At 59.7% G+C, this 54817-nt stretch carries 57 protein-coding genes, 1 tRNA gene, 1 pseudogene and 1 riboswitch (2 of these 60 cut by a window edge); of the genes and pseudogenes, 32 read left to right on the top strand and 27 right to left on the bottom strand.

Going from position 1 to position 54817, the window contains the following annotated elements:
* On the bottom strand, positions 1-326 hold the 5' portion of the coding sequence (locus tag ACYZUC_RS25340; protein WP_461996761.1) for an alpha/beta hydrolase. The gene continues 304 nt to the left of window position 1, outside the view; the window shows 326 of its 630 coding nt (coding positions 1-326); the start codon lies at positions 324-326; the stop codon falls past the left edge of the window.
* A gap of 144 nt (positions 327-470) precedes the next feature.
* On the opposite strand from ACYZUC_RS25340, the gene ACYZUC_RS25335 reads away from it, so the two are divergent.
* The gene (locus ACYZUC_RS25335) at positions 471-905 is read left to right on the top strand and encodes a Z-ring associated ZapG family protein (RefSeq protein ID WP_008025941.1); all 435 of its coding nucleotides are present in this window, start codon (positions 471-473) and stop codon (positions 903-905) included.
* 254 nt (positions 906-1159) lie between these two features.
* Here the strand turns inward: ACYZUC_RS25335 and ACYZUC_RS25330 are convergent, their stop codons facing one another.
* From ACYZUC_RS25330 to ACYZUC_RS25300, 7 genes are all read right to left on the bottom strand, one after another.
* Positions 1160-1864 (bottom strand): OmpA family protein, encoded by a 705-nt coding sequence (locus tag ACYZUC_RS25330; protein WP_461991124.1) that lies wholly within the window; start codon positions 1862-1864, stop codon positions 1160-1162.
* A gap of 101 nt (positions 1865-1965) precedes the next feature.
* Positions 1966-2607: an MBL fold metallo-hydrolase gene (locus tag ACYZUC_RS25325; protein WP_008025937.1), complete on the bottom strand. Its 642-nt coding sequence runs from the start codon at positions 2605-2607 to the stop codon at positions 1966-1968.
* A gap of 87 nt (positions 2608-2694) precedes the next feature.
* Entirely contained in the window at positions 2695-5433 is a 2739-nt protein-coding gene (locus tag ACYZUC_RS25320; protein ID WP_461991122.1) for a LuxR C-terminal-related transcriptional regulator, read from the bottom strand.
* A 217-nt stretch (positions 5434-5650) separates the two neighbouring features.
* Positions 5651-7015, bottom strand: coding sequence for a DUF1329 domain-containing protein (locus tag ACYZUC_RS25315; protein ID WP_461991120.1), 1365 nt, complete (start codon positions 7013-7015; stop codon positions 5651-5653).
* A 28-nt stretch (positions 7016-7043) separates the two neighbouring features.
* Positions 7044-9008: a DUF1302 domain-containing protein gene (locus ACYZUC_RS25310; RefSeq protein ID WP_461991118.1), complete on the bottom strand. Its 1965-nt coding sequence runs from the start codon at positions 9006-9008 to the stop codon at positions 7044-7046.
* A gap of 337 nt (positions 9009-9345) precedes the next feature.
* Complete coding sequence (locus tag ACYZUC_RS25305) at positions 9346-11028, bottom strand: fatty acid--CoA ligase (RefSeq protein WP_008025929.1); 1683 nt, start codon at positions 11026-11028, stop codon at positions 9346-9348.
* 271 nt (positions 11029-11299) lie between these two features.
* Entirely contained in the window at positions 11300-11929 is a 630-nt protein-coding gene (locus ACYZUC_RS25300) for a LysE family translocator (RefSeq protein WP_008025927.1), read from the bottom strand.
* Between the two features lie 242 nt (positions 11930-12171).
* Between ACYZUC_RS25300 and ACYZUC_RS25295 the strand changes: the two genes are divergently transcribed.
* The 3 genes from ACYZUC_RS25295 (at position 12172) to ACYZUC_RS25285 (ending at position 15007) form a co-directional block, all read left to right on the top strand.
* Positions 12172-13137, top strand: a complete 966-nt coding sequence (locus ACYZUC_RS25295; RefSeq protein WP_008025925.1) for a 2-hydroxyacid dehydrogenase — start codon at positions 12172-12174, stop codon at positions 13135-13137.
* Positions 13138-13170: 33 nt separating this feature from the next.
* Positions 13171-14169: a methyltransferase gene (locus ACYZUC_RS25290; RefSeq protein ID WP_461991115.1), complete on the top strand. Its 999-nt coding sequence runs from the start codon at positions 13171-13173 to the stop codon at positions 14167-14169.
* 39 nt (positions 14170-14208) lie between these two features.
* A riboswitch (yybP-ykoY riboswitch) is annotated at positions 14209-14334 on the top strand.
* Positions 14335-14422: 88 nt separating this feature from the next.
* Positions 14423-15007, top strand: a complete 585-nt coding sequence (locus tag ACYZUC_RS25285; RefSeq protein ID WP_461991113.1) for a TMEM165/GDT1 family protein — start codon at positions 14423-14425, stop codon at positions 15005-15007.
* 122 nt (positions 15008-15129) lie between these two features.
* Here ACYZUC_RS25285 and ACYZUC_RS25280 read toward each other — a convergent pair whose 3' ends face one another.
* Positions 15130-15948 (bottom strand): M48 family metallopeptidase, encoded by an 819-nt coding sequence (locus ACYZUC_RS25280; RefSeq protein ID WP_461991111.1) that lies wholly within the window; start codon positions 15946-15948, stop codon positions 15130-15132.
* Positions 15949-16104: 156 nt separating this feature from the next.
* On the opposite strand from ACYZUC_RS25280, the pseudogene ACYZUC_RS25275 reads away from it, so the two are divergent.
* Positions 16105-17508, top strand: a pseudogene (locus ACYZUC_RS25275) (methyl-accepting chemotaxis protein); the annotation flags it as partial.
* Between the two features lie 12 nt (positions 17509-17520).
* Positions 17521-18363, top strand: coding sequence for a methyl-accepting chemotaxis protein (locus ACYZUC_RS25270; RefSeq protein ID WP_461996760.1), 843 nt, complete (start codon positions 17521-17523; stop codon positions 18361-18363).
* A gap of 98 nt (positions 18364-18461) precedes the next feature.
* On the opposite strand, the gene ACYZUC_RS25265 is transcribed toward ACYZUC_RS25270, so the two are convergent.
* The 3 genes from ACYZUC_RS25265 to ACYZUC_RS25255 are packed head-to-tail and all read right to left on the bottom strand — an operon-like array spanning position 18462 to position 19572.
* Positions 18462-19085 carry an SOS response-associated peptidase gene (locus ACYZUC_RS25265; RefSeq protein WP_008037251.1) on the bottom strand — a complete coding sequence of 208 codons (624 nt, stop codon included), beginning with the start codon at positions 19083-19085 and terminating at the stop codon, positions 18462-18464.
* A 35-nt stretch (positions 19086-19120) separates the two neighbouring features.
* On the bottom strand, positions 19121-19381 hold the full coding sequence (locus ACYZUC_RS25260; RefSeq protein WP_008025915.1) for a putative signal transducing protein: 261 nt from the start codon (positions 19379-19381) through the stop codon (positions 19121-19123).
* Between the two features lie 8 nt (positions 19382-19389).
* Positions 19390-19572, bottom strand: coding sequence for a CPXCG motif-containing cysteine-rich protein (locus ACYZUC_RS25255; RefSeq protein WP_392891236.1), 183 nt, complete (start codon positions 19570-19572; stop codon positions 19390-19392).
* 142 nt (positions 19573-19714) lie between these two features.
* Here ACYZUC_RS25255 and ACYZUC_RS25250 point away from each other — a divergent pair, with 142 nt between their 5' ends.
* Positions 19715-20878: a 1-acyl-sn-glycerol-3-phosphate acyltransferase gene (locus tag ACYZUC_RS25250; protein ID WP_223481293.1), complete on the top strand. Its 1164-nt coding sequence runs from the start codon at positions 19715-19717 to the stop codon at positions 20876-20878.
* A gap of 107 nt (positions 20879-20985) precedes the next feature.
* On the opposite strand, the gene ACYZUC_RS25245 is transcribed toward ACYZUC_RS25250, so the two are convergent.
* The gene (locus ACYZUC_RS25245) at positions 20986-21270 is read right to left on the bottom strand and encodes a hypothetical protein (RefSeq protein ID WP_008037240.1); all 285 of its coding nucleotides are present in this window, start codon (positions 21268-21270) and stop codon (positions 20986-20988) included.
* A gap of 195 nt (positions 21271-21465) precedes the next feature.
* Between ACYZUC_RS25245 and ACYZUC_RS25240 the strand changes: the two genes are divergently transcribed.
* Complete coding sequence (locus ACYZUC_RS25240; RefSeq protein WP_008025908.1) at positions 21466-21672, top strand: hypothetical protein; 207 nt, start codon at positions 21466-21468, stop codon at positions 21670-21672.
* A gap of 191 nt (positions 21673-21863) precedes the next feature.
* Here the strand turns inward: ACYZUC_RS25240 and ACYZUC_RS25235 are convergent, their stop codons facing one another.
* Positions 21864-22448: a YajG family lipoprotein gene (locus tag ACYZUC_RS25235; RefSeq protein ID WP_461991108.1), complete on the bottom strand. Its 585-nt coding sequence runs from the start codon at positions 22446-22448 to the stop codon at positions 21864-21866.
* Between the two features lie 202 nt (positions 22449-22650).
* On the opposite strand from ACYZUC_RS25235, the gene ACYZUC_RS25230 reads away from it, so the two are divergent.
* Both ACYZUC_RS25230 and mqo read left to right on the top strand, forming a co-directional pair.
* Complete coding sequence (locus ACYZUC_RS25230; protein WP_461991106.1) at positions 22651-22884, top strand: hypothetical protein; 234 nt, start codon at positions 22651-22653, stop codon at positions 22882-22884.
* Positions 22885-23622: 738 nt separating this feature from the next.
* Positions 23623-25131 carry a malate dehydrogenase (quinone) gene (gene mqo / locus ACYZUC_RS25225; protein WP_461991104.1) on the top strand — a complete coding sequence of 503 codons (1509 nt, stop codon included), beginning with the start codon at positions 23623-23625 and terminating at the stop codon, positions 25129-25131.
* A gap of 172 nt (positions 25132-25303) precedes the next feature.
* Here the strand turns inward: mqo and ACYZUC_RS25220 are convergent, their stop codons facing one another.
* From ACYZUC_RS25220 to ACYZUC_RS25205, 4 genes are all read right to left on the bottom strand, one after another.
* On the bottom strand, positions 25304-25591 hold the full coding sequence (locus ACYZUC_RS25220) for a PA4642 family protein (protein ID WP_008037237.1): 288 nt from the start codon (positions 25589-25591) through the stop codon (positions 25304-25306).
* Positions 25592-25654: 63 nt separating this feature from the next.
* Positions 25655-26140: a hypothetical protein gene (locus ACYZUC_RS25215; protein WP_461991102.1), complete on the bottom strand. Its 486-nt coding sequence runs from the start codon at positions 26138-26140 to the stop codon at positions 25655-25657.
* Positions 26141-26295: 155 nt separating this feature from the next.
* Positions 26296-26769 carry a WbuC family cupin fold metalloprotein gene (locus tag ACYZUC_RS25210; RefSeq protein ID WP_461991100.1) on the bottom strand — a complete coding sequence of 158 codons (474 nt, stop codon included), beginning with the start codon at positions 26767-26769 and terminating at the stop codon, positions 26296-26298.
* A 4-nt stretch (positions 26770-26773) separates the two neighbouring features.
* Entirely contained in the window at positions 26774-27331 is a 558-nt protein-coding gene (locus ACYZUC_RS25205; RefSeq protein WP_008025895.1) for a hypoxanthine-guanine phosphoribosyltransferase, read from the bottom strand.
* Between the two features lie 163 nt (positions 27332-27494).
* Here ACYZUC_RS25205 and upp point away from each other — a divergent pair, with 163 nt between their 5' ends.
* Together upp and ACYZUC_RS25195 are read left to right on the top strand one after the other, a co-directional pair.
* Positions 27495-28133 carry a uracil phosphoribosyltransferase gene (gene upp, locus ACYZUC_RS25200; RefSeq protein ID WP_008025893.1) on the top strand — a complete coding sequence of 213 codons (639 nt, stop codon included), beginning with the start codon at positions 27495-27497 and terminating at the stop codon, positions 28131-28133.
* 2 nt (positions 28134-28135) lie between these two features.
* Complete coding sequence (locus tag ACYZUC_RS25195) at positions 28136-29410, top strand: uracil-xanthine permease family protein (protein WP_008025891.1); 1275 nt, start codon at positions 28136-28138, stop codon at positions 29408-29410.
* A 113-nt stretch (positions 29411-29523) separates the two neighbouring features.
* Here the strand turns inward: ACYZUC_RS25195 and hemH are convergent, their stop codons facing one another.
* On the bottom strand, positions 29524-30546 hold the full coding sequence (gene hemH, locus ACYZUC_RS25190; RefSeq protein WP_461991097.1) for a ferrochelatase: 1023 nt from the start codon (positions 30544-30546) through the stop codon (positions 29524-29526).
* 13 nt (positions 30547-30559) lie between these two features.
* Positions 30560-31462: a TIGR01777 family oxidoreductase gene (locus tag ACYZUC_RS25185; RefSeq protein ID WP_461991095.1), complete on the bottom strand. Its 903-nt coding sequence runs from the start codon at positions 31460-31462 to the stop codon at positions 30560-30562.
* Between the two features lie 196 nt (positions 31463-31658).
* Here ACYZUC_RS25185 and ACYZUC_RS25180 point away from each other — a divergent pair, with 196 nt between their 5' ends.
* The 12 genes from ACYZUC_RS25180 (at position 31659) to ACYZUC_RS25125 (ending at position 41794) form a co-directional block, all read left to right on the top strand.
* Positions 31659-32645, top strand: a complete 987-nt coding sequence (locus ACYZUC_RS25180; RefSeq protein WP_461991093.1) for an NAD(P)/FAD-dependent oxidoreductase — start codon at positions 31659-31661, stop codon at positions 32643-32645.
* A complete protein-coding gene (locus ACYZUC_RS25175; RefSeq protein ID WP_461991091.1) occupies positions 32642-32857 on the top strand; it encodes a TIGR02450 family Trp-rich protein in 216 nt (71 codons plus the stop codon). The genes ACYZUC_RS25180 and ACYZUC_RS25175 overlap by 4 nt, the downstream gene beginning before the upstream one ends.
* A 203-nt stretch (positions 32858-33060) precedes the next feature.
* Positions 33061-34020 (top strand): YbgA family protein, encoded by a 960-nt coding sequence (locus ACYZUC_RS25170; protein WP_461991089.1) that lies wholly within the window; start codon positions 33061-33063, stop codon positions 34018-34020.
* Positions 34020-34961 (top strand): MerR family transcriptional regulator, encoded by a 942-nt coding sequence (locus tag ACYZUC_RS25165; protein WP_461991088.1) that lies wholly within the window; start codon positions 34020-34022, stop codon positions 34959-34961. The genes ACYZUC_RS25170 and ACYZUC_RS25165 overlap by 1 nt, the downstream gene beginning before the upstream one ends.
* A 21-nt stretch (positions 34962-34982) precedes the next feature.
* Complete coding sequence (gene phrB, locus ACYZUC_RS25160; RefSeq protein WP_461996759.1) at positions 34983-36428, top strand: deoxyribodipyrimidine photo-lyase; 1446 nt, start codon at positions 34983-34985, stop codon at positions 36426-36428.
* Positions 36421-36843: a nuclear transport factor 2 family protein gene (locus ACYZUC_RS25155; protein ID WP_461991086.1), complete on the top strand. Its 423-nt coding sequence runs from the start codon at positions 36421-36423 to the stop codon at positions 36841-36843. Before phrB ends, ACYZUC_RS25155 begins: the two co-directional genes overlap by 8 nt.
* A complete protein-coding gene (locus tag ACYZUC_RS25150) occupies positions 36840-37622 on the top strand; it encodes an SDR family NAD(P)-dependent oxidoreductase (RefSeq protein WP_461991084.1) in 783 nt (260 codons plus the stop codon). Before ACYZUC_RS25155 ends, ACYZUC_RS25150 begins: the two co-directional genes overlap by 4 nt.
* Entirely contained in the window at positions 37619-38866 is a 1248-nt protein-coding gene (locus ACYZUC_RS25145) for an NAD(P)/FAD-dependent oxidoreductase (RefSeq protein ID WP_461991082.1), read from the top strand. The genes ACYZUC_RS25150 and ACYZUC_RS25145 overlap by 4 nt, the downstream gene beginning before the upstream one ends.
* Positions 38863-39678 carry a DUF1365 domain-containing protein gene (locus ACYZUC_RS25140; RefSeq protein WP_461991080.1) on the top strand — a complete coding sequence of 272 codons (816 nt, stop codon included), beginning with the start codon at positions 38863-38865 and terminating at the stop codon, positions 39676-39678. Before ACYZUC_RS25145 ends, ACYZUC_RS25140 begins: the two co-directional genes overlap by 4 nt.
* Positions 39665-40936, top strand: a complete 1272-nt coding sequence (locus tag ACYZUC_RS25135; protein WP_461991078.1) for a class I SAM-dependent methyltransferase — start codon at positions 39665-39667, stop codon at positions 40934-40936. The genes ACYZUC_RS25140 and ACYZUC_RS25135 overlap by 14 nt, the downstream gene beginning before the upstream one ends.
* A complete protein-coding gene (locus tag ACYZUC_RS25130; RefSeq protein ID WP_461991076.1) occupies positions 40929-41435 on the top strand; it encodes a DUF2878 domain-containing protein in 507 nt (168 codons plus the stop codon). The genes ACYZUC_RS25135 and ACYZUC_RS25130 overlap by 8 nt, the downstream gene beginning before the upstream one ends.
* Positions 41436-41488: 53 nt before the next feature.
* The gene (locus ACYZUC_RS25125; RefSeq protein ID WP_008025864.1) at positions 41489-41794 is read left to right on the top strand and encodes a YkgJ family cysteine cluster protein; all 306 of its coding nucleotides are present in this window, start codon (positions 41489-41491) and stop codon (positions 41792-41794) included.
* Between the two features lie 130 nt (positions 41795-41924).
* Here ACYZUC_RS25125 and ACYZUC_RS25120 read toward each other — a convergent pair whose 3' ends face one another.
* The 6 genes from ACYZUC_RS25120 to hemA form a co-directional block, all read right to left on the bottom strand.
* The gene (locus tag ACYZUC_RS25120) at positions 41925-42443 is read right to left on the bottom strand and encodes an acyloxyacyl hydrolase (protein ID WP_461991074.1); all 519 of its coding nucleotides are present in this window, start codon (positions 42441-42443) and stop codon (positions 41925-41927) included.
* A 104-nt stretch (positions 42444-42547) separates the two neighbouring features.
* Positions 42548-43339, bottom strand: coding sequence for a glutamate racemase (gene murI, locus ACYZUC_RS25115; protein WP_461991072.1), 792 nt, complete (start codon positions 43337-43339; stop codon positions 42548-42550).
* A complete protein-coding gene (locus ACYZUC_RS25110; RefSeq protein WP_461991070.1) occupies positions 43332-44087 on the bottom strand; it encodes a molybdopterin-synthase adenylyltransferase MoeB in 756 nt (251 codons plus the stop codon). The genes murI and ACYZUC_RS25110 overlap by 8 nt, the downstream gene beginning before the upstream one ends.
* Positions 44081-44911: a peptide chain release factor N(5)-glutamine methyltransferase gene (prmC, locus tag ACYZUC_RS25105; RefSeq protein ID WP_461991068.1), complete on the bottom strand. Its 831-nt coding sequence runs from the start codon at positions 44909-44911 to the stop codon at positions 44081-44083. The genes ACYZUC_RS25110 and prmC overlap by 7 nt, the downstream gene beginning before the upstream one ends.
* The gene (prfA, locus tag ACYZUC_RS25100; RefSeq protein WP_461991066.1) at positions 44912-45994 is read right to left on the bottom strand and encodes a peptide chain release factor 1; all 1083 of its coding nucleotides are present in this window, start codon (positions 45992-45994) and stop codon (positions 44912-44914) included.
* Complete coding sequence (gene hemA, locus ACYZUC_RS25095) at positions 45991-47280, bottom strand: glutamyl-tRNA reductase (protein WP_223415250.1); 1290 nt, start codon at positions 47278-47280, stop codon at positions 45991-45993. The genes prfA and hemA overlap by 4 nt, the downstream gene beginning before the upstream one ends.
* A gap of 362 nt (positions 47281-47642) precedes the next feature.
* On the opposite strand from hemA, the gene ACYZUC_RS25090 reads away from it, so the two are divergent.
* The 8 genes from ACYZUC_RS25090 to ychF all read left to right on the top strand — a co-directional run bounded on the left by ACYZUC_RS25090 (position 47643) and on the right by ychF (position 54561).
* Positions 47643-49367, top strand: coding sequence for a tetratricopeptide repeat protein (locus tag ACYZUC_RS25090; RefSeq protein ID WP_461991064.1), 1725 nt, complete (start codon positions 47643-47645; stop codon positions 49365-49367).
* A gap of 4 nt (positions 49368-49371) precedes the next feature.
* Positions 49372-49989, top strand: a complete 618-nt coding sequence (gene lolB, locus ACYZUC_RS25085; RefSeq protein WP_461991062.1) for a lipoprotein insertase outer membrane protein LolB — start codon at positions 49372-49374, stop codon at positions 49987-49989.
* Positions 49990-49991: 2 nt separating this feature from the next.
* Positions 49992-50843, top strand: a complete 852-nt coding sequence (ispE, locus tag ACYZUC_RS25080) for a 4-(cytidine 5'-diphospho)-2-C-methyl-D-erythritol kinase (RefSeq protein ID WP_032828609.1) — start codon at positions 49992-49994, stop codon at positions 50841-50843.
* A gap of 36 nt (positions 50844-50879) precedes the next feature.
* Positions 50880-50954, top strand: a tRNA-Gln gene (locus tag ACYZUC_RS25075).
* Positions 50955-50999: 45 nt separating this feature from the next.
* Positions 51000-51941 carry a ribose-phosphate pyrophosphokinase gene (locus ACYZUC_RS25070; protein ID WP_003208392.1) on the top strand — a complete coding sequence of 314 codons (942 nt, stop codon included), beginning with the start codon at positions 51000-51002 and terminating at the stop codon, positions 51939-51941.
* A gap of 141 nt (positions 51942-52082) precedes the next feature.
* The gene (locus ACYZUC_RS25065; RefSeq protein WP_461991060.1) at positions 52083-52682 is read left to right on the top strand and encodes a 50S ribosomal protein L25/general stress protein Ctc; all 600 of its coding nucleotides are present in this window, start codon (positions 52083-52085) and stop codon (positions 52680-52682) included.
* A 170-nt stretch (positions 52683-52852) separates the two neighbouring features.
* Entirely contained in the window at positions 52853-53437 is a 585-nt protein-coding gene (gene pth, locus ACYZUC_RS25060; protein ID WP_008037207.1) for an aminoacyl-tRNA hydrolase, read from the top strand.
* Between the two features lie 23 nt (positions 53438-53460).
* Positions 53461-54561 carry a redox-regulated ATPase YchF gene (gene ychF / locus ACYZUC_RS25055; RefSeq protein WP_461991057.1) on the top strand — a complete coding sequence of 367 codons (1101 nt, stop codon included), beginning with the start codon at positions 53461-53463 and terminating at the stop codon, positions 54559-54561.
* 177 nt (positions 54562-54738) lie between these two features.
* Here the strand turns inward: ychF and ACYZUC_RS25050 are convergent, their stop codons facing one another.
* Positions 54739-54817, bottom strand: the end of a protein-coding gene (locus ACYZUC_RS25050; protein WP_008037203.1) for an MFS transporter. It continues 1139 nt past the right edge of the window; 79 of the gene's 1218 nt are visible here — the last part of the coding sequence; its start codon lies off the right edge, out of view; it ends in the stop codon at positions 54739-54741.

The raw sequence follows: 54817 nt of genomic DNA, 5'->3' as shown, positions 1-54817 counted from the left end.
AAGGAGAAACCGAACAACGTCAGCGGCAAGTCGGGATGTTTCGCCCGCAACCATTCGGCCGCTGCCTGAGCGTCGTCAACCTCACCGGTGCCCATGTCGTGCGAGCCTTCGCTGGCACCGACGCCACGGTAGTTGAAACGCAAAGTAATCAAACCAGCATCGCGCGCGGTGCGCTGCAGGGTCGAGACCACTTTGTTGAGCATGGTGCCGCCCTGCACCGGGTTCGGGTGGCAGATCAGCGCGATGCCGCGCGGCTGCTCGATATCCAGGTAAAGTGCTTCCAATTGCCCGACCGGGCCGTCAATCACTACAGGGGTTTCGCGCATAAGCAAGGAAGGAACTCCGTGACCTCGAATCGGGTCGACTCGTCTAGCAAATTGTCTGTGCCGATGTATTGCGAGTGAATCGCGGTATACAGCGCAGGTTCGAGCCGTTAACGTAAAGCAAAGCCGTTTATAGAGGAAGGACTCGTGGAACACTCGCTCTTAGTTTGGTTGTTGCCGACTCTTGCCCTGGTTGTGGGTGTCGCCATTGGATTCCTGATCGCTCGCCTGGTGCCGAACGCCGCGCCGAGCAGTACCCAACGTCAGCTGGATGACATTCAGGAACGTTTTGACAGTTATCAGAACGAGGTGGTTACCCACTTCAACAGCACTGCAAACCTGGTCAAGAAACTGACTCAGAGCTATCAGGAAGTGCAGGATCACCTCGCCGAGGGTGCCAACCGCCTGGCCCTGGACGAGCAAACCCGCCAACGCCTGCTGGCTTCGCTGCACGCCGACGCGGCAGCGGCCCCACGGGAACGCCTGACGCCACCGCGCAATCAGGAGCCGCCTCGCGACTACGCCCCCAAAGCCCCGAACGCGCCGGGCATGCTTGATGAGCATTACGGCCTGAAGAAGTAATCAGGTTTCGCGCGACATGAAAAAGCCCCCGGATGAGTGATTGTCCGGGGGCTTTTTTGTTGCTGATGTTTGTTGCCTGTTCTGGCCCCTTCGCGAGCAAGCCCGCTCCCACATTTGAAATGCGCTCCCCTGTGGGAGCGGGCTTGCTCGCGAAGAGGCCAGACTTGGCGACACAAAAAAACCGCCCGATCTGTTTAGGATCGGGCGGTTTTTTTTACGCCTGGGGTTCAGTCAGGTGGGTAAAGGGACTGCGTTTACTGCTGTGGATACTCCTGACCCGGAATCGCCTTGAGGTTGACCTCGACGCGGCGATTCTGTGCCCGGCCATTGGCGTCGGCATTGCTGGCAACCGGGCTATCCGGGCCGGCGCCACGGGCGCTCAGGTTGGTACCGCTCACCCCTTGCGACGTCAGGTAGGTCGCGACGCTCTGGGCTCGGCGCTGGGACAGGTCCATGTTGTGTTGACGGCTGCCGGTGCTGTCGGTGTAGCCGACAATTTCGATCTGGTTCTGATTGAACTCTTTCAGAGAACCCGCCAGGTTATTCAAAGGCTGGTAGAAACTCGAAGCTATGTTCGCCGAATCGGTGGCGAACGTGATGTTGCCCGGCATGATCAGCTTGATCTGATCGCCCTGGCGTTGCACTTCAACACCGGTGTTGGCCATGCTGGCGCGCAGCTTTTTCTCTTGCTGGTCGGCGTAGTAGCCATATCCGGCGGCGGAAGCACCTACCACCGCGGCGCCGATCAGCGCGCCCTTGCCACGGTTATCGTGGCTGATGGCGGCACCGGCCAACGCACCCGCCAGAGCGCCGAGGCCGCCGTACTTGGCGGTTTTGCTCATGCCCGTGGAACCACCGTCGGCCTGCCCTTGGCTGCTGTCATATGGGTTAGGCGAGGCGCAGCCTGACAGCAAGGCCACAGCCGTAGCGACAATAATCAAACGCTGCTTGGTGAACATGAAGAGCTCCTACTTTTTGCATTCTGGGATGCAACGGGACTTAGGCATTGGTTCTTTGCGGGCGTTTGATCATTTCGGACGCAGAAAATTCCGTCGCCCCCTTAAGCCCGCACAAAAGGGTTGTCGCGCATTTCATCACCCAGACGCGTATCCGGACCATGACCAGTCACCACCGTTGCGTCTTCATCAAGGGTGTACAGACGCTGTTTGATCGAACGCACGATGGTCGCCTGATCGCCACCCCACAAGTCCGTGCGCCCTACCCCGCGACGAAACAACGTGTCACCGGCAATCAGCAGCTTAGCCTCTGAAAACCAAAAGCTCATGGAACCCGGCGTATGACCTGGCGTGTGCAGCGCCACACCGCAACCGCAGGCGAGCTCTTCATCGTCGGCCAACCAGCGATCCGGCGATGGAACCGGCGTGTAGGGCACACCGAACATCTGGCATTGCATCTCCAGATTGTCCCAGAGGAACTGATCCTCTTTGTGCAAGTGCAGGGTCGCGCCGGTTTTCTCCTTCAACTGACCGGAGGCCAGGAAGTGATCGAGGTGCGCATGGGTATGGATGATGCTGACAACCTTCAGGCCCAGGGCATCGAGCCGGGCGAGGATCAATTCGTGATTGCCGCCCGGATCGACCACGATCGCCTTCTTCGTCACCGGATCGCCGATGATCGTGCAGTTGCACTGCAAAGGGCCGACGGGGAAGGTTTCGCGGATGAGGGTCGGTTGCTGGGACATCGGGGCATGCTCGTAAAAAACGGGGACGAGGGATTTTCGCACACAATTGCGTCCAGCCATTGACCGCCTGTGTATCGTCACACTACGTCAGCCCAACACTCCCAATGCCTTGGCCCGCGCCACCGCCTGCGTGCGCCGCTCAACACCGAGCTTGCTGTTGATGTGGCTGGCGTGGGTTTTAACCGTGTGCAGGGAAATGAACAGCTGATCGCTGATTTCCTGGTTCGAGCAGCCTTGGGCAATGAGTTTCAGAACCGACAGTTCACGGGAACTGAGTTGCTCGCAGGCTTGTGAGGGCTCCGGAGCAATGCGTGCAGCGATAACGGGGAGTCGCTCCGACAGGCTCTGCGATACCGTCGCTTTCGCGCAGTTCTGCAGTTGCTCGCGAAGCCAGTCGGGGCATTTGTTCAACAAACCATCAAAAGGCTGAAGCGCGCCGCCACTGGCCGCTTCGAGGGCCTGAGCGAAGGCCTGCCGGGCTTCAGGCTCGCGGTTGTGCGCAAGGAGCAGTTCGGTTTTCTGCGTCAGCGCCATCACACTGAGCAACTGCCGACCGGTTTGCTGACCATGCTCGAGTAACGCATTCAATCGCCCTTCGGCCAGCATCGGCTGCGCCTGAATGACCTCAAGCAAGGCCTGCTGCAACTCGATATGCAGTGGCAGTTGCGGATGGAATTCCGGAGGCGCCGCCGGCTGTTCGCCGTTATAGGTCTGGCCCAATCGTGTGAGCCAGGCTTCCGCCAGATCGGTGCGCCCTTGGGCCAGCCAGAGTTCGCATTTGACCAGGGTGATCATCGCCAGGTAGTAGATCGGCGGGACGTCCCAGATGTGCATCAGCCGCTCGGCTTCGGCGAGTTCGGCAAAGGCCTTGGCGAACTCGCCGCAGCTACCTTCGAGCCGTGCGATCACGCAATGGCCGATCAGGACGCTGATGTCGCGACAGGCGCGAGCCTCAGTCAAACCGGCCTGCAAACGCAGCCGAGCGGTCTGTGGCTGCAGGCGCAGGGCCAGCAGAAATCCTTCGTACAAAGTCAATCGAGCGCGCACGGCGTATAGCCGTTGCGGCGACAACCCTTGCAAGCGTTGCAGCCCCTGACGGACTTCGTCCAGCGAACGCAGGATTTCCCCTCGCGCCTGCAACACACGCGCCCGGTCGTAATGGGCCAGTGCTTCGAATAACGGATTACCCACCCGTTGCGCCAGTTCAAGCGAGTCGCGGTTCAAGCCACGGGCACGCCACAAGTCGCCGTCGGCAATGGCCAGGTTGGAAAGGGTCGAGAGACACATCAGGCGCTGGCCGTAGCGTTTCGATGGCAGGCTTTCCAGCGCTTCGGTGCAATACAGCAGCGTCAATTCGCGGTTGCCGCGCCCGCGGGCAATGATCCCGCTCAATGCCAACCATTGCGCCAGCATGGATTTCTGCGCAGTGGCCGACGGTGCCGGCAGGAAGCGGCTCAGATGACTGGCCAACTCTTCGGCGGCGTCGAGCTGACAGGCCAGCCCCAAGGCCCAGCTGTAAAGCACGATCAACCGCGGCGTGCTGATCAGCAGGCTGTCGGGCAAGTCCATTTTCCAGCGCAGCAACATGCCGACATTCTGTTCTGCCAGCAATTGTTCCTCGGAAAGGTTCTGCACCAGGTTGGCCGCGACGTCCAGATGCCCGGCGCGCAACGCCTGCTCCACCGCCTCATCGAGCAGGCCCTGGGCATTGAACCAGCGACACGCACGCAGATGCAGGCTAGCCGCCGGCACCATCGCCTGTGAGGTTGGCCGGGTGCGCAGCAGGTCGGAAAACAGATGATGATAGCGGTACCAGTGGCCATGTTCGTCCAGCGGTACGAGGAACACTTGGTGCGCAAGCAGAAAACGTAGGATCTCGGCGCTGTCATGCGCTTCGCGAACGGCATCGCACAGCTCGCTGCAAAAACGCTCTTGAGGGGCCGTGTCATAAAGGAACGACTGCACCTCGGCGGGCAGACAATCGATGACTTCTTCGAGCAGGTAATCGCGAATCAGCCCTTCCCCACCGTGCAGGGATTGGGGTAACGCACCGTCGGAGCCCGCTTCGGAGGCCGCCAGCAACCAGAAACGCAGGCCGGCAACCCAGCCTTCGCTGCGCTGGATCAGGTTTTCCAGTGCTTCGCCACGCAACGAACTGCTGTGCCGATCGAGCAGGGTCAAGGCTTCGTCGTGGGTCAGGCGCAGATCCTGCTCATGCAACTCAAGCAATTGTCGCGACAACCGTAGCCGCGCCAGATGCCAGTCCGGACGCTGGCGACTGGTAACCATCACCAGCAAGCCGTCGGGAAGGTGATTGAGGAAAAACTGCAGGCAACGATCGAGTACCGGCCCCTGCGCCAGATGATAGTCATCGAGGACCAGCAGCAATGGCGCCGTCGGCAACAGGTGCACGGCCAACTCATCGAGCAGGCCGTCCAGCCATTCTTCAAAAGCAAACGGCTGATGCCGCTGACGCATTTTCAGCAGCCCCAGAGACTGGCGGCCCAACTGCGGAAAAAAGTCCTGAAGGCCTTCGAGCAATCGCTCCAGAAAACGGCCTGGATCGTTGTCCCGCGGACTCAACCCCAGCCAGAGACTTTGCCAATGTACCGGCAGCCCCTGACAGAACTCCACAGCCAATGAGCTCTTGCCAAACCCCGCCGGCGCGCTGACCAGTAACAGCCGGCCACCGAGACCGGCACTGAGGCGCTCGCATAAACGAGGTCGCAGCACATGGCCGTCGGGTAGCGGAGGCCGAAAAAAACGCCCGTCCAATGTCGCGACGGTAACGTTTGCAGGGCCCGGGAGTGGGGACAGATCAGTCATGGCCGGCTCTTGTTTGAAATGCTGTTGGCGGCGTTGCAGATGTCCGCAGACTAGCGGTAAACGAAGAGGTAATGAAGGTTATTGCTACAAATGGCTACAAAAATACTACATGCCTGCGATTGGACGGCCACTACGAAGGGCCTTTATTGATACGCAAAAAAAACGCCCCGAACCAGTCGGGGCGTTTTTCGAGGATGCGGCCTCAGCTCAATGTTGCTTAGCGAACGCCATCCTGACGCAATGCCGCCGGGGTGAAGTCGCTGGTGGTGGCAGTGAAGCCGAAGTTATACGCAGATTTCTCTTCGTTCTTCATACCGAGTGCCAGGTAACGACCAGACTGCAGGTCGTACAGGGTTTCCAGGGTGTACCACGGTACTTGAACGTTGTAGTAGTTCTGGGAGTGAGCTTCCGCCACACGCCACAGCTGGTTGCGACCGTCGTAGTGATCGATCACCGCTGCTTGCCAGGTGTCTTCGTCGATGTAGAAGTCACGCTTGGCGTAGATGTGACGCTGACCTTCCTTCAGGGTTGCCACGACATGCCAGACCCGGCGCAGCTCGTAACGAGCCAGGTCCTGGTTGATGTGACCGGCCTTGATGATGTCGCTGTACTTCAGCTTCGGATCGTCGAGCTTGTAGCTGTCGGAGGCGATGTACATCTCTTTCTTGCCTTCGAGTTTCCAGTCGTAACGATCCGGGGCACCGTTGTACATGTCCAGGTTGTCGGAGGTACGCAGGCCGTCAGCCGCAGTACCCGGCCCGTCATAGGACACTTGCGGTGCACGACGCACACGACGTTGACCGGCGTTGTAAACCCACGCCGAACGCGGTTCCGCTACCTGGTCGAGGGTTTCGTGTACCAGCAGCACACCACCTGCCAGACGTGCTGGTGCGGTCACTTTCTGCTTGAAGTAGAACAGGATGTTGCCCGGGTTCGCCGGATCGTAGTCCTTCATCTTGTCGCGGAACACGAACTGATCTTCGAAGTACACCAGGCTGAACGAGCCGTTCGGCTGCGGCGTGGCCTGGGTCACCAGACGGGTCACGCTGCCACCGCGATAACGGGTGATGTGGTTCCAGATGACTTCGACACCGGTTTTCGGAATCGGGAACGGTACCGCGGTTTCGAAGTTTTTCAGGCCGTTGCCGCCGGACACCAGCTCCGTGGCGGTGGCGTTTTTCTTGATGGCAGCGAACACGTCATCCGGCACGGTCGCGCCGCGATGGGACGGATAGACCGGCATCTTGAAGCTTTCCGGGTAGCGCTTGAACATCGCGTACTGGCCCGGGGCAAGCTTGTCCTTGTACTGGTCAACGTTCTGCGCAGTGATGGTGAACAGCGGTTTTTCACTGGCGTACGGGTCGGACAGGAAACCTTTGCTGTCGACAGCGCCAGCGTTTTTCGGCAACGGCTTCCAGGCTGGAATCGAACCGTCGGCATTACCTGCCATCTCGGCGCCCATTGGCGTCAGGCTCTTGCCCAGCTTGTCCGCTTCGGCCGCAGGGACCGCTGCCATCACGCTGGTCGCCAGCAGCGTTAGCCCCAGAAATCCGGCGTGGAACAGACTCTTTGTTGTTTTCATAGGTGTGTTCGTCCTGAAAATGCAGTGCTTAGAAGTTCACGCCGAAGCTGAGCGCAACGAAGTCGCGGTCATCCACGGTGGTGTACTTGCCGTCAAAGAAGTTGGTGTAGGCCAGGGACGCGGTGTAGGTGTTCTGGTACTCGGCATCAAGACCCAGGCTGACCGCTTTGCGACCTTCCTCGAAGTTGCCGCCAGGGCCAGGCGAGTAACCGTCGACGTCATGGGACCAGGCGATGTTCGGCTTGAAGTTCACACCGGCGATCACGTCGTTGTATTCCCAGATCGCACGAGCGCGATAGCCCCAGGAGTCTGTCGTGGTGAAGCCTTCGTTTTCGCAGTAGCGGCTGACGTTGTTTTGCGGACCGCCTGCCAGGGTCGAAGCGTTCAATGCCTGGCACTGACCGTTTGGCAATGGACCTGGGCCGTAGCTCGGGTCACGCCCGTAACGGGCTTTCGAAGTGCTTTCCAGGCCGCCGACGTGAGTCCAGCCAACCTCGCCCACCAACGTCAGTCGCTCGGCACCCATCACCTGATCGAAGAAGTGAGTGAAGGTTGTCTGCAGTTGAGACACTTCCTTGCGACGATAGCCATGCTGATCCGCACCTGGCTGCCCTTGCAGCACGGAAACGTTAGGGTTCAGTGGCGTCAGGCCGGAAAAGAGGATGTCGGTGGTGTTGAGCTGTACCGGTGCGTTCGGACGATAGCTGAACTCACCACTCCACGCGGTACCGGTAGGCAACGTGGTGGAGAAGCTCAGGCCATAAAGCCGAATATCTTCCGGGTATTCGACGAAGTAGCTGGAGTTACCCGCTACCACCAATGGCAGGGTTTGCGCCGCCAGTCCGTTCGCGCCCCCCACGATGCCAGCCGCGGTTCCCAGCGGGATGCCTGTGCCAACCAGTGCGCCAGTCAGAGCGCCACCCAGTGCCTGTGCGTTATAGGCGCTCGCCGGAGCCCCCTTGCCGCTGAAAATCGGCGCACGGCTGTGGTAGTTCATGAAATAGGCACCGAGTTCGGTGTCCAGCGGCTCGAACATGTACTTGAAGGACACACCGAACTGGCCACTGTCACGCGCATCGCGATCCGGACCGCGACGAACGATCGCACCTTCGTCCGGGTTACCCCAGTTCACGCCCCTGGCAGCCAGCGTGTTGAGGACCGCGTTACGCGACCCGGCCGGCAAAGCCCGCAACGAGTTGCTGAGACTGTTACGGGTCCGCAGCACGGCCAGGTTGTTATCGCAGCCATCGGAAATCACGTCCGGTTGCGAGAAGAACGTACCGCAGTTGTCGGTAACGGTCTGGTCCCATTCCAGTTGATAGAACGCTTCCGTGGAGAGGTTCTCGGTCAGGCTCTGGGACACGTAGAACATGTTGACCGGGATCAGGCCTTCCTTGATCTCGGCACCTGGACGGCGGAACGCAGAAACGTCGATCGGGTTGATCGAGTTGATGCCGCCGCCGATGAACGTACTTTCACCCCAGCTGACTACCTGCTTGCCCAGACGCACGGAACCCGGCTGATCGGCAATCGAGTAGTTGTGGTAGACGAAGGCGTCGAGAATTTGCCCGCCGGAGGACTTGGCGCCTTCCTTGCGGTTGTCGTTGCTGATGTCCTTGAACGGACGGCTTTCGTCCTGAAGTTCGAAGTCATACCAGTATTTGCCCCGGACGAAGATGCCGGTGTCGCCGTATTTCAATTCAAGGTCATGGATGCCTTTGAAGATCTTCGAGAAGGTTTCCCCGCTCTTGAAGTTCAAGTGGCCGTCATCGGAGGTCTGGGACAGGCCATTGCCACCGTTGTTGACGCCGATGAGGTTCTTGTTGGCGTTCTCGGTAGACCAACTGGCACCAATCGACAGGGATGAGTCGAACTGACCTTCGATTTCACCAACGTTGAAACTGACGCCGAATGCGGGCCCGGCGAGCGTAGAGGCAAGACTGACAGCCAGAGGCAGTTTTGCCCGGCGCCAGAACTGGTTTACTGATGTCATCGACGCTACTCCATGTGCATTATTGTTATGGCAGTGAGTACTTTTAAAAACGCTGTGGTTGACCGGAAGCCAAGGCATTCCGAATTCACTCCAAAGTTGCATCGCCCCGTTTTGTGCGTTTGCCCCGTTCTTAAAAATCCTTGAGCGGACTATAGCCAGCAGGTAGTACTGCTTGATCCCTCTAAAGTGTGATTTGCAGCTGCCGGCCACTCTGGAACAGTCCTTTCGCCAGGCCGACACCTGTCGGCACGGGAAGAATGGCTGAAAATTCTGATTTCACAAGCCAAGCGCTTGCTTGGTGGGGCTGGCGTGCCATTTCGGGCACGCCGGAAGACGCTTAAAGCGTCGAGAGGAAGGTGCTGTTGTTGGCTTGCCATTCAGTGATGTCGAGGCGAATCCGCTTCTTGTCGAGTTTACCGACACTGGTCTTGGGAATTTCAGTAACAAGGGCGATCTGGCTCGGGATGGCCCACTTGCTCAGGTGCCCCAGTTCCACAAATGGCTTGAGGTGCTCCTTGAGTTCCCTGGCCCCGATTACATGGCCCTCGCGGATCACCAGCAAGGCAAACGGGCGTTCGCCCCACTGCGGATCGGCAATGCCCACCACTGCTACTTCGCGTACCGCTGCATGGCGACTGATCAGGTCTTCCAGGTCCAGCGAGGAAATCCATTCGCCGCCGGTCTTGATCACGTCCTTGATCCGGTCGCGAATGTCGATCACTCCCATGCTGTCCAGCGTCGCCACGTCGCCGGTGTGCAGCCAGCCACCGGCCCAGAGCTCGGCGCCCTTCTGCGGCTCATTGAAATAGCCTTCGGTGAGCCACGGCGCACGCAGCACCAGTTCACCCTGGGTCTCGCCATCGGCGGGCAGGAAGTTACCGTCGGTGTCGACAATGGCCGCTTCCACCAAAGGCCCCGGCACGCCGGCCTTGATCCGGTACGTGGTGCGTTCGTCTTCAGTGCCCGCCATCAGCTCATCGTTGAGGTGCGCGCAGGAAACCAGCGGGCCGGTTTCCGACATGCCGTACGCGGCGGTCAGCTGAATGCCTTTGGCTTTGGCGGCTTCGTACAACGCACGATTCAATGCACTGCCGCCGATCACGATTTTCCAGCCGCCGAAGTCGGTGCCTTGCGCCGCCTTGGCGTTGAGAACCATCTGCAGGATGGTCGGTACGCAATGCGAGAAGGTGACCTTTTCCTTGCGCCACAGCTCCACCAGGTATTCGGGATCGTAGCGCCCCGGATAAACCTGCTTGAGCCCGAGCATGGTCGCCACATACGGCAAGCCCCAGGCGTGCACATGGAACATCGGGGTGATCGGCATGTACACGTCGTTGGTGCCCAACAGCCGCACGCTGTCGATGGCGCCCATGATGGTCGACACGCCCATGGTGTGCAGCACCAGTTGCCGATGGGTGAAGTACACGCCTTTGGGATTGCCGGTGGTGCCGGTGGTATAGAAGGTGGTCGCGACCGAATTTTCGTCGAAATCCTGGAAGTCGTACTGCGTGCTTGCGGCCGCCAGCAACTGCTCGTATTCACCGACGAGGTTCGGCAGGTCGGCGGTCTTTTCCGGCAGGTCGGTCAACAGCAGGGTTTTCTCGACCGTGGTCAGGTGCCCGGCAATCGCGTTGTACAGCCCGACGAATTCGCTGTTGACCAGCACGAAGCGGTCCTCGGCGTGATTCATGGTGTAGAGGATCTGTTCCGGCGACAGGCGCACGTTGATGGTGTGGATCACCGCGCCGATCATCGGAATGGCAAACATGCATTCCAGATAACGATGGCTGTCCCAGTCCATCACCGCCACGGTATCGCCTGCCTTGACGCCGGCCGCCGTCAGCACGTTGGCCAGGCGTGCGACCCGTTCGATCAGGGTCGGATAGCTGTAGCGCAATTGATCGCGGTAAATGATCTCGCGGGTTTTCTCATAGCGCGCGCCGGACATCAGCAGCCGTTTGATCAGCAGCGGATACTGGTAAGCGCCTTCGGCTGGGGGGATAACGCGAGTCTGCAACATAAGAATCCCTTTTCTGACTGCACGGTCGTGGCTGAAAGTAAGCACTCTAGTGCCCTTCCATGACAACCAAATCAGCCGAAGGAATGATTTGCAACATTCAGCAAATGCTAGCGTTGCGCCAGCATTTTCACCCATTTGCCGAACTCTTTCCTTGTAGGAGCCAGCTTGCTGGCGATGGACTTGCAGGCGCCGCGTCCTTCCAGGAACAGATGCTTCATCGTTAAAGACCATCGCCGGCAAGCCGGCTCCTACAGATGGTGGTGTTCGTCGGTCAATGCATCTCGGTAAACGCGAGTTTCACTCCGATGGCGATCAGCACGGCGCCCATGGTCCGGTCGAACCAGTGACCCATGCGGGCGAAACCGGCACGTACGCGTTGCTGGCTGAACAGCATTGCCACCAGGCAGAACCAGAAAGCCGTCGCCGCCGCCAGGTAAACCCCGTAACCGGCCTGCACCGCCAATGGCGTATGCGGATTGATCACCACGGTGAACAACGACAGGAAGAACAGCGTGGCTTTCGGGTTCAGACCGTTGGTCACGAAACCCGAGGTGAAGGCGCCACGAGCAGTGCGCTCACCTGCCTCCTTGTGCAGATCGTCAGTCACCGGTTTGGCCGGTTGCGCGCGCAGGGCCTTGAAGCCGATGTACAGCAGATACGCGGCGGCCGCCCATTTCAAGGCGTTGAACAGCACGATCGACTGGGACACGATCAGGCCGATACCCAGCAGCGAATAGCCGACATGCAGGAAAATCGCCGTACCGACACCCATCGCCGTCCAGGTGCCGGCGCGACGACCGTGGGTCACGCTCTCACGCACCACCACGGCGAAATCCGGGCCGGGGCTGGCGACGGCCAGCAGGTGAATCAAGGCAACGGTCAAGAACTCTGTCCAGTACATGGGGGCTCCTCTGGAGGCTGAACGGTCGAATTATCACTTCCAGGCTGACATCGCCCCTGTGGGAGCGGGCTTGCTCGCGAAGGCGGGGAGTCAGACAACATCAATGTCGACTGACACAACGCCTTCGCGAGCAAGCCCGCTCCCACAAGGTTCGGCGCAGACCTGGCATTGCGTAACGATTTGTTTCATCTGGTAGGCTCGGCAGATTACGCCTTCAGTTCAATGCACAAAAGGTACAGTTGATGACGAACTCTCGCCGCGCCGTTTTCCTCGACCATCCATCGCTGGACCTCGGCGATCTCGACCTCAGCCCGCTGCGCGCCTGCTTCGATGATTTGCAACTGTTTGCGCAGACCACTCAGGATCAAGTGATCGAACGCCTCAAGGGCGCCACCGTCGCCATCAGCAACAAAATCCTGATCGACGCCGCCGCCATCGCCGCCAGCCCCGAACTGAAGCTGATCCTGATCACCGCCACCGGCACCAATAACGTTGATCTCGCCGCCGCCCGCGCCCATGGCGTGACCGTCTGCAACTGCCAGGGTTACGGCACGCCATCGGTGGCGCAGCACACGATCATGCTGCTGCTGAACCTGGCGACGCGCCTCGCCGATTATCAGAAAGCCGTCGGTGAAGGTCGCTGGCAACAGGCGAAACAGTTCTGCCTGCTGGACTACCCGATCGTCGAACTGGAAGGCAAAACCCTCGGCTTGCTCGGTCATGGCGAACTGGGCGGTGCGGTCGCACGACTGGCCGAAGCCTTCGGCATGCGCGTGCTGCTTGGGCAGATTCCAGGGCGCCCCGCCCGGCCGGACCGTTTGCCGCTGGATGAACTGCTGCCGCAAATCGATGCGCTGACGTTGCACTGCCCGCTCAACGAACATACTCGCCACTTCATCGGTGCCCGCGAACTGGCCTCGATGAAACCCGGCGCTTTCGTGGTCAACACCGCCCGTGGCGGCCTGATTGATGAACAGGCGCTGGCCGATGCCTTGCGTAGCGGCCACCTCGGCGGTGCGGCCACCGACGTGTTGAGCGTCGAACCGCCGAGCGCCGGCAACCCGTTGCTCGCCGCCGACATTCCACGCCTGATCGTTACGCCGCACAACGCCTGGGGCAGTCGCGAGGCGCGGCAGCGGATCGTTGGCCAATTGACCGAAAACGCACAGGGATACTTCAGCGGTAAGGCGCTGCGGGTCGTCAGTTGATAAACTGCGGCACTTTTTTTCAAGGAGCAGAGTATGGATCCGCGCAGTGAAGTACTGCTTCGTCAGGCCGAGTTGTTCCAGGGTTCGGTGCTGCTGGCCGGTTTGCCCGCCGATGATTTGCTCGGGCGTCTGCCCGACGCCCACGGCTGGTGCTGGCACGCCGGCGATCAGGCCGCGCTGGATGCCCGCTTCACCGAGCGCAGCCATTTTGGCGTGACTGCGCCCGAGCGCGAATTCGACACCGCCGTGGTGTTTCTGCCCAAGTCCAAGGACCTCACCGATTACATCCTCAACGCCCTCGCCTCGCGCCTGGCCGGACGCGAGTTGTACCTGGTGGGTGAAAAACGCAGCGGCATCGAAGGCGCGGCCAAGCAACTGAACCCGTTCGGCAAACCGCGCAAGCTCGACAGTGCGCGTCATTGCCAGTTGTGGTTGGTCACCGTGGCCGATGCGCCGCAAGCCAAATCCCTGGAAAGCCTGGCCCAGACCTACGAGTTGCCGCTGGCCGAAGGTCCACTGAAAGTCATCAGCCTGCCGGGCGTGTTCAGCCACGGCCGACTGGATCGCGGCAGCGCGCTTTTGCTGGAGCACCTGGACAAATTGCCAAGCGGCCATTTGCTGGACTTCGGTTGCGGCGCCGGTGTTTTGGGCGCGGCGGTCAAACGTCGTTACCCGCACAATCAGGTCACGCTGCTCGACGTGGATGCGTTTGCCGCCGCCAGCAGTCGCTTGACCCTGGCTGCCAATGGTCTGGAAGCCGAGGTGATTACCGGTGACGGTATCGATGCCGCACCGATGGGTTTGAGTGCAATTCTGAGCAACCCGCCGTTCCATGTCGGCGTGCACACCGATTACTTCGCCACTGAGAACTTGCTGCGAAAAGCAGCCAAACATCTGAAAAACGGCGGCGAACTGCGCCTGGTTGCGAACAGCTTCCTGAAGTACCAACCGCTGATCGAAGAACACCTCGGCGTGTGTGCAATCAAGGCCGAAGGTCAGGGTTTCCGAATCTACCGGGCCAAACGCGGTTAGCAATTTGTACTTGCCCTATCGGATTTGCCTAGGCAGAATCCGCTCCGTCCTAGGGGAGTAGTCTCCCACGAGCGCCATGCTCGTCCGGCATACGTCAACATACTTGGTCCTCAGACCATGGCGTATGCGACCCAAGCGTCCGCATCAGACGGATCGCCAGGGTTTGACAAGACCTATGACACGAACACCTTACCCGGGGCGGGAAGGCTGTACGTGTCATAGCCGTGTCGACCCGCCCCTTAGGAAAACCCTGATGCTGGATTCACTTCTCGTTCCCACCGCAATCGTTGCCTTGGCCGAAATCGGCGACAAGACGCAACTGCTCGCGCTCATCCTTGCTGCCCGCTTTCGCAAACCGTGGCCAATCATCGCCGGCATCGTCGCCGCCACCCTGGCCAACCACGCGGCAGCCGGTGCGGTAGGTGCCTGGGTCGGCAGTTTCTTCTCGGATGCGGTGTTGCACTGGATCCTCGCCGCGAGCTTCACTGCGACGGCATTGTGGACCCTGGTGCCGGACAAGATGGATGACGATGAAGCCAGCACCGCCCGCAAATTCGGGCCGTTCCTGACGACATTGATCGCGTTCTTCCTCGCGGAAATCGGTGACAAGACCCAGATAGCGACCGTCATGCTGGCCGCGCAATACCCGGAACTGTGGCTGGTGATCATCGGCACCACCCTGGGCATGTTGATTGCCAACGTGCCAGTGGTTTTGGCGGGTAACTTTGCGGCGGACAAATTGCCATTGACCCTGATTCGTCGACTGGCAGCGTCGGCGTTCTTCGTCCTGGCGATTGTCGCGGTGTACAAGGCGATGCAGAGTAGTGGGTGGGTTTGACGTCGTAGGTCGTTAGACCGCGTTATCGCTCTTCGCGGGCGAGCCTCGCTCCTACAGGTCAGCGTAAATCTGTAGGAGCGAGGCTTGCCCGCGAAGGCGTCAGCGGCATCAACACATATCGATCAGGATTTCCGCGCGTTCTCGTACAACGGCATCACCTTCGGAATCGCCGCCTGCAACGAAGCAATCCGACTGGACGACGCTGGGTGAGTGCTCATGAACTCCGGTGGCGAACCTTCCGAAGCCTTGCTCATCTTGTTCCACAGGGTGATCGCGGCGTTCGGGTTGTAACCGGCGCGGGCCGCCAGTTCCAGACCGATCAGGTCCGCTTCGTTTTCGTTGGCGCGACTGTTGGGCAGCGTCATACCGTAGTTGGCCACGGTGTCCGCCAGAGCCAAACTGTCCTGGCCCAGACCGAGCAAGGCGCCCGCGCCCTGCTTGGCCATTTCGATGCCGTACGCCTTGGACATCGCTTCACGACCGTGCTCACGCAGGGCGTGGGCGATTTCATGGCCCATGATCGCGGCGATTTCATCGTCGGTCAGTTGCAGGCTGTCGATCAGCCCGGTGTAGAAAATGATCTTGCCGCCAGGCCCGCAGTTGGCGTTGAGCTCGTCACTCTTGATCAGGTTGACTTCCCATTTCCATTGGGCCGAATCCGGACGGAAAATCGGCGCCTGGGCTATCAGCCGATCGGCGATCACCTGGATGCGCTTGGCATCGTTGCTGGTCTTGTCCAGCACACCTTTGCTGGTCGCCTCGCCAACGGTCTTTTGATAAGACTGGGCGTACATCTGGTTGACTTCATCCGTGGACAACATGCTGAACATGTATTGCTTGCGCTCGACGCCCACGGCGCCGCCGCTGGTGGTGTTGACCGACTGACAACCGGCGAGCAACAGACCCGCGCCCAGTGCACACAAAACCAATCGCTTGCTCATCAAAAAACTCCCTGAAAACATGCCGCGTATCGTAGGCGCCGAATTGTATCGACGCCAGATACAACAGACATACAGACGCAAATTTCGGATAAAGCTCCTATCACCGTAGGAAAAAATTCACATAACCGTCCCCGCCACGGCCAGTAACGGCCGGCAATGATTCATTTGCGACATCGACGGCTCCAAAACAGCCATTTCGTCGCACCTCACTCATGGCCCTCGAGCCCCCTGCCGATACAGCACCGCAGAAGTCCTCTTGCGTGCGGAGCAACAATGAAATTCAAGTCCATCCAGTTTTCCGTGGCGGCCCTCGCTGGCGCCATCGTATTAAGTGTCGTGGCAGCCCTGGTGCTGTACGCGCTGTTTTCCGGCGCACGGACGCAAGACATGGTTCAGGAGCGGACCCAGGCGCAATTCGAGCAAGTCATCGAGCAGCGCCTGACGTCCCTGGCGCAAACCCAGGTCAGCCAGATCCAGCGTGAACTCGAAGCGCCGCTGCTGATTGCCGGTGGACTGGTGCGGGTCAACGCCTTGATCGGCACGCCGGGCGCCGATGGTCAGCCGCAACTGAACCTGAGCCGCGAGCAATTGATCAGCCTGATCAAGGAAAACGTCGCCAAAAACCCGAAGATTCTCGGCACCTACATCGGTTGGGAAAAAAACGCCCTCGACCACAACGACGCAGCCTACGTCGACACCAAGGTCGTCGGCATCGACGCCAGCAACGGGCGCTTCCTGCCGTGGTGGTTCCGCAACGAAGACGGCAGCCTGGGCCTGGACAAACTGGTGGACGTCGACGACCAGAAAACCCTGTCCACCGGTGTGCGCGCCAGCGAGTACTACCTGTGCTCGAAAGAAACCAAAAAATCCTGCGTAATCGACCCGGCGCCCTACAAGGTCGGCGACAAAATCGTCATGCTCGCGTCCTTTATTGAACCGATCATGCTCAACGGTGCGTTCCAGGGCATCGTCGGCGCCGACCTCTCGGTGAACTTCATCCAGGAAATGCTCCTGGGCGCGAACCAGAAGTTGTACAACGGTTCGGGCGTCATGGCGCTGATCGGCGGTAACGGCCGGATCGTTGCCTACACCAAGGACCCGAGCAAATTCGGAGAGAAGGTCAGTGACATCCTCGACAGCCAGCAGATCGCCAACATGGCCAATCTGAAGCGCGGCGAAGTCACCTACACCGTCGACAAGGCCCAGGGCCGGATCGAGTTGTACCTGCCGTTCGGCATCGGCCAGACCGACGCTCGCTGGACGCTGATGCTGCAACTGCCGCTGAACGCGGTGATGGCCGACCTGCAAAAACTCCAGGCCGACCTGAATACCCAGCGCAAATCCGACACCTTCGGCATGGCCATGGTGGGCCTGCTGATCGCCGGCGTCGGCTTGCTGGTGATCTGGCTGGTGGGCCACGGCATTGCTCGCCCACTGAAACAAATGGTGGCCATGCTCGATGACATTGCCAAAGGTGAAGGCGACCTGACGCGCCGTCTGACCAGTGATCGCGCCGACGAACTGGGCTCGATCGCCAAAGGGTTCAACACTTTCCTCGCCAAGTTGCAGGCGATGATCACCCAAGTGGTGACGTCGGTGCAGAGCGTCAGCGATTCGTCGGAACACACCGCTGACATCGCGATTCGCACCAACATTGGCGTGCAGAAACAAATGGTCGAGATCGATCAGGTCGCCACGGCGGTGCATGAAATGACCGCCACCGCCCAGGACGTGGCGCGCAACGCGACCCAGGCGGCGCAAGCGGCCAGCCATGCGGATCAGGCGGCCTCTCAGGGCAAACAGATCGTGCGGGATACGTCGAACTCGATCGGCGTGCTGGCCGTGGAAATCGGCAAGGCTGTCAGTGTGGTGCAAGCCCTGGCCAAGGACAGCGAGAACATCAACGCGATCCTCACCGCCATTCGCGGGATTGCCGAGCAGACCAACCTGCTGGCCTTGAACGCCGCCATTGAAGCGGCACGCGCCGGCGAGCAGGGCCGTGGCTTTGCGGTCGTAGCCGATGAGGTGCGCAACCTGGCGCAGAAAACCCAGAAGGCCACCGAAGAAATCCAGACCATGATCCAGCAGCTGCAACAAGGCACGCGCGATGTGGTGCGGGTCATGGAAGACAGCCAGAACCGCACCGACGAAAGCGTACAGCATGCGGCGAAAGCGGCCGAAGCGCTGGATGCGATCACTCAGGCGGTGTCGGTGATCAACGACATGAACACGCAGATTGCCAGCGCGGCCGAGGAACAGAGTGCGGTGGCGGATGACATCAACCGGAACGTGGTCAACATTGGGCAAGTGGCCAATGAAGTGGCGGGCGGTGCGGATGAATCAAGCGCGGCGAGTGCGGGTTTGACCAAGCTGGCCGAGCAGCAGCGCCGATTGATCAATCAGTTCAAGGTTTAATCCAAAGGCCCTTTCGCGAGCAAGCTTCGCTCCTACAGGGGATTATCGAACCTGTAGGAGCGAGGCTTGCCCGCGAAGACGTCAGCACAGACAACCCATCAGCCGGGGGTCAAACACTCCGGCCCATTCAACTTCGGATCATTCACCAGATTCGCCAACACCCGCTCGCGCAATGCCGCGGGTTCGCTGGCCAGTAATCCCTGCAACACATGCAACGGCGTCTCGGGATCGAGCCACGCCTCCTGCCCCGCCGCATCCAGGATCAACGGCCGACGCTGACTCGCCGCCGGTTGCGTGATCACGGCCGTGCTCAGCCACACCTGCTCCTGCACCGGATACGCCTCCCAGATCGCCGCGAAAAACAACGTCGAGCCCTCCCCCGGCGTCAGCCAATACGGGCGCTTGCGAGTGGTGCCGCGCCATTCGTAAAAACCGTTGGCCGGCAACAGGCAGCGGCGCTCGCGCAGGGCCTGGCGAAACATCGGTTGCTCGGCCACGGTTTCGGCGCGGGCATGGGCCGGCGTGCGGGACAGATCGGTGAGCCACGGCGGCGTCAAACCCCAGCGGGCGCGGGCCAATTCACGCTCGCCGTCGGCGCCGGCACGCAGCATCAGCACCGAATCATTGGGAGAAATATTCCACTGGGCCTGCTGATCGGCGGGGAAGCCAGGCAGGGCCGCGAAGGCGGGGTTCCAGCGAAACAGGGCATAACGTCCACACATGGGGCAACACGACTCTTGATCAAACGAACGTCAGCCTAACAGACCAGCGTGCCAGGAAAGCTTTCCGGTTCATCGCCGGGCATCGGCAGCGCGGCATTGTACGCGGTGATCAACTCACGGGCGTATTCGGCCTGGTCGTTATCCACCGACAATCCCAGCAGGCCGAAGATCGGCAATTCGCCGGTGCCGCCGAGCAAATCGCGGCCGACCAGATGCGCCTCGACGCCCTCGCTGGCCAACATGCTTTGCAGCAACTCGCCTTCCATCAGGTTTTCCGGTTCGTAGATTCGCTGCATGGATACCCTCACTCGTTCTCGCTGAACACTTCGAGATGCCACTCCTCTCCATGAACCTGCAACACAAACGTAATTGGCCGACAACACACCTGACAGTCCTCGATATAGGTCTGATCGCCCGCCGATAAATCCACAGTCGTCTCGACCTCTTCACCACAATACGGACATTCATACTCTGCAGCTTCCAGCATCGCGGTCTCCCAAGTGACTTGTGCGTATAATCGCCGGTCTATTTGCAGGGCTATTTTTGTCTGGCTAACTTTTCAGACCGTGCCCCGTTGGTTTTCGATCAAAACCTTTACTTACCCTAGCCGTTTCTAACAAGAGAGCATGATGGGCGAATTCGATGCCATCCGACCTTACGACGACAGCGAAGTCCCAGCGGTGCTGGCACGCTTGCTCGGCGACAAGGCGTTTCTAGATATCCTCACCCACTTCCGCTTCCCGCGTTTTGCCGGTGCCTTCGGCTGGATGCTCAAACCTCTTATAGCTCATCGGCTGCGCCGTGAGTTCGCCGGCATCGATTCGGTGGCCACGCTGCAGGACAAAGTCGAGTATTACGTCGACCACACCATCGAGCGCGCCACGGACGGTGTCACGTACACCGGCGTCGAGCAGTTCAAGTCCGGCAGCGCCTATTTGTTCATCGCCAACCACCGCGACATCGTCATGGACCCGGCCTTCGTCAACTATGCCGTGTACCACGCTGGCCTGCCGACGCCGCGCATCGCGATTGGCGACAACCTGCTGCAAAAGCCCTTCGTCAGCGACCTGATGCGCCTGAACAAGAGCTTCATCGTGCACCGTTCGATCACCGGTCGCCGCGAAAAAATGGCGGCTTATCAGCTGTTGTCGGCGTACATCAACCACTCGATCCGCAACGATTGCGCCTCCATCTGGATCGCGCAGGCCGAAGGCCGGGCCAAGGACGGCGACGACCGCACCGAGTCGGCGATCCTCAAGATGTTCCACATGAGCCGAAAAGACGAGCCGTTCGGCGAAGTCATCCGTTCGCTGAACGTCACCCCGGTGTCGATCAGCTACGAATATGACCCGTGCGACCAGGCCAAGGCCCGCGAACTCTACATCCGCGCCACCACCGGCAGCTACACCAAAGTGCCGGGCGAGGACGATGTGAGCATCGCCAAGGGCATCACTGGCTACAAGGGCCGTGTCCACGTGAACTTCGCCGCGCCGATCACCGAACTGTTCGAAGACACCAAGCAATTGGCGATCGAGATGGACAAGCAGATTCTCGGCGGCTACCGCTTGTTCCCGGTGCATTACCTGGCTTACGCGCAGTGGAAGGATGCCGACCCGCAGTTGCAGGTGCCGAAAGCGTCTGATGTGTTTGCTGCCGACGAACTGGCGAAAGCCCAGGAAGAATGGCAACAGCGCCTGGACGCCTGCCCGGAAGAACATCGTCCGTTCCTGGTGCTGCAATACGCCACGCCGGTGCGTAATCAGTACCGTGTGAAGGCCGGGTTGCCGCTGTAAAACTGTGGGAGCGGGCTTGCTCGCGAAAGCGGAGTGTCAGCTGCATTGATGTTAACTGACACGCCGCCTTCGCGAGCAAGCCCGCTCCCACAGGGGTTACGGTGTGCTCAGACCCGCGTGCTGATCCATGACACCAGCAGCGCCAACCCCAGGCAGGCGAAACCGAAGCGGTAGAAAAACCGGTTCATGCGCAAGGTCGCGCCATCCAGCATCAACATCGGCTCATCGATGCGACGGCTCTGGCTCTGCGCTTCGAGGCTGGCCAACGCGCGTTGTTCGCGACGACGCGTGGCGTGCAGCAGCCAGCTGCCCGGAAAGGCCAGCAGCAAGGCGAGCAGGTTGATCAATTTGGCGGGATGGGCGGTAAACAGCGTCATCAAATGCAGCGACATCACGAACCTCGGACAAAACAGGTGTGGCGGAAGCCAGATCGACGGCCGCGGCGCGGATTCTACCGAAAGCCGTCCCTCCTGCCCGCCGCTATACGATAAAAAACTCACCATTTGGCAGATTCCTGCCCTGCGTCACGGCTTCGTCATCTGAATGCGCCAATCTCTCGGCCCACCGAAACCGACACGGATACCGTCATGCTGCACGCTGAAAACCAGGATCGCCTCTACCTCATTGCTCAAAGCGACGAACAACAAACCCTGGTCGGCAGCCTTGCCTTCAACGTTCAGGATCGTCATTGGCTGGTGTATTGCGCGCTGGGCGGGCATCAACATGCGGATCTGCCGGAGGCGGATTTGCTGACAGGGGTGAGTGTGCTGGAGTTTTACTCGCAAGCCGCCTGACACCGCAACCCCCTTGTAGGAGCGAGTGGTGCGGCAGTCCGACTTGCCCGCGAAGGCGGTGTGTCAGGCGACATCAATGTTGAATGAAAGGTCGTCTTCGCGGGCAAGCCTCGCTCCTACAAAGTGGCGGCGCAGGCACAAAAAAGCCCGGGGCCAACAATGGCACCGGGCTTTTTGATTTCAGCGAAAATTTACTCGCCGAGAATCTGACCCACGGTCGGGTCCTTGAACAGACGCGTCAACGCATCGCTCAACACATCGCTGACCAGCTTGGTGTTGGTTTCCTGGTTCGGTGCCATGCCGAAACGCTGATCCAGGGATGCACCGTAACGACCGCTGTAGCGGCGGTTGCCGCTCTGCACGTCGGAGCGGAAGGTCGCGCCGATGGTGGCTTCGGTCACGTACATGCCTTCTTTCGGCGACTGGTATTTCAGTTCAGTCAAGGTCACGGTCAGTTGTGGAGCGTTCATCGCACCGTTGGACGGGGTGAAGCCCAGCAGACGCACGGCCGCTTCGGCCTGGGCCTGCAACTTCGGCAGAATCTGCGCGCCCTGCACCGTGATCGCGCTGGTCTCCGGATACAGACCGCCACGGGTGCCCAGGGTTGGCGACGGACGACCGTCCACCACACGCACCACGACTGGCTGGCCATGGCCGACCGGTGCCAGCTGAGTGGTCAGCTTCGGCTCCGGACTCAGTTGTTGCGGGCTGTGGGCGCAGCCGACCAGGGTCAAACTGGTCACAGTGATCAAACCGAACAACAAGCGTTGCAACATGCTCTTCTCTCCAGAATCAGGCACAAACAGGCCGGCAGTATAGCGGTGCGCCACTGCGGGTAACTAGCATCATGCAACGAATACCGGAATCTCAGACAAACCCTGTGGACCGCGGTTCCTGTCACACATCGTTCACCCTCCTTTCACCTGCGCGTCACGACTTACTGACAACGTATGCGGTAAATCCCACGAGGAATTCCCCATGCGCCTTCTCGTCTCCCTGTTCACACCGCGCCCGCTGCATCGCTGCTTCGCCCTGCTCGACCGCAACGGCCATTGCCAGGCATTCAAGCAGTGCAGCCTCCAGCCGATGGGCGATGGCTGGGTCGAAATCGAAGAAATCCGCCTCAACTGGCTGCACCATCCCCTGCCCGCCAGCGCCCATGTCAACCAGCGCCAACCCCGCGCTCGCGCTCAACAACTGCTGGCGACCTGACCAGACGCCTAATAAAAGTCATTAAACACGTCCATTTCCCCGCGTTTCTTAGATACAATCTCCCCCCGATTATAAGGACGTCTCCTGATCGGGCCTCGCAGCAATCGTCAATGCTTCGGTATTGGCACCCCGCACCGCCCACAGAGAGCCGCCCACACAGATCGAGTGAAGCTGGCGCGCTTGCTGTTCCTTGAGCAAAAACCCCACTTTTCGCGAATCTGCAGAGCTGTCATTACGCTCGGTCACTGAGCTGTTTGCCCGTTTTGCCTGTCATGTATTCCATGGCGGCGATCCATCCGGGCACGGTGCCAGGCTGGGACAGCCCTTTTTTGAGGTTCACGTCTTCAAAAGAGCGTGAAAAAAACGGGTTTTCACAACTTCACAAGAGTGTGGCGAGCAAATGAATAGTTTTGCGTCTGAACATGCACCATTAGCGTCTGAAACAGCCCAACGACACAGGACCGAGTATTCCTCGAACACCGGAGCCTGAAGCCTGTCCGCTACGGATTTGGTTGCACAAACGGATGTCTCGACCATAAGTCGAATTGCCAGTCGCGCGTTGAAATGAGTTCATAGACCTCATAAACCCGGCCGGTAGCGTCCGTCGAAGTTGCGATAAATTGCGAAGATTCGGACATGGCGACACTGCCATGGGTACCAGGGGCATCACTGACTCGCCCCGGAACGCCTGGCAGCCATGCCGACAATTTGGTGCTGCAGATTTTGGAGACGCGTTAAATGGCGCATAACGAAGCAGTCGACGTAGTACTGGTTGGGGCCGGCATCATGAGTGCCACCCTCGCTGTACTGCTCAAAGAGCTCGACCCCGCGATCAAGCTGGAAGTCGTCGAGCTGATGGATTCCGGTGCCGCGGAGAGTTCCAACCCGTGGAACAACGCCGGTACCGGTCACGCCGGGCTGTGTGAGCTCAATTACACGCCGCAGGCCGCCGACGGCACCGTCGACATCAAGAAAGCCGTGCACATCAACACTCAGTTTGAAGTGTCGAAGCAGTTCTGGTCCTACCTGACCAAAAAAGGCACCTTCGGCTCGTGCAAGACCTTCATCAGCCCGGTGCCACACCTGAGCTTCGTCCAGGGCGACAGCGGCGTGTCCTTCCTCAAGGAACGCTTCAAGGTGCTGAGCAAGCACCACGCCTTCGCGGACATGGAATACACCGAAGACAAGGCAAAAATGGCCGACTGGATGCCATTGATGATGCCGGGGCGTGACGCTGGCGAAACCCTTGCCGCCACCCGTGTGATCAATGGCACCGACGTCAACTTCGGCGCGCTGACCAACCAGTTGCTCAAGCACCTGACCAGCGCACCCGATGCCCAGGTCAAGTACTGCAAGCGCGTGACCGGCCTGAAGCGCAACAACGGCGGCTGGACCGTCAGCATCAAGGACGTCAACAGCGGCAACAGCCGTGAAGTCGACGCCAAATTCGTGTTCCTCGGCGCGGGTGGCGCGGCATTGCCGCTGTTGCAGGCCTCGGGCATCGAAGAAAGCAAAGGCTTCGGCGGCTTCCCGATCAGCGGCCAGTGGCTGCGTTGCGACAACCCGGAAGTGGTCAAGCATCACCAGGCCAAGGTGTACAGCCAGGCTGCCGTGGGTTCGCCACCGATGTCGGTGCCGCACCTGGACACTCGCGTGGTCGATGGCAAGAAGTCCCTGCTGTTCGGACCTTACGCCGGTTTCACCACCAAGTTCCTCAAGCACGGCTCCTTCATGGATCTGCCGATGTCGGTTCGCGCTGGCAACATCGGCCCGATGCTGGCCGTGGCGAAAAACAACATGGACCTGACCAAGTACCTGGTCAGCGAAGTGATGCAGTCGATGGAGCAGCGTCTGGACTCCCTGCGTCGCTTCTACCCTGAAGCAAAAGCCGAAGACTGGCGCCTGGAAGTGGCCGGCCAACGGGTGCAGATCATCAAGAAAGACCCGAAAAAGGGCGGCGTTCTGCAGTTCGGTACCGAACTGGTCGCGGCCAAGGACGGTTCCCTTGCTGCCCTGCTGGGTGCTTCGCCAGGCGCGTCGGTGACCGTTTCGATCATGCTGGAACTGATCGAAAAATGCTTCCCGGCCCAAGCGTCCGGCGAGTGGGCAGCCAAACTGGCGGAAATCTTCCCGGCCCGGGAAAAGGTTCTGGAAACCGATGCTGCGCTGTATCGCAAGATCAACGCGCAGAACAACATCGCGCTGGAACTGGTTGAAGAAAGCAGCGAGACACCAAGCTTCGCTTGATCGTCGCGCATAAAAAACGCCCCGTTCTCATTGAGAGCGGGGCGTTTTTTTATGCCTGTTTCATGGTAAATCTGATTTTGTAGGAGCCGGCTTGCCGGCGATGGCGGTAGCTCTGACACACCGCGTTGCGCCCATCGCCAGCAAGCTGGCTCCTACAAGAACAGGGATTTCTTCAGCCGCGGGCCTTTTCGATCAGTTCGATGTAGTCCGGGGCGTTGCGCTGATCCTTGATCAGGGCAACGAAGTCATTGCCGTGCTCGTCCTTGCCGTCCAGATCAAAACCGGCCTCGACGAAGAACGTCAGAAAACGCTCGAAGTCGTCGATACGCAGGCCACGGTAAGCCTTGATCAGTTTGTGCAGGGACGGCGAAGTGGCGTCGACCGGTTCGAAATCGAGAAACAACTTGATCTGCTCGTCGCCGATCTCGTCACCAATCACTTGTTTCTTATCTTTACGCATTGCCGACTCCAGCTCGCAGACATTTCACGGGGCGGGCAGTTTACCCCTCAGTGGCCGCCGGGCTCAACGCGGACGAACGGCCCCGGTGTGCAGATCGGCCCAGACATGACCGTTGGCGTAGCTGAGGAACTGGCAATACACCGTGTCATTGCGCAGCAAGTCGATCACCACGCGGTATTGCGCCATCGGGTAAAACAGCGTCAGGGTTTTGTTCTTTTCGTCGTAGATCGGCTTTTTCAGGCTTTTGCTTTCGCCATCGAAGTTGACCAGCACCTGATTGATGGTCGCGCCCTTGTTCAAGGATTTGCCCTTGAGGCGGATCATCAGCGGAGACGTTACCGGGATCGGTTGCTGGGTGGACTGCCGTTGGCTGCCGACCACCACCGAATACTCGGTGACCTGCAGCAATTGTTGCTGCTCCGGTTCGGCATCACGCAGAGTCAGGTCGTCAGGCGGCAGAAACTGCCCGTGCATCAGCGCCGGCGCGGCGGCCAGCGGCAGGCTGAGGGTCAGCAACAGGGCGGCGCAGCTGCGGATCAAAAGGCTCATGACGGGCTCCGAAAGGCGGGGCCGGGCACTTTATCACGGCTGCACACCGTCCCTGTAGGAGCGTGGCTTGCCCGCGAAGGCGGTGTGTCAGTCCCTTGGTTTTCGACTGACACACCGCCTTCGCGGGCAAGCCTCGCTCCTACAAGGGTCGGGTATCAATCGAACTGTGCGCGCATCCAGGCCTGATACTCGGCCACGCCCGGCTCGCCTTCGCGTGGTGCCCAGTGAGCAAGTTCACCGTCACCGACAGGGCGATAAGGACCGGCCTTGCACTCGAACATCAGGCTGTCGGCTTCCAGCACCACCAGGCCATGGAACACACCGGTTGGCAGGTCCACGCCGACGCAGTCGCCACCGGCCTGCAGGACTTGCTTGCGCACCACCGCGCCGGACTCGTCGAAGATCAACACACCCAGCCGTCCCTTGAGGACCAGCAAGGTTTCAGCCTTGTTCTCCCCCAGATGCCGATGAGGCGGGATGTACGTGGCCGGCTGCAAACCCACCGCCATGCGATGGCAAGCGTCTTCCATCTGATGAAAGTTGTGGTGCTGGCGTCCACGCGGATTGGCCGCTGCTTTCTCGGCCAACTCAGTGAACAGGGTTCGATCAAGAAAGCTCGGCGCGGCCATGTGCTTACATCCCTTTAACGGCAAAAATCCCGTTGGCGTTACGCCAGTAACCTTTGTAGTCCATGCCGTAACCGAAGATGTAACGGTCGATGCACGGCAAACCGACGAAATCGGCTTTCAGGTCCGGACGAGCCTTGCGGTCGTGGTCCTTGTCGATCAGCACGGCGGTGTGCACTTTGCGCGCGCCGGCGTGTTTGCAGAAGTCGATGATCGCGCCCAGGGTGTGACCTTCATCGAGGATGTCGTCGATGATCAGCACGTCACGGTCGATAAACGACACTTCAGGCTTGGCTTTCCAGAACAGGTCGCCGCCGCTGGTTTCGTTGCGATAACGGGTGGCGTGCAGGTAGGACGCTTCCAGCGGGAATTGCAGATGGGTGAGCAGCTTGCCGGCGAAAATCAGGCCGCCGTTCATCACACAGAACACCACCGGGTTAGTGTCAGCCATTTGTTCGTTGATATGTGCACCAACGCGGGCGATGGCCGCCTCGACTTCAGCTTCGGTGTACAGGCAGTCAGCCTCTCGCATGATTTGACGGATATGCTCGAGATCAGCGGACATGGCGCTCTCCAAGGGGTGGCATTCAGGAAAAGCGGGCAAAGGTACGCATCCCGCACGGCCAGATCAAGCGTTTGTGGACTAACGTACTCTATTGTCTATAGGACAACACCCTCGGATAGATTAATCTAGGCCGGTTTTTTTGCCCGCCGCCGGAGCCTTTCCCATGCCCATCCTCGAGATCCGCCATCCGCTGATCCGTCACAAACTCGGCCTGATGCGCCGCGCAGACATCAGCACCAAGAATTTCCGCGAGCTCGCTCAGGAAGTCGGTGCTCTTTTGACCTATGAAGCCACCAAAGACCTGCCGCTGGAATCCTACGACATCGAAGGCTGGTGCGGCACCGTGTCGGTCGAGAAAATCGCCGGCAAGAAAATTACCGTGGTGCCGATCCTGCGCGCCGGTATCGGCATGCTCGAAGGCGTGCTGAGCCTGATCCCGGGCGCCAAAGTCAGCGCCGTGGGCGTGGCCCGCAACGAACAGACGCTGCAAGCCCACACTTATCTGGAAAAACTGGTTCCGGAAATCAACGAACGCCTGGCAATGATCATCGACCCGATGCTCGCCACCGGCAGTTCCATGGTTGCCACCATCGACCTGTTGAAAAAAGCCGGTTGCCGCGACATCCGCGCCATGGTGCTGGTCGCCGCGCCGGAAGGCATCGCCGCAGTGGAGAAGGCTCACCCGGACGTGACCATCTACACCGCTTCCATTGACGAGAAACTCAACGAACACGGTTACATCATCCCGGGCCTGGGCGATGCCGGTGACAAGATCTTCGGCACCAAGCAGAAGGACGCTTGAGCATGCAGCAAGAGTTCAACGATCCGCTCTGGCGCACGGTGCTGTCGGGTGCACAGATGCTGTTCGTGGCCTTTGGCGCGCTGGTATTGATGCCGCTGATTACCGGCCTCGACCCGAACGTGGCGCTGTTTACTGCCGGTTTGGGGACGATTCTGTTCCAGATCGTCACCGGGCGTCAGGTGCCGGTGTTCCTGGCGTCGAGCTTCGCCTTCATCACCCCGATCATTCTCGCCAAAGGCCAGTTCGGCCTCGCGGCGACCATGGGCGGCGTGATGGCGGCGGGTTTCGTCTACACCTTCCTCGGCCTCGCCGTGAAGATCAAAGGCACCGGTTTCATCGACCGCTTGCTGCCACCGGTGGTGATTGGTCCGGTGATCATCTCCATCGGCCTGGCCATGGCACCGATCGCCGCCAACATGGCGATGGGCAAGGCTGGCGACGGTAGCGAGCTGATTCATTACCAGACAGCCATGCTGATCTCGATGCCCGCGCTGCTGACCACGCTGATCGTTGCGGTGTTCGGCAAAGGCATTTTCCGCCTGGTACCGATCATCTCCGGCGTGTTGGTCGGTTTTGCGATGGCGTTCTATTTCGGCGTGGTTGATACCGCGAAGATTGCCGCTGCACCGTGGTTCGCGATCCCGAACTTCACTGCGCCGGAATTCAACTGGCAGGCGATTCTGTTCATCGTTCCGGTGGCATTGGCCCCGGCCATCGAGCACATCGGCGGCGTGATCGCCGTGGGCAGCGTGACCGGTCGCGACTACTTGAAGAAGCCAGGCCTGCACCGCACGCTGCTCGGCGACGGCATTGCCACCACCGCAGCCGGCCTGTTCGGCGGCCCGCCCAACACCACGTACGCCGAAGTGACCGGCGCGGTGATGCTGACCAAGAACTACAACCCGAAAATCATGACCTGGGCGGCGATCTTCGCCATCAGCCTGGCGTTCATCGGCAAGTTCGGCGCGTTGCTGCAAAGCATTCCGGTGCCGGTGATGGGCGGGATTCTGTGCCTGTTGTTCGGTTCGATTGCGGCGGTGGGGATGAACACGCTGATTCGCCACAAGATCGACCTGGGCGAGGCGCGCAACCTGGTGATTGTGTCCGTAACGCTGGTGTTCGGGATTGGCGGCGTGCTGGTCGGCACCGGCACCGGCCCGGACGACTTCGGCCTCAAAGGCATCGCGCTGTGCGCGGTGGTGGCGATTGCGCTGAACCTGTTGCTGCCGGGGAATGACAGCTGGAAGCACAAGAAGGCGGATGAGCCGTTGTTGTAAACCAGCCTTTAGATCGCCTTCGCGGGCAAGCCTCGCTCCTACAGGTTTTGAGTCGTTCCACGATGATGGGATCGACTCAAAACCTGTAGGAGCGAGGCTTGCCCGCGAAGCTTTTAGAGCGCCAGCGGCGCTCGCTCGCACAAGGCGTTCAACGCCTTCGCCCACTGCGGATCATCGTTGAGACACGGCACCAGCACCAACTCCTCCCCTCCCGCTTCGCGGAACTGTTCTTTCCCGCGATCACCAATCTCTTCCAGCGTCTCGATGCAATCGGCAACGAACGCCGGGCACATCACCAGCACCTTCCTCACGCCCATTCCCGCCAACTCATCAAGACGCGCTTCGGTGTAGGGTTCGATCCATTTCGCCCGCCCCAGCCGCGACTGAAACGACACCGACCATTTGCCGTCCGGCAGGCCCATGCGCTTGGCAAATTCCTTTGCGGTGCGCAGGCACTGACCGCGATAACAGGTCGCGACGACTTCCGGCGGCGCACCGGCGCAGCAATCGCCGCCACCTTCGAAACTGTGCCCCGGGTTGAGCTTCTTCAGATGCCGCTCCGGCAAGCCATGGAAGCTCAGCAACAGATGATCGAAATCCTGCTCCAGATGCGGCTTGGCGCTGGCCACCAGGGCATCGATATATTCCGGCTGATCGTAGAACGGCTCGAGTATCGAGAACTGCACGTCGAGTTTGTGCTCGCGCACCACCCGTTTGGCTTCCTCGATCACCGTGGTCACGGTGCTGTCGGCGAACTGCGGATAAAGCGGCGCGAGGGTAATTCGCTTGTGGCCCTGGGCGACGAGTTGCAGCAGTTTCGACTCAATCGACGGCTCGCCATAACGCATCGCCAGTTCCACTGGCCCGTGGCTCCACTGCGCACTCATGGCCTGTTGCAAGCGGCGGCTGAGCACCACGAGTGGCGAGCCCTCCTCCCACCAGATCGAGGCGTAGGCGTGGGCCGACTGCTCCGGGCGTCTGATCAGAATCAGCGAGACGAGCAAACGGCGCACCGGCCATGGCAGGTCGATCACATACGGGTCCATCAGAAATTGATTGAGGTAGCTGCGCACATCCGCCACCGAGGTGGAGGCAGGTGAACCCAGGTTGACCAGAAGCAACGCGTGATCGGTCATGCAACGTCCTATTTCAGAGGCGGCTGGACAAGTCGTCCAGAGCCGCACGCAGGTCAGTGAACTGGAAGGTGAAACCCGCTTCCAGCAAGCGCGCCGGAACAGCCTTCTGGCCGCCCAGCAACAGCAATGACAACTCCCCCAGGCCCACCTTCAACGCCAGGGCCGGCATGGGCATGAACGCCGGGCGATGCAGCACGCTGCCCAGCGTCTTGGCAAATTCGCGATTGCGCACCGGTTTGGGCGCGCAGGCATTATAAGGACCGCTGGCGTTTTTCTGATGCAGAAGAAAATCAATCAGGGCGATTTGATCCTTGATATGGATCCACGACATCCACTGCCGACCAGTGCCCAAAGGCCCGCCCAGCCCCAGTTTGAACGGCAGCAACAGCCGCGACAAAAAGCCGCCCTCGGCCGACAGCACCAAGCCGGTGCGAACGAAGATCACGCGAATGCCCAAGGCTTCGGCACGTTGGGCGGTTTCCTCCCAGGCAATGCACAACTGACTGGCAAAATCATCGATCACCGGAGGGGAATGTTCAGTCAACTCCCGCTCGCCGCCGTCGCCATACCAGCCAATGGCAGAACCCGAAATCAACACCTGCGGTTTCTGTTCACGGTTTTCGAGCCACGCCAGCAAGGTTTCCGTCAGGGTGATGCGGCTGCTCCACAGCAAGGCTTTACGTCGATGGGTCCAGAGCCGGTCGGCAATCGGCGCCCCCGCGAGGTTGATAATCGCATCCACCGATTCCTGACCGAGGTCCTCAAGTCGGGCCACCGCGCGCACCTGAGCGCCACAGACTTTCGCGACTTTGGCCGGTGTCCGGCTCCAGACGGTCAGACGATGTCCCTGACTCAACCAGTGGTGGCAAAGCTGACGTCCTATCAAACCAGTACCGCCGGTCAGCAATATGTGCATGACTTCTTCCTCGCGTGGCGTTTTACCCTGATCACTAGTCTATTTTTATAAGCAGGGATCTTTGATATCGGGCAGGGTCTGTGTTTAACAATAGGCCAAGCTGTCAGAACGAGAACGCTAAAAGTTATACCGAAAAACAATATTGTACAGGTTTCAACCACGGCGTAGTCTGTACAGAAAGGTAAACGAGGCCCCTATGACTGTACCTATCGCAATCATCGGCACCGGCATTGCCGGACTCTCAGCCGCCCAGGCCCTCACGGACGCAGGGCATGTCGTTCAACTTTTCGATAAAAGCCGCGGCAGTGGCGGGCGCATGTCGAGCAAGCGCAGCGATGCGGGTGCGCTGGACATGGGCGCGCAATATTTCACTGCGCGTGATCGCCGCTTTGTCACTGAAGTCCAGCGTTGGCAAACCAAAGGCTGGGTCGCCGAATGGACACCGCAGCTCTACACCTTCCACGGCGGCCAGCTCAATCTGTCGCCGGACGAGCAGACACGCTGGGTCGGCACGCCACGCATGAGCGCCATCACCCGTGGCCTGATTGGCGATCTGGAAGTGCATTTTGCCTGCCGCATTACCGAGGTCTATCGCGGTGAAGAACACTGGCATCTGCAGGATGCCGAAGGTTTCACTCATGGCCCGTTCAGTCACGTGGTCGTCGCCACGCCGGCACCGCAAGCGACCGCCCTGCTGGCCTCCGCACCGAAACTCGCGGGTGCCGCCGCCGGGGTCAAAATGGACCCGACCTGGGCCGTTGCACTGGCCTTCGATACTCCGCTGGATACGCCCATGGAAGGCTGCTTCGTGCAGGACAGCCCACTTGACTGGCTGGCGCGAAACCGCAGCAAACCGGGGCGCGACAACACCAAGGACACCTGGGTATTGCACGCGACCAGCACCTGGAGCCGGCAACATATCGACCTGTCCAAGGAAGCCGTGATCGAGCAATTGCACGGCGCGTTCGCCGAACTGCTCCACAGCGCAATGCCTGCACCGAGCTTCAGCCTCGCGCATCGCTGGCTCTACGCCCGCCCCGCCAGCAGCCATGAATGGGGCACGCTGGCCGATGCCGATCTGGGTCTTTACGCGTGTGGCGACTGGTGCCTGTCCGGTCGTGTCGAAGGTGCCTGGCTCAGCGGTCAGGAAGCCGCCCGCCGCCTGCACGAACACCTGCAGTGAACCGCATCAACCCGAGCAAATTGCTGCTGTCGAAATGGACAGCAGCCCTCCCGCAAAACCGCGAAAAACATTTTCTGGTCATCGAGCTGTTCCGCGACGAGGAAGGCACGGTGCTGGACGTCGAATTGCAGGCGGTGCTGACCAAGCGCAATCAACGCCTCACGTGGCAAACCCTGAAAAACAGCAACGCCTGGATGCAGGGCTGGAACTAGATCCTGTAGGAGCCGGCTTGCTGGCGATTCAGGCCCTGCGGTTTAGCAGGTAAACCGCGTCATCGTTCATCGCCGGCAAGCCGGCTCCTACAACACGCCAAATACTTATACAAACAATTTGACTTGTACACCTTTGAATCTATGATGAAACATATGTTGTACAGAAATTAATTCCTGTACAGGTTTGGATTCGAGGTGCTCCGATGCTCCACGCCAGCGCGAAACCGAAAATCGCCATCAGCGCCTGCCTGATGGGCGCCGAGGTGCGTTTCAATGGCGGGCACAAGGAATCGCGGCTGTGCAGCCGCACCCTCACCGAGTATTTCGATTTCGTCCCGGTGTGCCCGGAAGTCGCCATCGGCCTGGGCATTCCTCGCCAGCCCATTCGACTGGTCGGCGACGCTGAACGCCCCGAAGCCATCGGCACTGTTCACCCCGAACTGAATGTCACCCGGCCGCTGGCCGATTACGCCCGGCAGATGGCCGCCGAGCTGGACGATATCTGCGGCTACATCTTCATGCAGAAGTCGCCGTCGTGCGGACTGGATCGGGTCAAGGTCTACCACGCCAACGGTGCACCGGTAGACGGCGGTGGCCGTGGCATCTATGCCCAGGCTTTCTGTGCGCTGCACCCGGACCTGCCGGTGGAAGAAGACGGCCGGCTCAACGACCCGGTGCTGCGGGAAAACTTTCTCACCCGCGTGTTCGCCTACAGTGCCTGGCAACAGTTGCTGCAAGCAGGCCTGACTCGTCGCGGATTGACGGAATTTCACTCGCGCTACAAATACCTGCTGATGGCCCACAACCCGGTGCAATACAAAACCCTGGGCAATCTGCTGGGCAACATGGGCCAGATCGACCCGAAAGAACTCGGCCCACGCTATTTCAGCGAACTGATGGCGGCTTTGAAGAAGTGCGCCACGCGCCGCACCCACACCAACGTTCTGCAACACATCAGTGGTTACCTCAAGCAGGTCATCAGCGCTGATGACAAACAGGAAGTGCAACACGTCATCGGCCAGTACCGCCACGGCATCGTGCCGTTGGTGGTACCGCTGACGCTGCTCAAACATCACTTTCGCCAACACCCGGATCCGTACATTGCGCAACAGGTTTACCTGCAACCGCACCCGGAAAACCTCAGCCTGCGAAACGCGATCTGATGAAAACCCCACTCGACACCAGTGCCCGCGAAGACCTCGGCACCGACTTCGAAAAAGCCCTCGATGAAGGTTGGCTGCCGATTCGTGAAGTGGCCCGGCAGACCGGCGTCAACGCCGTCACCTTGCGCGCCTGGGAACGGCGTTACGGTTTGATCGTGCCGCAACGCACGCCCAAAGGGCATCGGCTGTTCAGCGCCGAACACGTGCAACGCATCCTGACAATCCTCACCTGGCTCAATCGCGGCGTGGCCGTCAGCCAGGTCAAGCAACTGCTCGACACCCCGCAAGCCTTTGGCGAAACGGTCGAAAATGATTGGCAGGTGCTGTGCAACACGCTGCTGCAAGCGGTCACTCAGCTCAACGAACGCACCCTCGATGACACCGTCAACCAGGCGATCGCGTTGTACCCGCCGCGGACCTTGTGTGAACAACTGCTGATGCCGTTGCTGGCCGAGCTTGAACAACGCTGGCAAGGCCAGTTTGGCGCGCAGATGGAGCGCGTGTTTTTTCATTCCTGGTTACGCAGCAAATTCGGCGCGCGCATCTACCATAACAACCGTCAGCTGCGCACCGCACCGCTGCTGTTGATCAATCACTCAGACCTGCCGCTGGAACCGCATCTGTGGCTCACAGCGTGGTTGATCAGCAGCGCCGATTGCCCGGTGGAAGTGTTCGACTGGCCGTTGCCGGCGGGCGAGCTCGCACTGGCGGTCGATCACCTGCAAGCCCGCGGCGTACTGCTGTATTCCAGCAAAGCCATGAACCTTGCGCAGCTGCCGAAACTTTTCAACGGTGTCAGTTGCCCAAAAATGATTGCCGGACCAACGGTATGCATCCACCACGCCGAGTTGTCCGTAAAAACCACAGAAATTGCTGAATTGTTCCTGGCCGAAGATCCGTTATCGGCGCATCAGGACCTGGTACAGCGCGGGCTTATTTAAATGAATCGTACGGACACCACCATGCAATTGATCTGGCTGCGCAGCGACTTGCGTCTACATGACAACACCGCCCTCTCGGCCGCCGCTTCCCGGGGGCCAAGCGTGGCGGTGTACCTGTTGAGCCCGGAACAATGGCGCGAGCATGACGACGCGCCGTGCAAAGTGGATTTCTGGCTGCGCAACCTCCGTGAACTGAGCCGTGCACTCGGCGAGTTGAACATTCCGCTGCTTATTCGCACGGCCTCTCGCTGGGATGAAGCGCCGAAGGTTCTGCTCGACCTGTGCCAGCAGTTGAAGATCGACGCGGTGCACGTCAACGAGGAGTACGGCATTCACGAAAGCCGTCGTGATGCGGCGGTGGCCGAAGCACTGAAAACCAAAGGCATCGACTTCTATAGCTACCTCGATCAGTTGCTGTTCAGCCCCGGCACCGTGCTGACCAAGACCGGCACGTATTTCCAGGTTTTCAGCCAGTTCCGCAAAGTCTGCTACGACCGTCTGCACCGTTCGTTGCCGAGTCTCGTCAGGGCGCCAGCGGTGCAATCGAAACTGAACATCGACAGCGATGAAATCCCTTCAGACATTGCAGGCTTCGACACGCCAAGCGACACCTTGCGCACGCTCTGGCCCGCCGGTGAAGCCGAAGCCCGACGCCGTCTGGACACCTTCGCCGATGCGCAGATCGACTACTACAAAAGTGAGCGTGACTTCCCGGCCAAACCCGGCACCAGTCAGCTCTCGGCCTACCTCGCGGCCGGCGTCATTTCCCCGCGCCAGTGCTTGCATGCCGCCCTGCAAAGCAATCAGGGCGAGTTCGAAAGCGGCAAAGTCGGCGCCGTCACCTGGATCAACGAATTGCTGTGGCGCGAGTTCTACAAACACATTCTGGTGGGCTACCCGCGCGTCTCCCGTCACCGCGCCTTCCGCCCGGAAACCGAAGCCCTGGCCTGGCGCGATGCCCCCGACGAACTGGCGGCCTGGCAAGAAGCGCGCACCGGTCTGCCGATCATCGACGCGGCGATGCGCCAACTGCTTGAAACCGGCTGGATGCACAACCGCTTGCGCATGGTGGTGGCGATGTTCCTCACCAAAAACCTGCTGATCGACTGGCGTGAAGGTGAACGTTTTTTCATGCGGCACCTGATCGATGGCGATCTCGCGGCGAATAACGGCGGCTGGCAGTGGAGTTCTTCCACCGGCACCGATTCGGCGCCCTACTTCCGGATTTTCAACCCGCTCAGCCAATCGGAAAAATTCGACAGCGAAGGCCTGTTCATCAAGCACTGGCTGCCGGAGCTGGCCGGGCTGAACAAGAAAGACGTGCACAACCCGGCGAACCTCGGCGGGCTGTTTGGCGTGGCAGGTTATCCGTCGCCAATCGTCAATCTAAGTACGAGTCGCGCGCGCGCGCTGGCGGCGTTCAAAAACCTGCCATCGCGACAAAATGCCGGAGGTGGCTATGAGTGATTTCCTGCGCCGCTTCGCCCGGCAGTTTGCCGAGCTGAACAAAGACAACCTGCAGCGCCTGAATGAGCTGTACGCCACCGACGTGCACTTCACCGATCCGCTGCACGAAGTACAGGGCATCGCGCATTTGCGCAGCTATTTCAGTGAGCTCTACGCCAACGTCAATGAACTGCGTTTCGATTTTTACGGCTTCGACCAGATCGGCGAAGGCGAAGGTTATCTGCGCTGGGTCATGAGTTACCGCCATCCGCGCCTTGCTGGCGGGCGCTTGATTCGGGTGGAGGGCTGCTCGCACCTGCTCTGGCGTGACAAGGTTTATCAGCACCGGGATTACTTCGATGCCGGGGCACTGCTTTACGAACATGTACCCGTATTGGGTCGGGCAATTGCCTGGCTGAAAAGGAGAATGGGATGAGTCTTACACCTCCACGACGATATTGGCTGACCGGGGCCAGCAGCGGCATTGGCGCCGCGCTGGCTGAGGAAATTCTGAAAACCGGCGCCCATCTGGCGGTCAGTTCACGCTCGCTGGCGCCGCTGAAAGTCTTGTCGCAACGCTATCCCGGTCAAGTGCTGGTGGTGGCCGGAGACCTGACCAACAGCCAGACCGTACGCGAAATCGGCGAGCAAATCGCACATGACTGGGGCTCGCTGGACACGGTGATTCTCAATGCCGGTACCTGCGAATACGTCGACGTTCAGCAGTTCGATTCGTCGCTCGTCGAGCACGTGGTGCGCACCAATCTGCTGGCCAGCAGTTACTGCATCGAAGCCGCTCTGCCGCTGTTGCGCAAAGGCCTCGCGCCGCATCTGGTGGGCGTCGCCAGTTCGGTGACTTACCTGCCGTTGCCACGGGCGGAGGCGTATGGCGCGTCGAAGGCCGGGCTGCGTTATCTGTTCGAATCGTTGCGCATTGACCTGGCGCCCGAAGGCATCGAAGTCACTGTGGTCAGCCCGGGGTTCGTCGAAACACCGCTGACCGCGAAGAACGATTTCCCGATGCCGCTCAGTTGGCCGGTGGGCAAAGCGGCGCGGCACATCTTCGCCAAACTGAAGCATCGGCCACTGGAGATCGCGTTCCCGGCGCTGTTCATGGCGGCGCTCTGGCCGCTGTCGAAAATGCCCAACCGGGTGAAGCTCGCCATCGGCAAACGCATGGTCCGCAGCAGTCCGCCGATCAAGGACGTGCCGTGAACATCGCCATCATCGGCAGCGGCATCTCGGGGCTGACCAGTGCTTACCTGCTGAATCGCCGCCACGAGATCACCCTGTTCGAGGCCGACGACCGGGTCGGCGGCCATACCCACACCGTGGACGTGAAGGTCGATGGCGAGCGTCATGCCGTGGACACCGGGTTCATCGTGTTCAACGACTGGACCTACCCGAATTTCATTCGCCTGCTGGGCCAGATCGGCGTGGGTTTCAAAGCGACCGAGATGAGTTTCTCGGTCACCGATCCGGACAGCGGCCTGGAGTACAACGGCAACAACCTCAACAGCCTGTTCGCCCAGCGCCGCAACCTGCTGTCGCCGGGGTTCTGGGGCATGCTGCGCGACATTGTGCGCTTCAACAAGCGCGCTCGACTCGACCTGTCCGAGGGCCGGATCGCGGCGCACACCACGCTCGATGAATACCTCAAGGCCGGCGGTTACGGCGAGCGGTTCATCCTGCATTACATCGTGCCGATGGGCGCGGCGATCTGGTCGATGCCGATGGCCGAAATGCTGAATTTTCCGCTGCAATTCTTTGTGCGGTTTTTCAAGAACCACGGTTTGCTGTCGGTCAACAATCGTCCGCAATGGCGTGTGATCGAAGGCGGTTCAAGTGCTTACATCGCACCGTTGACCGCAACCTTTAACCAGAAGATCCGCCTCAACTGTCCCGTGATGCGGGTCGAGCGCGATGCCGATGGCGTCGTGATCCACAGCAGCGCCGGCAGCGAACGCTTCGACAAAGTGGTGTTCGCCTGCCACAGCGATCAGGCGCTGAAACTGCTGGCCAAACCGAGCGATGCCGAACAGTCGATCCTCGGCGCCCTGCCCTACGCCGACAACGAAGTGGTGCTGCACACCGATACGCGCCTGCTGCCATCGCGCACACTCGCCCGGGCCAGCTGGAATTACCGCCTCGGTGGTGCCGGCCATACGCTGGCTGCGGTCACCTACGACATGAACATCCTGCAAGGCATCCAGAGCGATACCACGTTTTGCGTCAGCCTCAACCAGAGCGCCGGCATCAGCCCGGCCATGGTGCTCGGCCGATTCACCTACGCCCATCCGCAATACAGCCTGGCCGCAGTGGCGGCGCAGGAGCGTTGGGAAGAATTGAACGGCGCGCAACACAGCTTTTATTGCGGCGCCTACTGGGCCAACGGTTTCCATGAGGATGGTGTGGTCAGCGCGTTGCGCGTGGCCCGCTCGTTCGGGGAAGTGCTGTGAACAGCGCGCTCTACAGCGGCTGGATCGCCCATCGGCGGTTTGCCCCAAGGCGCCATGAATTCCGTTACCGGATCGGCCTGCTGTACCTCGATCTCGATGAACAGGACGCCGTACTCGGGTTATCGCCGCTGTCGGGCAACCGCCGTTTCTCGCCGTTTTCGTTTCGCGAAAGCGACTACCTCAAAGCCTTCACCGGCAACGGCATGCGCCTGATCGATGCGGTGCGTGAACAGGTCCGCCTGGCCATTGGTCATGCGCCACAAGGTTCGGTCTGCCTGCTGACCCAGCCTCGCAGTTGGGGCCTGGCGTTCAACCCGGTGAGCTTTTTTTATTGTTACGAAGCCGACGGCCAACTGGCGGCGATTCTTGCCGAAGTCACCAATACCCCGTGGCGCGAGCGTTATCACTACGTTCTGCCGGCCAGGACGCCGGAAGACCTGCGCGATTTCCATCAGCATTTCGCCGTGGCCAAGGCCTTTCATGTGTCGCCGTTTCTGCCACGCGATCTCGAACACCGCATGAGCTTCAGCCCTGTCGCGAAAAAACTCGGTGTGCACATGGCCGACTGGCAGGGCGACCTGAAGCTGTTCGACGCCACGCTCAACCTGAAACGCGAAGCCCTGGACCGCGCCAGCCTGCACCGATATTTGCGGCGTTTCCCATGGATGACCGCAAAAACCTGCCTGGCGATTTATTGGCAAGCCCTGCGCCTGCTGTTCAAACGCGCGCCGATATTTGCTCATCAAGCTGCCGACGGCAGCTTTCAAACCGCCACCGTTCCGCCCAAGGATCGCCGCCATGAAATCCTCTAGTGTCTCGGCCAAAGCCACTCTGTTCAGCACTAACGGCCTGACCGGGACGTTGCTGCGTCGCGGTGTGCTGCGGCAACTGGCGCACCTCAAGCACGGGCAACTGGTGGTCGTCGAGGACGGCGAACGGCAGGTCTTCGGCACCGCTGGCAGTCATTTGCTGGGGGAAATTCACATCCTCGACGCCGCTGCGTGGGGGCTGGTGGCGAGTAACGGTTCGATCGGCGCGGGCGAAGCGTTTATCCACGGTTACTGGAGTTCGCCGGACCTGACGGCGGTGGTTCGCGTGTTCGTCAGCAACCTTGACGTGCTGGATGCGCTGGAAGGCGGCCTGGCGAAACTCGGCCGGCCCTTCGTTCAAGGCCTGCACTGGCTCAACCGCAACACACGCAAGGGTTCGCAGAAAAACATCGCCGCTCACTACGACCTGGGCAACGACCTGTTCGAACAGTTTCTCGACCCGACCATGATGTATTCGGCCGCACAATTTCTGAGTCCCGAGGACAGTCTGGAACAGGCGCAGTTGAACAAACTGGAGCGGATCTGCCAGAAACTCGACCTCAAACCCAGCGATCACCTGCTGGAAATCGGCACCGGCTGGGGCAGCATGGCGCTCTACGCGGCGCAGAATTATGGCTGTAAAGTCACCACCACCACGCTGTCCAGGGAGCAGTACACGTTTACCGCGCAACGGATCGAAGCCCTCGGGCTGCAAGACCAGGTCACGTTGCTGCTCAAGGATTACCGCGACCTCACCGGGCAGTACGACAAACTGGTGTCGATCGAGATGATCGAAGCCGTGGGCCATCGCTTTCTGCCGACCTACTTCAAGCAGTGTGCGCACTTGCTCAAGAGCAATGGCTTGATGCTGTTGCAGGCGATCACCATCCGCGAGCAGCGCTACGAGCAGGCCAAGGGCAGTGTCGATTTCATTCAGCGCTACATCTTCCCCGGCGGCGCTCTGCCCTGCGTGCAGAAAATGCTCGAGATCGTCAGCCGCGACACCGACATGAACTTGCTGCACATGGAGGATTTCGGCCTGCACTACGCGCGAACCTTGCGCCTGTGGCATGAGAATTTTCGCCGCGCCCAAGGCCGCTTGAGCGAATTGGGCTACGACGATTATTTCCTGCGGCTGTGGGAGTTTTACCTGTGCTACTGCGAAGGTGGTTTCCTGGAGCGCACCATCGGCACCGCGCAGTTGTTGCTGGCCAAACCTTCGGCGATCACCGCGCCGCTGCTTGGCCGTTTCGATGCTTGAACGCCTGGCCAACGCCATGCTGTTCCAGCTCGGCTGGCTTGCCTGCGTGGTCGGCGGCAACAGTCTGTGGTTATTGGTGGCGTTGGGCGCTTTGGTGATTCACCTGCTGTGGATAAGTCGCTGGGCGGACGAAGGCCGGCTGATTCTCAGCGTGGTGCTGCTGGGCACGACCGTCGACAGTTCATTGCGCTGGCTGGGGGTGTTCGAGTTCAACGATGTCGCGCCGCTGATTCCACTATGGCTGATGCTGTTGTGGGCGTTGCTGGCCACGACGTTGCGCCATTGCCTGCAATGGACCGCAACGCCTTGGTGGCTGGGCAGCTTGCTGGGCGCTGTGGGTGGGCCGTTGTCGTATTACGCGGGAGGACAACTGGCCGGGGTGCAATTCCCTTACGGCCAATTACCGACACTGATCGGCATCGGATTACTCTGGGCGCTGCTGTTTCCCACGCTGCATTTCATGGCCCAGCGCCTGGCGTCGTCCGACACCCACGACTGAGCGTCCGTCCGGCCTTTCACACAGCACCGACCGACTGACTTACACTGCGTGCCATGAAAACCATTCCCCACACGCAAATCACCGAGCCTGCGGTCACATGCTCGACCTGCGCGGCCTGTTGCTGCCAGCTCGAAGTGATGCTGATCACCGACACGGGCGTGCCCGAACGTTTTATCGATACCGATGATTGGGGTGGGGAAGTCATGCTGCGCCTGGACGACGGCTGGTGCGCCGCACTGGATCGCAACACGATGATGTGCACCATCTACGAAAAACGCCCGCTGATCTGCCGGGAGTTCGAGATGGGCGCACCGGAGTGCATCGAAGAGCGCCAGGGGATTAGCACGGCGTATCGTTAGTTTAGAAATGTGTTGCCTGATCTGATGCCTTCGCGGGCAAGCCTCGCTCCTACAGGTTTTGCGGTATGTCGTAACGGTGAGTACGACATGAAACCTGTAGGAGCGAGGCTTGCCCGCGAAGCTTTTAGCGTTACAACGGCATCGTGTAGTGCAGCGCGTAACTTTCTGCACCATCGTTCGGGCTGCTGAGCGCCGCATTGGAATAGTGCGTCGCACGAATCCCGACTTCATGCCCGCCCGCAAAACGCAGACCAAACCCGAAACGGTCTTCGAACTGAAAGGCAGTGCCCAGTTTGTTTTCTTCAAGTTCGGTATGGGAGAACAACGCCACGCCAACCCCGAGTTCTACATAGGGCTTGACGTTCTGACCGGCAAACTCATAAACAAACACCGGCGAGAAAGACAGGCTGTGGTTGCTGGAAGTCTCGTCGCCTTCCCAATAGGTGTAGGCACCACTCCAGTAACCGGTCAAACGACCGACGTCACTTTGCAACCAGCTCTTGTCCCAATCGAATTGCATGCCCAATCGATAGGTCATGGTCGAATCGCTGGTCTGGCCGACCCCGAACTCCACGCCTGCCGCTTGTGCGGTGAAACTTTGCCCCATCAATGCGGCCGCAATCGCGGCCAAGCAGAATAGTCGCTTCATAGAAACATCCTTTTCCGTACGATTTCGTATGGTTTTTTTGTTGCTTACAGCAATAGAAGTCGACGCTTAATCAGAAGTTCACCCCAATTACCCGCTTCCCCGAACTACCTATTGAAGCTTTGCACAACGCCAGCGGTATTCCACAGTATCGGCAAGATATTTCTGAAATGTTCCGGTTCGGCACTCGTCCAGAATCGGGCTGCGCGAGCCGGACCTTCAGCGAGCAATTCACGCTCGGCCAACAGCCGCTGAAGTTGTCGCGCGACGGCGGCGCCGGTATCGATCAGGCTGATGTCCTCGGGGATCATCTGCTTAAGCAACGGCTTTAGGAAGGGGTAATGCGTGCAGCCGAGAATTATCGTGTCGCAGCCTGCGGCGAGCAGCGGCCCGACATAGCGGGCCAGCAACTCACGCAGGGCGGGACTGTGCAGATCGCCGTTTTCAATCAGCTCCACCAGCCCCGGGCACGGCTGAGTGATCACCCGCACATCGGTGGCGAAACGGTCGAGCAGCGCAGCGAACTTGGCGCTCTGCAAGGTGCCGGTGGTGGCGAGGACACCGACCACGCCACTGCGGGTCGCGGCGGCGGCCGGTTTGACCGCAGGCTCCATGCCGACGATGGGCCACTCGGGGAAGTCGCGCCGCAAATCGGCAACACCGGCCACCGTCGCCGTGTTGCAGGCCAGCACCAGGGCCTTGGCGCCTTGCTGCTGAAAAAATTCGGCCATCACGCTGCAACGATGACGAATGAATTCCGGGGTTTTCTCGCCGTAGGGAATATTGCCGCAATCGGCGACGTACAGCAGAGACTCATTGGGCAGCAAACGCTGGACCTCGGCCAGCACCGACAGCCCACCGACCCCGGAGTCGAACACGCCAATGGGCGCTTCACGCATGTTTCGGCCCGCAGACGCTGCAGCCCGGATCACGCTTGACGCGCAATTCACGGAAGCGCGAGCCCAAGGCATCGATCAACAACAGGCGCCCTACCAGCGGTTCGCCGAAACCGGCCAGCAGTTTCATCGCTTCCAGCGCCTGAAGGCTGCCGACCAATCCCACCAAAGGACCGACGACGCCCGCTTCACTGCACGTCAATTCAGCTTCGCTGCCGTGCCCGTATAAACAGTGGTAGCACGGACTGTCCGGACGACGCGGGTCGAACACCGACAATTGCCCTTCAAGACGAATCGCTGCGCCGCTGACCAACGGTTTACCGGCCGCCACGCACGCAGCGTTGACCGCCTCGCGGGTGGAAAAATTGTCGGAACAGTCGAGGACCAGGTCCACTGTGGCCACCACAGCGGCCAGGGAATCTTCGTCCAGCGCGGCACGATGGGCGAGCAGCTTGATCTCGGGGTTGATCGCGCTCAGGCGGCGGATCGCCGAATCGACCTTGGTCTGGCCGACGCTGTCGGTGTCGTGAATGATCTGGCGTTGCAGGTTGGTCAGGTCGACGGTGTCGAAGTCCGCCAGATGCAACTCACCGACGCCAGCGGCGGCGAGGTACAGCGCAACCGGCGAACCGAGACCGCCGAGACCGACGATCAACACGCGGCTTTCTTTCAATCGCAACTGGCCGTCGATGTCGACGTGCTGCAACAGAATCTGCCGACTGTAGCGCAACAATTCCTGATCATTCAGCACGGCAGGCGCCCCAGGCTGATCCGTTGGTGGCCGCCCAGATCGGTGCGGCTGTGGACTTCTTCAAAGCCGCGTGTCTGCAACAAATCGCGCACGGCTTCGGCTTGATCATAACCGTGTTCGAGCATCAGCCAGCCGCCCGCGTCCAGATAGTCCGGTGCCTGGGCGACGATCAAACGCAGATCGTCGAGCCCGTCGACGCCAGCCACCAAGGCACTGGCCGGTTCAAAGCGCACATCGCCTTCCACCAGATGCGGATCGGCGGATGCAATGTACGGCGGGTTGCTGATGATCAGTTGAAAACGCTGACCTTCCAGGGCGCTGAACCAATGACTGCTCAGCACGGTGGCGTTGTTCAGGTGCAAACGCTGACGATTGCGCTCGGCCAGGGCCACGGCTTCGAGTACACGATCCACAGCGGTGACGCTCCACGCACGACGCTCGCTGGCCAGGGCCAACGCAATGGCGCCGCTGCCGGTGCCGAGATCGAGGACCTTCGCGGGGGTGGCGGGCAACAATTCCAGCGCGGCTTCCACCAGCAATTCGGTGTCCGGGCGCGGGATCAAGGTGTGCGGCGCAACTTCCAGATCCAGCTTCCAGAAACCTTGCTGGCCCAGAATGTAAGCCACCGGCTCACCGCCACGACGGCGTTGTAGGTATTCGGCAAACTTCAGCGCGGCGTCGCTCGGAACGATGCGCTCCGGCCAGGTGTGCAGAAAACTGCGGGACTTGCCCAACGCCGCCGCCAGCAGCAATTCGGCATCCAGACGCGCCGTCGGCGAGTCGGGTAAATCAGCGGCGCGCAACAAACTGGCAATGATCGTCATTTAGTCACCTATCGCTGCCAATTGGTCGGCCTGGTACTCGGCCAGCAACGGTTCGATCACTGCATCGACACCGCCCGCGAGAATTTCGTCGAGGGAATACAGCGTCAGGTTGACCCGGTGGTCGGTGACCCGGCCCTGGGCAAAGTTGTAGGTACGGATGCGCTCGGAGCGATCACCCGAACCGACCAGCAACTTACGCTCGCTGGCGATGGCATTCGCTGCGGCGCTGGTCTGCTGATCATTGAGCTTGGCCGACAGCCAGGACATCGCCCGGGCGCGGTTCTTGTGCTGGGAACGTTCTTCCTGGCACTCGACGACGATACCGGACGGCAAGTGCGTGATGCGGATCGCCGAGTCTGTCTTGTTGACGTGCTGGCCACCGGCACCGGAAGAACGGTAGGTATCGACCCGCAAATCCGCCGGGTTGATTTCGATCGCTTCCTGCTCGTCCGGCTCGGGCAATACGGCCACGGTGCACGCCGAGGTGTGGATACGCCCCTGGGACTCAGTGGCCGGAACCCGTTGCACGCGGTGCGCGCCGGATTCGAATTTCAGCTTGCCGTAGACGTTGTCGCCTTCGACGCGGGCGATGACTTCTTTATAGCCGCCATGTTCGCCCTCGTTTTCCGAGAGGATTTCCACACGCCAGCCGCGACGCTCGGCGTAACGCGAATACATGCGGAACAGGTCGCCGGAGAAGATCGCCGCCTCGTCACCGCCAGTGCCGGCGCGGATTTCAAGGAACACGTTGCGCCCGTCGTTCGGGTCCTTGGGCAGCAGCATGCGTTGCAGGCTGGCTTCGATCTCGATCAATTGCTCTTTGGCTTCGCGGACTTCTTCCACGGCCATTTCACGCATGTCCGGGTCGTTGTCCTTGAGCAGTGCCTGGGCGCCTTCGAGGTCGCTCTGTACTTTTAGCAACTGTTTATAGGCGTCGACAATCGGCTCGACTTCCGCGTATTCCTTGGAATAGGCGCGGAATTTGGTCTGGTCGGAAATGACCTCGCCGTCGCCAAGCAAGGCGGTCAATTCCTCGAAACGGTCCTGGAGGATGTCCAGCTTATTGAGCAGTGACGCTTTCATTGCGGTTTTTTATCCGAAAAGCTATCCGATGAGCCCTCACCGAGGGCAAAGAGTTCCTGGGCCATGGCCAGTGCGTCGAGGCGACCTTCGGCTGAGAGCTTTTTCAACTGCACGCTCGGGGCGTGCAAGAGTTTGTTGGTCAAGCCACGTGCCAGTTGCACCAGCACGTCTTCGGCGCTGCTGCCGTTGGCCAGCATGCGTTGGGCCTTCTGCAATTCTTCGTCACGCAGGCGCTCGCTTTGTTGGCGATAGGCCTTGAGAACATCCACCGCTGCCAGTTCACGCAGACGGATCATGAAATCTTCGGCGCCGACCGAAACCATCTCTTCCGCCGCTTGCGCAGCGCCTTGACGGCTCTTGAGGTTTTCGGCGACCACTTCGTGGAGATCGTCGACGCTATAAAGGTAAACGTCGTCCAACTCGCCAACTTCAGGCTCGATATCGCGCGGTACGGCGATGTCCACCATGAAGATCGGCTTGTGCTTGCGCAGTTTCAAGGCACTTTCCACCGCGCCTTTACCGAGGATCGGCAACTGGCTGGCGGTGGAACTGATGACGATATCGCTGCGCACCAGTTCGGCCGGAATGTCCGAGAGCAACACGGCATGGGCGCCAAACTGCTCGGCCAGAATGCTTGCGCGTTCCAGGGTGCGGTTGGCGACGACGATGCGTTTTACCCCCAGCTCGTGCAGATGGCGGGCGACCAGGGTGATGGTCTCGCCGGCGCCGATCAGCAAGGCCTGGCTGCGTTGCAGGTCGCTGAAAATCTGTTTCGCCAGGCTGACCGCGGCAAACGCCACGGACACCGGGTTCTCGCCGATGGCGGTGTCGGTGCGCACTTGTTTGGCCGCATTGAACGTGGCCTGGAACAAACGCCCGAGCAGCGGACCGATGGTGCCGGCCTCGCGGGCCACGGCGTAGCAGGACTTCATCTGGCCGAGGATCTGCGGTTCGCCCAGCACCAGCGAATCGAGCCCGGAGGCGACCCGCATCATGTGACGAACTGCCGCATCATCTTCATGCACATAAGCGCTCGCGCGCAGCTCGTCGAGGCTCAGATGGTGATAATCGGCCAGCCAGCGCAGCACGACGTCCGCCGAAAGGTGATCCTGTTCTATATAGAGTTCACTGCGATTGCAGGTGGAGAGGATCGCAGCTTCGCGGCTGTCGGTGAGTCGGCAGAGCTGCTGCAAGGCCTCCACCAGCTGCTCAGGGGTAAAGGCCACGCGCTCGCGGACGTCTACTGAAGCAGTCTTGTGGTTAATACCGAGTGCAAGGAAGGCCATTCAAGGTCGCTGATGGTGACGTGAAGCCGGCAATTGTCCTACTTCGACAGATTCAGAACAACTACTCGATCTCTATTGGTCCGGTAGGTGGCGCCAGGGGTTGCGAGCGGTTCTCGTTTACACACACTTTGTCCCGCACACCGCCCTACTGTAGGAGCCGGCTTGCCGGCGATGGTCGTGAACGATGATGCATTTATTCTGGAAAGGACGCGGCGCCTGTCAGTCCATCGCCGGCAAGCCGGCTCCTACAGGGGTTGTCCGACACGTTCCGTACGTGCAAGGGTAAATTGCCCGGCCGGTTATGTTTGGCCGAAGGCTTGTGTCATGATGATCTGACCGCAGGTTAGTCGTCCTCTTCCTATATGAATAGATCTTCCGCGTTGCTCCTCGCTTTTGTCTTCCTCAGCGGCTGCCAAGCCTTGGCACCCGTTTCGTCGGACGGTACGCCGCCGGTCGAAGACAGCACTCCGGCCCCTGAAAAGCCCAAGGTCTACAGCTCATTCAGCGAAGAAACCATCTTCAGCCTGTTGAGCGCCGAACTGGCTGGCCAACGCAATCGTTTCGACATTGCGCTGGACAACTACGTGACCCAGGCCATCAACACCCAGGATCCGGGCATCTCCGAACGGGCGTTTCGCATCGCCGAGTACCTGGGCGCCGATCAGGCCGCCCTGGACACCGCGCTGATCTGGGCGAAAAACGCCCCGGACGACCTCGAGGCGCAACGGGCCGCCGCCGTGCAACTGGCTCGCGCCGGGCGTTATGACGACTCCATGGCTTATATGGAGAAAGTCCTTCAAGGCAAGGGCGACACGCATTTCGATTTCCTGGCCCTGTCCGCGGCCGATACCGATCAGGAAACCCGCAACGGTCTGATGAAAAGTTTTGACCGTTTGTTGCAGCGTCATCCCAACAACAGCCAGCTGATTTTCGGCAAGGCCTTGTTGATGCAACAGGATGGCGACAGCAAAGGCGCACTGACGCTGCTGGAAGACAACCCGCCGGACGACGGCGAAATAGCCCCGATTCTGCTGCGTGCACGCCTGCTGCAAACGCTCAATCGTGGTGATGAAGCGTTGCCGCTGCTGCAAAAAAGCATCAAGAAATACCCGGACGACAAACGCCTGCGCCTGACATATGCCCGCATGCTGGTCGAACAGGACCGGATGGACGACGCCAAAGCCGAGTTCTCAAGCCTGGTTCAGCAGTACCCCGAAGACGACGAATTGCGTTACTCCCTGGCGCTGGTGTGCCTGGAAGCCAAGGCCTGGAACGAGGCCAAGGGTTACCTGGAAGACCTGATCGCCCGTGAAAGCCACGTCGACTCGGCACACTTGAACCTCGGCCGTATCGCTGAAGAGCGCAACGATCCCCAGGGCGCCCTGATCGAATACGCCAAGGTCGGTCCGGGCAACGACTACCTGCCGGCACAGTTGCGTCAGGCCGATATCCTGATGAATAACGGCAAGACCGCCGAAGCGCAAAGCCGCCTGGCGGCCGAGCGTGACGAACAACCCGATTACGCGATTCAGCTGTATCTGATCGAAGCCGAAACCCTGTCTGCCAATAAACAGGGGGACAAGGCCTGGAATGTTCTGCACAAAGCCTTGCAGCAATACCCGGACGATCTGAATCTGCTGTACACCCGCGCCATGCAGGCGGAAAAACGCAATGACCTGGCGCAGATGGAAAAAGACCTGCGGCTGATCATCAAGCGCGACCCGGACAACGCCATGGCGCTGAACGCCCTTGGCTACACCTTGTCCGACCGCACGACGCGTTATGCCGAAGCGAAGGCCCTGATCGAACAGGCACACCAGATCAATCCGGAAGACCCGGCGGTACTCGACAGCCTCGGCTGGGTGAATTTCCGCATGGGCAATCTCGACGAAGCGGAAAAACTGCTGCGCAAGGCACTGGATCGCTTTCCCGACCAGGAAGTGGCCGCTCACCTCGGCGAAGTCCTGTGGGCCAATGGCAAACAACGCGAAGCCAAACAAATCTGGGGCAAGTTCCTCAAGGAACAACCCGACAGCCCAATCCTGCGCGGCACCATCAAGCGCCTGACCGGATCAGAGACTCTTTAAGAATATGTTTTTGCGCCACTTCATCGTTTTCAGTTTCATCGCCCTGCTCGCCGGTTGCGCGGGCTTCGGTGCCCGCGAATCGGTACAGGGTCAGGGTGACGCCGGCCTGTGGCGCGTTCACAAAGAACAACTGACCGGCCTCGACGGCTGGCAGATCAACGGCAAGATCGGCATTCGCGCGCCAAAAGACTCGGGCAGCGGCACGCTGTTCTGGTTGCAGCGCCAGGCGTATTACGACATTCGCCTTTCGGGGCCTCTGGGTCGCGGCGCCGCACGCCTGACCGGACACCCCGGAAAGGTCTCGCTGGAAGTCGCCAATCAGGGGCGCTATGAAGCGCCGACGCCGGAAGTGCTGCTCGAAGAACAGCTCGGCTGGAAGTTGCCGGTGTCCCACCTGGCGTGGTGGGTCCGCGGACTCCCGGCGCCGGACAGCAAGAGCCGCCTGACCCTGGACGCGGACAGTCGCCTGGCCAATCTGGAACAGGATGGCTGGCAAGTCGAATACCTGAGTTACGCCGAGCAAAACGGCTATTGGCTGCCCGAGCGGATCAAACTGCATGGCACCGACCTTGACGTCACGCTGGTGATCAAGGAATGGCAACCGCGCAAACTGGGGCAATGAACATGACGACCCCACGCTTGACGCTGCCCTCCCCGGCCAAACTCAATCTGATGCTGCACATCCTCGGTCGCCGTGAAGACGGTTACCACGAGTTGCAGACGATTTTTCAGTTTCTCGACTACGGCGATGAAATCACTTTCGCCGTGCGCGACGACGGTGTGATTCAACTGCACACCGAATTCGACGGCGTACCGCACGACAGCAATCTGATTGTTCGAGCGGCAAAAAAACTTCAGGAGCAATCCGGTTGTTCGCTCGGCATCGACATCTGGATCGAAAAAATCCTGCCCATGGGCGGCGGCATCGGTGGCGGCAGTTCAAATGCCGCGACGACTTTGCTCGGACTCAATCACCTCTGGCAATTGGGTTGGGATGAAGATCGACTGGCCGCACTGGGCCTGACGCTGGGCGCCGACGTCCCGGTTTTCGTGCGTGGCCACGCGGCTTTCGCCGAGGGTGTGGGAGAGAAACTCACCCCTGTAGACCCCGAAGAACCGTGGTATCTCGTGCTTGTGCCGCAAGTATCTGTAAGTACAGCAGAAATTTTTTCAGATCCGTTGTTGACACGTAACTCTTCTCCCATTAAAGTGCGCCCCGTTCCCAAGGGAAACAGTCGAAATGACTGCTTACCGGTGGTAGCAAGGCGTTATCCAGATGTACGTAACGCATTGAATTTGTTAGGTAATTTTACCGAAGCAAAACTCACCGGAACTGGAAGTTGTGTGTTTGGGGGCTTCCCAAGCAAAGCTGAAGCTGATAAAGTCTCGGCCCTTCTTACAGAGACCCTTACAGGGTTTGTAGCAAAAGGAAGCAACGTTTCGATGTTGCATCGCAAGCTGCAAAGTCTGCTCTAAAGGAACCGATTACTGGGTAATCGTTGCAACAGATACAGGGGCGTCGCCAAGCGGTAAGGCAGCAGGTTTTGATCCTGCCATGCGTTGGTTCGAATCCAGCCGCCCCTGCCATTTTCTATACTCATCCAGGTTACCCTCAGCCTCTAGGTACTGCGCGTGTCCAAGATGATGGTCTTTACGGGGAATGCTAACCCCGATCTGGCTCGGCGTGTCGTACGTCAGCTGCATATCCCTCTCGGTGACATCTCTGTCGGTAAGTTTTCCGACGGCGAAATCACAGCCGAGATCAATGAAAACGTCCGCGGTAAAGATGTCTTCATTATTCAGCCGACTTGCGCTCCGACCAACGATAACCTGATGGAACTGGTAGTGATGGCTGATGCCTTCCGCCGCTCCTCGGCTACTCGTATTACTGCTGTTATTCCTTACTTTGGTTATGCCCGTCAGGATCGCCGTCCGCGTTCCGCACGTGTGGCTATCAGCGCGAAAGTCGTCGCTGACATGCTTACCGTAGTCGGCATCGACCGTGTTCTCACGGTTGATCTGCATGCTGACCAAATCCAGGGTTTCTTCGATATTCCGGTAGATAACATCTACGGCTCCCCCGTTCTGGTGGATGACATTGAAGATCAGCGCTTCGAAAACCTGATGATCGTGTCCCCGGACATTGGCGGCGTCGTGCGTGCACGTGCTGTTGCCAAATCCTTGGGCGTGGATCTCGGGATCATCGACAAACGCCGTGAGAAAGCCAATCACTCTGAAGTGATGCATATCATCGGTGATGTCGAAGGGCGTACCTGTATTCTGGTCGATGACATGGTCGATACCGCCGGCACTCTGTGCCACGCGGCAAAGGCTTTGAAAGAGCATGGCGCTGCCAAGGTTTTCGCCTACTGCACACACCCTGTGCTGTCCGGTCGGGCGATCGAAAACATTGAAAATTCCATGCTGGACGAACTGGTGGTGACTAACACCATCCCGTTGTCCGCTGCTGCTCAAGCCTGCTCGCGTATCCGTCAACTGGATATCGCGCCGGTTGTTGCCGAAGCGGTCCGCCGCATCAGCAATGAAGAATCGATCAGCGCGATGTTCCGTTAAGGGCCCTGCCCTTCTCGAACCGCTCGTTGACGAAAAGCGCCCCGCCCCGGCATTCCTGTCGGGGCGGGGCTTTTTTGCCCATATCGCCTTTAGCGCTGGTCGCAAACGCTGGGGCGAATGTGGTTATTTTGGAGATACAACATGAACGATTTTACTCTGAATGCTGAAGTGCGTTCCGACCTGGGGAAAGGTGCGAGCCGCCGCCTGCGTCGTCTCGCAAGCCTGGTACCAGCTGTAGTTTACGGTGGCGAAAAAGCCCCTGAATCCATCAGCATGCTGGCTAAAGAAGTTGCCAAACTGCTCGAAAACGAAGCGGCTTACAGCCACATCATCGAGCTGAACGTTGGCGGCACCAAGCAAAACGTAATCATCAAAGCTCTGCAACGTCACCCGGCCAAAGGCCACGTGCTGCACGCTGACTTCGTACGCGTAGTTGCCGGCCAAAAGCTGACCGCTATCGTTCCAGTGCACTTCATCAACGAAGAAGCACCAGTGAAGAAAGGCGGCGAGATTTCGCACGTTGTTGCTGAAATCGAAGTGACCTGCCTGCCAAAAGACCTGCCTGAATTCATCGAAGTCGACCTGGCTAACGCCGAAATCGGTTCGATCATTCACCTGTCCGACCTCAAAGCCCCTAAAGGCGTTGAGTTTGTTGCTCTGGCACACGGCGATGACAAGGCTGTTGCCAACGTCCACGCTCCACGTGTTGCTCCAGAAGCTGCTGAAGGCGCTGCAGAGTAATTCACTCTGTGATGCCGGAGTGACCCGGTAACATCGCGGACTGGAACGTAGCGAGAAAGCGGGCGAGAACGCGGAGTTTACATAATGGTAAATGAGCACTTGTCGTCCACTTTCGCCGCACACCCGGATTGCGGCGATGTTATCCACCACTCCAAAGAAGGGCCCCTATCGTGACTGCCATCAAACTGATCGTTGGCCTGGGAAATCCAGGCGCTGAATACGAACAGACCCGGCATAACGCAGGGGCCCTTTTTGTTGAGCGCATCGCGAACGCACAAGGCGTCAACCTTGTAGCGGACCGCAAATATTTCGGCCTGACCGGGCGCTATTCGCATCAGGGTCAGGATGTTCGTCTGCTGATTCCCACCACGTACATGAACCGCAGCGGCCAGGCCGTGGCGGCACTCGCCGGATTCTTCCGCATCAAGCCTGAAGAAATCCTCGTGGCGCATGACGAACTCGACCTGCCACCGGGCGTTGCCAAACTCAAACAGGGCGGCGGCCATGGCGGTCACAACGGGTTGCGCGACATCATCGCGCAACTGGGCAATCAGAATACCTTCTACCGCTTGCGGCTTGGCATTGGCCATCCGGGCGTAGCCAGTATGGTTTCAAATTTCGTCCTGGGTCGTGCGCCACGCGCCGAACAGGAAAAACTCGATGCCAGCATCGACTTTGCCCTCGGCGTGCTGCCGGATATCCTCGCCGGGGAATGGAACCGCGCGATGAAAAACCTGCACAGCCAGAAGGCCTGACTCTACTCCTCGGGGAAAACACCATGGGATTCAATTGCGGCATCGTCGGCCTGCCTAACGTCGGTAAGTCCACCCTGTTCAACGCCCTGACCAAATCCGGGATCGCGGCCGAGAACTTCCCCTTCTGCACCATCGAACCGAACACCGGTATCGTGCCGATGCCGGATCCGCGCCTGGACGCCCTGGCGGCCATCGTCAATCCAAAGCGCATCCTGCCGACTACCATGGAATTCGTCGACATCGCGGGCCTCGTTGCCGGCGCCTCGAAAGGTGAAGGCCTGGGCAACAAATTCCTCGCCAACATCCGTGAGACCGATGCCATCGCTCACGTGGTCCGCTGCTTCGAAGACGAGAACGTGATTCACGTCTCCAACAGCGTCGACCCGAAACGCGACATCGAGATCATCGACCTGGAACTGATCTTCGCCGACCTCGACAGCTGCGAGAAGCAACTGCAGAAAGTCGCCCGCAACGCCAAGGGTGGTGACAAGGACGCCGTGGTCCAGAAAGGCCTGCTGGAGCAATTGATCGCTCACTTCACTCTCGGCAAGCCTGCTCGTACCCTGATGAAGAACATGGCCGCCGACGACAAAGCGGTGATCCGTGGCTTCCACCTGCTGACTACCAAGCCGGTCATGTACATCGCCAACGTCGCTGAAGACGGTTTCGAGAACAACCCGCTGCTGGACATCGTCAAAGCCATCGCCGAAGAAGAAGGCGCCATGGTGGTTCCGGTCTGCAACAAGATCGAAGCCGAAATCGCCGAACTGGAAGACGGCGAAGAGAAAGACATGTTCCTCGAAGCCCTGGGCCTCGAAGAGCCTGGCCTGAACCGCGTGATCCGCGCCGGCTACGAAATGCTGCACCTGCAGACCTACTTCACCGCCGGTGTCGAAGAAGTCCGCGCCTGGACTGTCCGCGTTGGTGCCACCGCACCGCAAGCCGCTGGCGTGATCCACACCGACTTCGAAAAAGGCTTCATCCGCGCCGAAGTCATCGCCTACGACGACTTCATCCAGTACAAAGGCGAAGCCGGCACCAAAGAAGCCGGTAAATGGCGTCTGGAAGGCAAGGATTACATCGTGAAAGACGGCGACGTGATGCACTTCCGCTTCAACGTGTAAGGCACCCGCTGAATAAAAAAGCCGCGTTTGATACGCGGCTTTTTTGTACCTGAAATCCGGGCAACACCCAATCCTGTAGGAGCGTGGCTTGCCCGCGAAGAACGATAACGCGGTTTACCTGAATCACCGCGTCATCGTTCTTCGCGGGCAAGCCACGCTCCTACAGTTCAGTGGTGTTCAGGCCTTTTTGGTTCTTGGCAGGAAGATCGCCAACACACCCAACAACGGCAGGAAAGAGCACAGGAAGTACACGTAT

The sequence above is a fragment of the Pseudomonas sp. GT1P32 genome (genome assembly GCF_054897805.1).
Note: the sequence above shows the minus strand (reverse complement) of the source record. Positions and strands in the feature narration are given on the sequence as shown.

What these genes read in the sequence shown, in the direction of transcription:
- ACYZUC_RS25330 (WP_461991124.1), bottom strand. Translation starts at nt 1,864, where the DNA reads ATGTTCACCAAGCAGCGTTTGATTATTGTCGCTACGGCTGTGGCCTTG.
- ACYZUC_RS25325 (WP_008025937.1), bottom strand. Translation starts at nt 2,607, where the DNA reads ATGTCCCAGCAACCGACCCTCATCCGCGAAACCTTCCCCGTCGGCCCT.
- ACYZUC_RS25320 (WP_461991122.1), bottom strand. Translation starts at nt 5,433, where the DNA reads ATGACTGATCTGTCCCCACTCCCGGGCCCTGCAAACGTTACCGTCGCG.
- ACYZUC_RS25315 (WP_461991120.1), bottom strand. Translation starts at nt 7,015, where the DNA reads ATGAAAACAACAAAGAGTCTGTTCCACGCCGGATTTCTGGGGCTAACG.
- ACYZUC_RS25310 (WP_461991118.1), bottom strand. Translation starts at nt 9,008, where the DNA reads ATGACATCAGTAAACCAGTTCTGGCGCCGGGCAAAACTGCCTCTGGCT.
- ACYZUC_RS25305 (WP_008025929.1), bottom strand. Translation starts at nt 11,028, where the DNA reads ATGTTGCAGACTCGCGTTATCCCCCCAGCCGAAGGCGCTTACCAGTAT.
- ACYZUC_RS25300 (WP_008025927.1), bottom strand. Translation starts at nt 11,929, where the DNA reads ATGTACTGGACAGAGTTCTTGACCGTTGCCTTGATTCACCTGCTGGCC.
- ACYZUC_RS25295 (WP_008025925.1), top strand. Translation starts at nt 12,172, where the DNA reads ATGACGAACTCTCGCCGCGCCGTTTTCCTCGACCATCCATCGCTGGAC.
- ACYZUC_RS25290 (WP_461991115.1), top strand. Translation starts at nt 13,171, where the DNA reads ATGGATCCGCGCAGTGAAGTACTGCTTCGTCAGGCCGAGTTGTTCCAG.
- ACYZUC_RS25285 (WP_461991113.1), top strand. Translation starts at nt 14,423, where the DNA reads ATGCTGGATTCACTTCTCGTTCCCACCGCAATCGTTGCCTTGGCCGAA.
- ACYZUC_RS25280 (WP_461991111.1), bottom strand. Translation starts at nt 15,948, where the DNA reads ATGAGCAAGCGATTGGTTTTGTGTGCACTGGGCGCGGGTCTGTTGCTC.
- ACYZUC_RS25270 (WP_461996760.1), top strand. Translation starts at nt 17,521, where the DNA reads ATGATCACCCAAGTGGTGACGTCGGTGCAGAGCGTCAGCGATTCGTCG.
- ACYZUC_RS25265 (WP_008037251.1), bottom strand. Translation starts at nt 19,085, where the DNA reads ATGTGTGGACGTTATGCCCTGTTTCGCTGGAACCCCGCCTTCGCGGCC.
- ACYZUC_RS25260 (WP_008025915.1), bottom strand. Translation starts at nt 19,381, where the DNA reads ATGCAGCGAATCTACGAACCGGAAAACCTGATGGAAGGCGAGTTGCTG.
- ACYZUC_RS25255 (WP_392891236.1), bottom strand. Translation starts at nt 19,572, where the DNA reads ATGCTGGAAGCTGCAGAGTATGAATGTCCGTATTGTGGTGAAGAGGTC.
- ACYZUC_RS25250 (WP_223481293.1), top strand. Translation starts at nt 19,715, where the DNA reads ATGGGCGAATTCGATGCCATCCGACCTTACGACGACAGCGAAGTCCCA.
- ACYZUC_RS25245 (WP_008037240.1), bottom strand. Translation starts at nt 21,270, where the DNA reads ATGTCGCTGCATTTGATGACGCTGTTTACCGCCCATCCCGCCAAATTG.
- ACYZUC_RS25240 (WP_008025908.1), top strand. Translation starts at nt 21,466, where the DNA reads ATGCTGCACGCTGAAAACCAGGATCGCCTCTACCTCATTGCTCAAAGC.
- ACYZUC_RS25235 (WP_461991108.1), bottom strand. Translation starts at nt 22,448, where the DNA reads ATGTTGCAACGCTTGTTGTTCGGTTTGATCACTGTGACCAGTTTGACC.
- ACYZUC_RS25230 (WP_461991106.1), top strand. Translation starts at nt 22,651, where the DNA reads ATGCGCCTTCTCGTCTCCCTGTTCACACCGCGCCCGCTGCATCGCTGC.
- mqo (WP_461991104.1), top strand. Translation starts at nt 23,623, where the DNA reads ATGGCGCATAACGAAGCAGTCGACGTAGTACTGGTTGGGGCCGGCATC.
- ACYZUC_RS25220 (WP_008037237.1), bottom strand. Translation starts at nt 25,591, where the DNA reads ATGCGTAAAGATAAGAAACAAGTGATTGGTGACGAGATCGGCGACGAG.
- ACYZUC_RS25215 (WP_461991102.1), bottom strand. Translation starts at nt 26,140, where the DNA reads ATGAGCCTTTTGATCCGCAGCTGCGCCGCCCTGTTGCTGACCCTCAGC.
- ACYZUC_RS25210 (WP_461991100.1), bottom strand. Translation starts at nt 26,769, where the DNA reads ATGGCCGCGCCGAGCTTTCTTGATCGAACCCTGTTCACTGAGTTGGCC.
- ACYZUC_RS25205 (WP_008025895.1), bottom strand. Translation starts at nt 27,331, where the DNA reads ATGTCCGCTGATCTCGAGCATATCCGTCAAATCATGCGAGAGGCTGAC.
- upp (WP_008025893.1), top strand. Translation starts at nt 27,495, where the DNA reads ATGCCCATCCTCGAGATCCGCCATCCGCTGATCCGTCACAAACTCGGC.
- ACYZUC_RS25195 (WP_008025891.1), top strand. Translation starts at nt 28,136, where the DNA reads ATGCAGCAAGAGTTCAACGATCCGCTCTGGCGCACGGTGCTGTCGGGT.
- hemH (WP_461991097.1), bottom strand. Translation starts at nt 30,546, where the DNA reads ATGACCGATCACGCGTTGCTTCTGGTCAACCTGGGTTCACCTGCCTCC.
- ACYZUC_RS25185 (WP_461991095.1), bottom strand. Translation starts at nt 31,462, where the DNA reads ATGCACATATTGCTGACCGGCGGTACTGGTTTGATAGGACGTCAGCTT.
- ACYZUC_RS25180 (WP_461991093.1), top strand. Translation starts at nt 31,659, where the DNA reads ATGACTGTACCTATCGCAATCATCGGCACCGGCATTGCCGGACTCTCA.
- ACYZUC_RS25170 (WP_461991089.1), top strand. Translation starts at nt 33,061, where the DNA reads ATGCTCCACGCCAGCGCGAAACCGAAAATCGCCATCAGCGCCTGCCTG.
- ACYZUC_RS25165 (WP_461991088.1), top strand. Translation starts at nt 34,020, where the DNA reads ATGAAAACCCCACTCGACACCAGTGCCCGCGAAGACCTCGGCACCGAC.
- phrB (WP_461996759.1), top strand. Translation starts at nt 34,983, where the DNA reads ATGCAATTGATCTGGCTGCGCAGCGACTTGCGTCTACATGACAACACC.
- ACYZUC_RS25155 (WP_461991086.1), top strand. Translation starts at nt 36,421, where the DNA reads ATGAGTGATTTCCTGCGCCGCTTCGCCCGGCAGTTTGCCGAGCTGAAC.
- ACYZUC_RS25150 (WP_461991084.1), top strand. Translation starts at nt 36,840, where the DNA reads ATGAGTCTTACACCTCCACGACGATATTGGCTGACCGGGGCCAGCAGC.
- ACYZUC_RS25135 (WP_461991078.1), top strand. Translation starts at nt 39,665, where the DNA reads ATGAAATCCTCTAGTGTCTCGGCCAAAGCCACTCTGTTCAGCACTAAC.
- ACYZUC_RS25130 (WP_461991076.1), top strand. Translation starts at nt 40,929, where the DNA reads ATGCTTGAACGCCTGGCCAACGCCATGCTGTTCCAGCTCGGCTGGCTT.
- ACYZUC_RS25125 (WP_008025864.1), top strand. Translation starts at nt 41,489, where the DNA reads ATGAAAACCATTCCCCACACGCAAATCACCGAGCCTGCGGTCACATGC.
- ACYZUC_RS25120 (WP_461991074.1), bottom strand. Translation starts at nt 42,443, where the DNA reads ATGAAGCGACTATTCTGCTTGGCCGCGATTGCGGCCGCATTGATGGGG.
- murI (WP_461991072.1), bottom strand. Translation starts at nt 43,339, where the DNA reads ATGCGTGAAGCGCCCATTGGCGTGTTCGACTCCGGGGTCGGTGGGCTG.
- prmC (WP_461991068.1), bottom strand. Translation starts at nt 44,911, where the DNA reads ATGACGATCATTGCCAGTTTGTTGCGCGCCGCTGATTTACCCGACTCG.
- prfA (WP_461991066.1), bottom strand. Translation starts at nt 45,994, where the DNA reads ATGAAAGCGTCACTGCTCAATAAGCTGGACATCCTCCAGGACCGTTTC.
- hemA (WP_223415250.1), bottom strand. Translation starts at nt 47,280, where the DNA reads ATGGCCTTCCTTGCACTCGGTATTAACCACAAGACTGCTTCAGTAGAC.
- ACYZUC_RS25090 (WP_461991064.1), top strand. Translation starts at nt 47,643, where the DNA reads ATGAATAGATCTTCCGCGTTGCTCCTCGCTTTTGTCTTCCTCAGCGGC.
- lolB (WP_461991062.1), top strand. Translation starts at nt 49,372, where the DNA reads ATGTTTTTGCGCCACTTCATCGTTTTCAGTTTCATCGCCCTGCTCGCC.
- ispE (WP_032828609.1), top strand. Translation starts at nt 49,992, where the DNA reads ATGACGACCCCACGCTTGACGCTGCCCTCCCCGGCCAAACTCAATCTG.
- ACYZUC_RS25065 (WP_461991060.1), top strand. Translation starts at nt 52,083, where the DNA reads ATGAACGATTTTACTCTGAATGCTGAAGTGCGTTCCGACCTGGGGAAA.
- ychF (WP_461991057.1), top strand. Translation starts at nt 53,461, where the DNA reads ATGGGATTCAATTGCGGCATCGTCGGCCTGCCTAACGTCGGTAAGTCC.